This window comes from Streptomyces sp. NPDC002536, assembly GCF_053594995.1.
Genome location: NZ_JBSFWU010000037.1, coordinates 1 through 56,042 on the forward strand (window position 1 = coordinate 1; position 56,042 = coordinate 56,042).

52 protein-coding genes, 2 pseudogenes and 1 riboswitch (1 of these 55 running past the window's edge) are annotated in these 56,042 nt (G+C 71.9%); of the genes and pseudogenes, 11 read left to right on the plus strand and 43 right to left on the minus strand.

What is annotated here, in order from left to right:
- The 9 genes from ACWD4B_RS16030 to ACWD4B_RS16070 form a co-directional block, all read right to left on the minus strand.
- Positions 1-290: flavodoxin-dependent (E)-4-hydroxy-3-methylbut-2-enyl-diphosphate synthase (locus ACWD4B_RS16030; RefSeq protein WP_451421305.1), on the minus strand; the 290-nt coding region annotated here is incomplete at its 3' end.
- Between the two features lie 148 nt (positions 291-438).
- Positions 439-1,740 carry a M50 family metallopeptidase gene (locus tag ACWD4B_RS16035; RefSeq protein ID WP_451421306.1) on the minus strand — a complete coding sequence of 434 codons (1,302 nt, stop codon included), beginning with the start codon at positions 1,738-1,740 and terminating at the stop codon, positions 439-441.
- Entirely contained in the window at positions 1,737-3,017 is a 1,281-nt protein-coding gene (gene dxr, locus ACWD4B_RS16040) for a 1-deoxy-D-xylulose-5-phosphate reductoisomerase (protein ID WP_451421307.1), read from the minus strand. Before dxr ends, ACWD4B_RS16035 begins: the two co-directional genes overlap by 4 nt.
- 81 nt (positions 3,018-3,098) lie before the next feature.
- Positions 3,099-5,033, minus strand: coding sequence for an acyl-CoA dehydrogenase family protein (locus ACWD4B_RS16045; protein WP_451421308.1), 1,935 nt, complete (start codon positions 5,031-5,033; stop codon positions 3,099-3,101).
- A gap of 126 nt (positions 5,034-5,159) precedes the next feature.
- Complete coding sequence (locus ACWD4B_RS16050) at positions 5,160-5,852, minus strand: response regulator (RefSeq protein WP_451421309.1); 693 nt, start codon at positions 5,850-5,852, stop codon at positions 5,160-5,162.
- 28 nt (positions 5,853-5,880) lie between these two features.
- Positions 5,881-7,071, minus strand: a complete 1,191-nt coding sequence (locus ACWD4B_RS16055) for a sensor histidine kinase (RefSeq protein WP_451421310.1) — start codon at positions 7,069-7,071, stop codon at positions 5,881-5,883.
- Between the two features lie 205 nt (positions 7,072-7,276).
- Positions 7,277-8,728 (minus strand): aldehyde dehydrogenase family protein, encoded by a 1,452-nt coding sequence (locus ACWD4B_RS16060; protein WP_451421311.1) that lies wholly within the window; start codon positions 8,726-8,728, stop codon positions 7,277-7,279.
- A gap of 287 nt (positions 8,729-9,015) precedes the next feature.
- Positions 9,016-10,602 (minus strand): PucR family transcriptional regulator, encoded by a 1,587-nt coding sequence (locus ACWD4B_RS16065; protein WP_451421312.1) that lies wholly within the window; start codon positions 10,600-10,602, stop codon positions 9,016-9,018.
- A gap of 110 nt (positions 10,603-10,712) precedes the next feature.
- Positions 10,713-12,845 carry an ATP-binding protein gene (locus ACWD4B_RS16070; RefSeq protein ID WP_451421313.1) on the minus strand — a complete coding sequence of 711 codons (2,133 nt, stop codon included), beginning with the start codon at positions 12,843-12,845 and terminating at the stop codon, positions 10,713-10,715.
- 217 nt (positions 12,846-13,062) lie between these two features.
- Here ACWD4B_RS16070 and gabT point away from each other — a divergent pair, with 217 nt between their 5' ends.
- Together gabT and ACWD4B_RS16080 are read left to right on the plus strand one after the other, a co-directional pair.
- Complete coding sequence (gene gabT / locus ACWD4B_RS16075; RefSeq protein ID WP_451421314.1) at positions 13,063-14,412, plus strand: 4-aminobutyrate--2-oxoglutarate transaminase; 1,350 nt, start codon at positions 13,063-13,065, stop codon at positions 14,410-14,412.
- Positions 14,413-14,747: 335 nt separating this feature from the next.
- Complete coding sequence (locus ACWD4B_RS16080; RefSeq protein WP_451421315.1) at positions 14,748-15,350, plus strand: phosphatase PAP2 family protein; 603 nt, start codon at positions 14,748-14,750, stop codon at positions 15,348-15,350.
- Here ACWD4B_RS16080 and ACWD4B_RS16085 read toward each other — a convergent pair.
- Genes ACWD4B_RS16085 through ACWD4B_RS16100 form a run of 4 tightly spaced genes read right to left on the minus strand, consistent with a single transcriptional unit; the run spans position 15,310 to position 19,635 of the window.
- On the minus strand, positions 15,310-16,722 hold the full coding sequence (locus ACWD4B_RS16085; protein ID WP_451421316.1) for an NAD(P)/FAD-dependent oxidoreductase: 1,413 nt from the start codon (positions 16,720-16,722) through the stop codon (positions 15,310-15,312). The genes ACWD4B_RS16080 and ACWD4B_RS16085 overlap by 41 nt on opposite strands.
- A 5-nt stretch (positions 16,723-16,727) precedes the next feature.
- Positions 16,728-17,534 (minus strand): ABC transporter permease, encoded by an 807-nt coding sequence (locus ACWD4B_RS16090; RefSeq protein ID WP_451421317.1) that lies wholly within the window; start codon positions 17,532-17,534, stop codon positions 16,728-16,730.
- On the minus strand, positions 17,534-18,472 hold the full coding sequence (locus tag ACWD4B_RS16095; RefSeq protein WP_451421318.1) for an ABC transporter permease: 939 nt from the start codon (positions 18,470-18,472) through the stop codon (positions 17,534-17,536). The genes ACWD4B_RS16090 and ACWD4B_RS16095 overlap by 1 nt, the downstream gene beginning before the upstream one ends.
- Entirely contained in the window at positions 18,469-19,635 is a 1,167-nt protein-coding gene (locus tag ACWD4B_RS16100) for an ABC transporter ATP-binding protein (protein ID WP_451421319.1), read from the minus strand. The genes ACWD4B_RS16095 and ACWD4B_RS16100 overlap by 4 nt, the downstream gene beginning before the upstream one ends.
- A 341-nt stretch (positions 19,636-19,976) precedes the next feature.
- Between ACWD4B_RS16100 and ACWD4B_RS16105 the strand changes: the two genes are divergently transcribed.
- Positions 19,977-20,591 carry an NADAR family protein gene (locus ACWD4B_RS16105; RefSeq protein ID WP_451421320.1) on the plus strand — a complete coding sequence of 205 codons (615 nt, stop codon included), beginning with the start codon at positions 19,977-19,979 and terminating at the stop codon, positions 20,589-20,591.
- On the opposite strand, the gene ACWD4B_RS16110 is transcribed toward ACWD4B_RS16105, so the two are convergent.
- On the minus strand, positions 20,537-21,379 hold the full coding sequence (locus tag ACWD4B_RS16110) for a DUF4190 domain-containing protein (RefSeq protein ID WP_451421321.1): 843 nt from the start codon (positions 21,377-21,379) through the stop codon (positions 20,537-20,539). The two genes, ACWD4B_RS16105 and ACWD4B_RS16110, sit on opposite strands and share 55 nt — an antisense overlap.
- Positions 21,380-21,493: 114 nt before the next feature.
- On the opposite strand from ACWD4B_RS16110, the gene ACWD4B_RS16115 reads away from it, so the two are divergent.
- The gene (locus tag ACWD4B_RS16115) at positions 21,494-22,516 is read left to right on the plus strand and encodes an adenosine deaminase (protein ID WP_451421322.1); all 1,023 of its coding nucleotides are present in this window, start codon (positions 21,494-21,496) and stop codon (positions 22,514-22,516) included.
- Positions 22,517-22,552: 36 nt separating this feature from the next.
- Positions 22,553-23,272 carry a glycerophosphodiester phosphodiesterase gene (locus ACWD4B_RS16120; RefSeq protein WP_451421323.1) on the plus strand — a complete coding sequence of 240 codons (720 nt, stop codon included), beginning with the start codon at positions 22,553-22,555 and terminating at the stop codon, positions 23,270-23,272.
- On the opposite strand, the gene ACWD4B_RS16125 is transcribed toward ACWD4B_RS16120, so the two are convergent.
- The gene (locus ACWD4B_RS16125; RefSeq protein WP_451421341.1) at positions 23,238-24,401 is read right to left on the minus strand and encodes a polyamine ABC transporter substrate-binding protein; all 1,164 of its coding nucleotides are present in this window, start codon (positions 24,399-24,401) and stop codon (positions 23,238-23,240) included. The two genes, ACWD4B_RS16120 and ACWD4B_RS16125, sit on opposite strands and share 35 nt — an antisense overlap.
- A gap of 238 nt (positions 24,402-24,639) precedes the next feature.
- The gene (locus tag ACWD4B_RS16130; RefSeq protein ID WP_451421324.1) at positions 24,640-26,091 is read right to left on the minus strand and encodes a gamma-aminobutyraldehyde dehydrogenase; all 1,452 of its coding nucleotides are present in this window, start codon (positions 26,089-26,091) and stop codon (positions 24,640-24,642) included.
- A gap of 175 nt (positions 26,092-26,266) precedes the next feature.
- Here ACWD4B_RS16130 and ACWD4B_RS16135 point away from each other — a divergent pair, with 175 nt between their 5' ends.
- The 5 genes from ACWD4B_RS16135 (at position 26,267) to ACWD4B_RS16155 (ending at position 31,311) form a co-directional block, all read left to right on the plus strand.
- Positions 26,267-26,761, plus strand: coding sequence for an Lrp/AsnC family transcriptional regulator (locus tag ACWD4B_RS16135; RefSeq protein WP_390776752.1), 495 nt, complete (start codon positions 26,267-26,269; stop codon positions 26,759-26,761).
- Positions 26,746-28,125, plus strand: coding sequence for an aspartate aminotransferase family protein (locus ACWD4B_RS16140; protein ID WP_451421342.1), 1,380 nt, complete (start codon positions 26,746-26,748; stop codon positions 28,123-28,125). Before ACWD4B_RS16135 ends, ACWD4B_RS16140 begins: the two co-directional genes overlap by 16 nt.
- A gap of 217 nt (positions 28,126-28,342) precedes the next feature.
- Entirely contained in the window at positions 28,343-29,080 is a 738-nt protein-coding gene (locus ACWD4B_RS16145; protein WP_336415634.1) for an ATP-binding cassette domain-containing protein, read from the plus strand.
- Complete coding sequence (locus tag ACWD4B_RS16150) at positions 29,062-30,270, plus strand: hypothetical protein (RefSeq protein ID WP_451421325.1); 1,209 nt, start codon at positions 29,062-29,064, stop codon at positions 30,268-30,270. The genes ACWD4B_RS16145 and ACWD4B_RS16150 overlap by 19 nt, the downstream gene beginning before the upstream one ends.
- A gap of 129 nt (positions 30,271-30,399) precedes the next feature.
- Complete coding sequence (locus tag ACWD4B_RS16155; RefSeq protein ID WP_451421326.1) at positions 30,400-31,311, plus strand: hypothetical protein; 912 nt, start codon at positions 30,400-30,402, stop codon at positions 31,309-31,311.
- A 79-nt stretch (positions 31,312-31,390) separates the two neighbouring features.
- Here ACWD4B_RS16155 and ACWD4B_RS16160 read toward each other — a convergent pair whose 3' ends face one another.
- The 9 genes from ACWD4B_RS16160 to rpsB all read right to left on the minus strand — a co-directional run bounded on the left by ACWD4B_RS16160 (position 31,391) and on the right by rpsB (position 41,186).
- Positions 31,391-32,413 carry an ABC transporter ATP-binding protein gene (locus ACWD4B_RS16160; RefSeq protein ID WP_451421327.1) on the minus strand — a complete coding sequence of 341 codons (1,023 nt, stop codon included), beginning with the start codon at positions 32,411-32,413 and terminating at the stop codon, positions 31,391-31,393.
- On the minus strand, positions 32,413-34,026 hold the full coding sequence (locus ACWD4B_RS16165) for an ABC transporter permease (RefSeq protein WP_451421343.1): 1,614 nt from the start codon (positions 34,024-34,026) through the stop codon (positions 32,413-32,415). The genes ACWD4B_RS16160 and ACWD4B_RS16165 overlap by 1 nt, the downstream gene beginning before the upstream one ends.
- 98 nt (positions 34,027-34,124) lie before the next feature.
- Complete coding sequence (locus tag ACWD4B_RS16170) at positions 34,125-35,234, minus strand: thiamine ABC transporter substrate-binding protein (protein ID WP_451421328.1); 1,110 nt, start codon at positions 35,232-35,234, stop codon at positions 34,125-34,127.
- A riboswitch (TPP riboswitch) is annotated at positions 35,230-35,335 on the minus strand. It overlaps the preceding gene by 5 nt.
- A gap of 40 nt (positions 35,336-35,375) precedes the next feature.
- Complete coding sequence (rlmN, locus tag ACWD4B_RS16175; RefSeq protein WP_336415629.1) at positions 35,376-36,482, minus strand: 23S rRNA (adenine(2503)-C(2))-methyltransferase RlmN; 1,107 nt, start codon at positions 36,480-36,482, stop codon at positions 35,376-35,378.
- A 79-nt stretch (positions 36,483-36,561) separates the two neighbouring features.
- Entirely contained in the window at positions 36,562-37,641 is a 1,080-nt protein-coding gene (locus ACWD4B_RS16180) for a phosphatidate cytidylyltransferase (protein WP_336415628.1), read from the minus strand.
- Positions 37,641-38,198: a ribosome recycling factor gene (gene frr / locus ACWD4B_RS16185; protein ID WP_336415627.1), complete on the minus strand. Its 558-nt coding sequence runs from the start codon at positions 38,196-38,198 to the stop codon at positions 37,641-37,643. Before frr ends, ACWD4B_RS16180 begins: the two co-directional genes overlap by 1 nt.
- A 179-nt stretch (positions 38,199-38,377) precedes the next feature.
- A complete protein-coding gene (gene pyrH / locus ACWD4B_RS16190; RefSeq protein WP_336415626.1) occupies positions 38,378-39,151 on the minus strand; it encodes a UMP kinase in 774 nt (257 codons plus the stop codon).
- 164 nt (positions 39,152-39,315) lie between these two features.
- Complete coding sequence (gene tsf / locus ACWD4B_RS16195; RefSeq protein WP_451421329.1) at positions 39,316-40,152, minus strand: translation elongation factor Ts; 837 nt, start codon at positions 40,150-40,152, stop codon at positions 39,316-39,318.
- A gap of 173 nt (positions 40,153-40,325) precedes the next feature.
- Entirely contained in the window at positions 40,326-41,186 is an 861-nt protein-coding gene (rpsB, locus tag ACWD4B_RS16200) for a 30S ribosomal protein S2 (protein WP_451421330.1), read from the minus strand.
- Between the two features lie 295 nt (positions 41,187-41,481).
- On the opposite strand from rpsB, the pseudogene ACWD4B_RS16205 reads away from it, so the two are divergent.
- A pseudogene (locus ACWD4B_RS16205) lies at positions 41,482-41,880 on the plus strand (M23 family peptidase); the annotation flags it as partial.
- A 246-nt stretch (positions 41,881-42,126) separates the two neighbouring features.
- Here the strand turns inward: ACWD4B_RS16205 and ACWD4B_RS16210 are convergent.
- From ACWD4B_RS16210 to proS, 18 genes and pseudogenes are all read right to left on the minus strand, one after another.
- The gene (locus tag ACWD4B_RS16210; protein ID WP_390776816.1) at positions 42,127-42,666 is read right to left on the minus strand and encodes a TetR/AcrR family transcriptional regulator; all 540 of its coding nucleotides are present in this window, start codon (positions 42,664-42,666) and stop codon (positions 42,127-42,129) included.
- A 118-nt stretch (positions 42,667-42,784) separates the two neighbouring features.
- A complete protein-coding gene (gene whiG / locus ACWD4B_RS16215; protein ID WP_451421331.1) occupies positions 42,785-43,621 on the minus strand; it encodes an RNA polymerase sigma factor WhiG in 837 nt (278 codons plus the stop codon).
- Positions 43,622-43,855: 234 nt separating this feature from the next.
- Entirely contained in the window at positions 43,856-45,037 is a 1,182-nt protein-coding gene (dprA, locus tag ACWD4B_RS16220) for a DNA-processing protein DprA (RefSeq protein WP_451421332.1), read from the minus strand.
- Entirely contained in the window at positions 45,034-46,644 is a 1,611-nt protein-coding gene (locus ACWD4B_RS16225) for a YifB family Mg chelatase-like AAA ATPase (protein ID WP_451421333.1), read from the minus strand. Before ACWD4B_RS16225 ends, dprA begins: the two co-directional genes overlap by 4 nt.
- Positions 46,644-47,003 carry a YraN family protein gene (locus tag ACWD4B_RS16230; protein ID WP_336415621.1) on the minus strand — a complete coding sequence of 120 codons (360 nt, stop codon included), beginning with the start codon at positions 47,001-47,003 and terminating at the stop codon, positions 46,644-46,646. The genes ACWD4B_RS16225 and ACWD4B_RS16230 overlap by 1 nt, the downstream gene beginning before the upstream one ends.
- Before the next feature lie 87 nt (positions 47,004-47,090).
- On the minus strand, positions 47,091-47,399 hold the full coding sequence (locus ACWD4B_RS16235) for a DUF2469 domain-containing protein (protein WP_007821609.1): 309 nt from the start codon (positions 47,397-47,399) through the stop codon (positions 47,091-47,093).
- A 39-nt stretch (positions 47,400-47,438) separates the two neighbouring features.
- Positions 47,439-47,933 (minus strand): NUDIX hydrolase, encoded by a 495-nt coding sequence (locus tag ACWD4B_RS16240; protein WP_451421334.1) that lies wholly within the window; start codon positions 47,931-47,933, stop codon positions 47,439-47,441.
- Positions 47,926-48,687, minus strand: a complete 762-nt coding sequence (lepB, locus tag ACWD4B_RS16245; protein ID WP_451421335.1) for a signal peptidase I — start codon at positions 48,685-48,687, stop codon at positions 47,926-47,928. Before lepB (ACWD4B_RS16245) ends, ACWD4B_RS16240 begins: the two co-directional genes overlap by 8 nt.
- 83 nt (positions 48,688-48,770) lie before the next feature.
- A complete protein-coding gene (gene lepB / locus ACWD4B_RS16250; RefSeq protein ID WP_451421344.1) occupies positions 48,771-49,748 on the minus strand; it encodes a signal peptidase I in 978 nt (325 codons plus the stop codon).
- Positions 49,672-50,713 (minus strand): annotated as a pseudogene (gene lepB / locus ACWD4B_RS16255) (signal peptidase I). Before lepB (ACWD4B_RS16255) ends, lepB (ACWD4B_RS16250) begins: the two are co-directional and overlap by 77 nt.
- Positions 50,706-51,536, minus strand: coding sequence for a signal peptidase I (gene lepB, locus ACWD4B_RS16260; RefSeq protein WP_451421336.1), 831 nt, complete (start codon positions 51,534-51,536; stop codon positions 50,706-50,708). Before lepB (ACWD4B_RS16260) ends, lepB (ACWD4B_RS16255) begins: the two are co-directional and overlap by 8 nt.
- Positions 51,537-51,581: 45 nt before the next feature.
- The gene (gene rplS / locus ACWD4B_RS16265; RefSeq protein WP_336415617.1) at positions 51,582-51,932 is read right to left on the minus strand and encodes a 50S ribosomal protein L19; all 351 of its coding nucleotides are present in this window, start codon (positions 51,930-51,932) and stop codon (positions 51,582-51,584) included.
- Positions 51,933-52,063: 131 nt separating this feature from the next.
- Entirely contained in the window at positions 52,064-52,873 is an 810-nt protein-coding gene (trmD, locus tag ACWD4B_RS16270; protein ID WP_451421337.1) for a tRNA (guanosine(37)-N1)-methyltransferase TrmD, read from the minus strand.
- Positions 52,873-53,454 carry a ribosome maturation factor RimM gene (rimM, locus tag ACWD4B_RS16275; RefSeq protein ID WP_451421338.1) on the minus strand — a complete coding sequence of 194 codons (582 nt, stop codon included), beginning with the start codon at positions 53,452-53,454 and terminating at the stop codon, positions 52,873-52,875. Before rimM ends, trmD begins: the two co-directional genes overlap by 1 nt.
- Positions 53,455-53,562: 108 nt before the next feature.
- Positions 53,563-53,802, minus strand: coding sequence for an RNA-binding protein (locus tag ACWD4B_RS16280; RefSeq protein ID WP_004924853.1), 240 nt, complete (start codon positions 53,800-53,802; stop codon positions 53,563-53,565).
- Between the two features lie 2 nt (positions 53,803-53,804).
- Complete coding sequence (gene rpsP / locus ACWD4B_RS16285) at positions 53,805-54,239, minus strand: 30S ribosomal protein S16 (protein ID WP_336415614.1); 435 nt, start codon at positions 54,237-54,239, stop codon at positions 53,805-53,807.
- A 206-nt stretch (positions 54,240-54,445) separates the two neighbouring features.
- Entirely contained in the window at positions 54,446-55,036 is a 591-nt protein-coding gene (locus ACWD4B_RS16290; RefSeq protein WP_336415613.1) for a hypothetical protein, read from the minus strand.
- 197 nt (positions 55,037-55,233) lie between these two features.
- Positions 55,234-56,042: the 3' portion of a proline--tRNA ligase gene (proS, locus tag ACWD4B_RS16295; protein WP_451421339.1), read on the minus strand. The gene runs 607 nt beyond the window's last position; the window shows 809 of its 1,416 coding nt (coding positions 608-1,416); the start codon falls outside the window, past its right edge — the gene reads right to left on this strand; its stop codon occupies positions 55,234-55,236.

Consider the following 56,042-nt stretch of genomic DNA (forward strand, 5'->3'; position numbering starts at 1 on the left):
TGGATGTCCGCGATCACCGGGATCTGCGACTTCGCCGCGATCACCTTCAGCGCATCCGCATCGTCCTGCGTCGGACACGCCACCCGCACGATCTGACAGCCCGACGCCGTCAGCTCCGCGATCTGCTGCAGCGTCGCACCGATGTCCGAGGTCCGCGTCGTCGTCATCGACTGGACCGACACCGGAGCGTCACCACCGACAGCCACGGACCCGACCTGGATCTTCCGGCTGACACGGCGGACGGCCAGCTTGGTCGGTACGGACGGCATTCCCAGCGAAATCGCAGTCATCTGGTGAGCAACCCCAAGGTCTGATTCAAGGTCCCGAGATCGGCGTGCTCCGGCCTCGGCCTTCGAGATTACGGCACGCGATCCACCCGGGGCACATCCGCTGCCCGGACAGTTGCCCTCCGGGTGGACCGTCGCGCAGGGCCCGGCGTCAGGTGAGCCGGACCGGATTCACCACGTCCGCGATCAGCACGAGCAGCGTGAAGCAGACGAAGATCCCGGCGACCACGTACGCGACCGGCATTAGCCGGGCGACGTCGAACGGGCCCGGGTCGGGGCGGCGGAAGACCTTGGCCAGCCCGCGGCGCAGGGACTCCCACAGGGCTCCCGCGATGTGCCCGCCGTCCAGCGGCAGCAGCGGCAGCATGTTGAACAGGAACAGCGAGAGGTTGAAGCCGGCGACCAGGAACAGCATGGTCGCGATCTGCTGCGACGGCGGGATGTCCAGGTTGAAGACCTCGCCGCCGACGCGCGCGGCACCGACCACGCCCATCGGGGAGTCGGGCTTGCGCTCGGCCCCGTCGAAGGCCGCGTTCCACAGGTCGGGGATCTTGCCGGGCAGGGCCACCAGGGACTCCACGCCGGACTGGACCATGTCGCCCATCCGGTCGACCGACTGGCCGAAGGACTGCTGGACGACGCCGCTGGCGGGCGTGAAACCGAGGAAGCCCGCCGTGACGTACTGGCCCTGGACCGGCGCGCCCTTGCCGTCGTACTTCTGGACCTGGTTGGAGATCAGGTCCGCACTGAGCGTCCTGCGCTGCCCGTCCCGCTCGACGGTGATCGTGGCGGGGCCGGTGGTCCTGCGGATGTCCTTCTGGAGCGTGGCCCAGTCGTCGATCTTGTGGCCGTCGAAGGCCACGATCCTGTCGCGCGGCTGCAGGCCCGCGGCCTTGGCCGGGGAGTCCTTGGCCCCGGCCGGGCACTTGTCGGTCTTGGCGCCGGCCGCCACGACGCAGTCGGAGACGGTGGAGACCGTGGTGGTCTGGGTGTTGACGCCGAACGACATCATCACGCCGAGGAAGATCGCCACGGCCAGGACCAGGTTCATGAACGGCCCGGCGAACATCACGATCACGCGCTTCCAGGGCTTGCGCGTGTAGAACAGCCGCGACTCGTCGCCGGGCTGCAGCTCCTCGAAGGCCGCCGAGCGGGCGTCCTCGATCATGCCGCGCCACGGGGAGGTGGAGCGGGCGCTGATCCGGCCGTCCTCCCCGGGCGGGAACATGCCGATCATGCGGATGTAGCCGCCGAGCGGCACGGCCTTGATGCCGTACTCGGTCTCGCCCTTCTTCCGCGAGAAGATCGTCGGCCCGAAGCCCACCATGTACTGCGGCACCCGGATGCCGAACATCTTCGCGGTGGAGAGGTGGCCCAGCTCGTGCCAGGCGATGGAGAAGAGCAGGCCCACGACGAAGACGACTATGCCGAGGACCGTCATCAGTGCCGTCATGCAGGAGCCTCCGAGCTCGCCGTCGCCGTACGCGCCGCGGGGGCCGTACGTGCTGCCAGTTCCCGGGCCCGGGCGCGGGCCCAGGCCTCCGCCTGCAGGACGTCCGAGACCGTCAGGCGGGTTCCCGCGGCCGGAGTGCCGTGTTCCGCCACCACTTCCGCGACGGTGTCCACGATCCCATTGAACGGCAGGTGTCCGCTGAGGAACGCATCCACGCACTCCTCGTTGGCCGCGTTGAAGACGGCGGGCGCGGTGCCCCCGAGCGCGCCGACGTGCCGGGCCAGGCCCACGGAGGGGAAGGCCTCGGTGTCAAGCGGGAAGAACTCCCACGTGGAGGCCTTCGACCAGTCGAAGGCGGGGGCCGCGTCGGGCACCCGCTCGGGCCAGCCGAGGCCGATGGCGATGGGTCCGCGCATGTCCGGCGGGGTCGCCTGGGCCAGGGTGGAACCGTCCGTGAATTCCACCATCGAGTGGACATAGGACTGCGGGTGGACGACAACCTCGATGCGCTCGAAGGGGATGTCGTAGAGCAGGTGGGCCTCGATGACCTCCAGGCCCTTGTTGACCAGGGTGGCCGAGTTGATCGTGATCACCGGGCCCATGGCCCAGGTGGGGTGGGCCAGGGCGTCCTGCGGGGTGACCCCGGCCAGCTCCGCCTTCGTCCGGCCGCGGAAGGGGCCGCCGGAGGCCGTGACGACGAGCTTGCGCACCTCGGCGCGGGTGCCGCCGAGCAGGCCCTGGAAGAGCGCGGCGTGCTCGGAGTCCACCGGGATGATCTGCCCCGGCTTGGCGACGGCCTTGACCAGCGGGCCGCCGACGATCAGCGACTCCTTGTTGGCCAGCGCCAGGGTGCGGCCCGCCTCCAGGGCGGCGAGGGTGGGGGCAAGGCCGATGGAGCCGGTGATGCCGTTGAGGACGGTGTGGCACTCGCTGCGGGCCAGCTCGGTGGCCGCGTCGGGCCCGGCCAGGATCTCCGGCAGCGGCTCGCCGCCGTACCGGGCGGCCAGCGCCTCGCGCAGGGCGCCGGCCTTGTCGGCCTGCGCGACCGCGACCGTGCGCACGCGCAACCGGTGCGCCTGCTCGGCGAGCAGCTCCACCCGGCCGCCGGCCGCGGACAGAGCGGTGACCGTGAAGCGCTCGGGGTTGCGCAGGACCAGGTCGATGGCCTGGGTGCCGATCGAGCCGGTCGAGCCGAGGATCACGATCTCGCGCGGGCCGCCGGCGGCGTCGGCGGGGGCGGAATAGCGCAGGTGCGGGTCAGCGAGGGAGTCCGTCATCCCTCCATTGTTGCCGTATCACCGGGAGCGCCCGACAGCGCATCCCGGTGATACGACGATCAGCGGTGCGGAGGGTGGGGTTCAGCGGATGGGCCGGTGCAGGTTCTCCGCCTTGGAAGGGCCGGGGGTGGCGTCGGCGATCCAGGGGCCCTCGCCGCTGGGGTCGACGATGCCGCTCTCGAGCCACTCGTACGAGCCCCCCAGCACCCCGGAGACGACCTTCCGGTCCAGCTCGTCCGTGTTGGCCCAGAGGCGGTGGAAGAGCTCCTCCACCCGGACCCGGGCCTGCCGGCAGAAGGCGTCGGCCAGCTGGTACGCCTCGGGCCCGTGCTCCCCGCGGGAGCGCAGGTGCTCGGCGCGCACGCAGGCCGCGCTCATGGCGAACAGCTCGGCGCCGATGTCGACGATGCGGCCGAGGAAGCCCTGCTTGGTCTCCATCCGGCCCTGCCAGCGCGACATCCCGTAGAACGTGGAGCGGGCGAGCTTGCGCGCGGAGCGCTCGACGTAGCGCAGGTGGCCGGAGAGGTCGCGGTGGCCCGCCGGGTGGAACTCGGCGTAGGTGCGCGGCAGCTGGCCCGGCCCCGCGACCAGCTTGGGCAGCCAGCGGGCGTAGAAGCCGCCGGCCTTGGCGCCCGCCTTCGCCTTGTCGCCGAGGGACTTGTCGGGGTCGATGAGGTCGCCGGCGACCGACAGGTGGGTGTCGACGGCCTCGCGGGCGATGAGCAGGTGCATGATCTCGGTCGAGCCCTCGAAGATGCGGTTGATGCGCGAGTCGCGCAGCATCTGCTCGGCGGGGACGGCGCGCTCGCCCCGGGCGGCCAGGGAGTCGGCGGTCTCGTAGCCGCGGCCGCCGCGGATCTGGACCAGTTCGTCCGTCATCAGCCAGGCCATCTCGCTGGCGTAGAGCTTGGCGAGGGCGGCCTCGATGCGGATGTCGTTGCGGTCCTCGTCGGCCATCTGGCTCGACAGTTCGAGGACGGCCTCCAGGGCGAAGGTGGTCGCCGCGATGAAGGAGATCTTGGCGCCGACGGCCTCGTGCTCGGCGATGGACTTGCCCCACTGCTCGCGGGCCAGGGACCACTCGCGGGCGATCTTCAGCGCCCACTTGCCGCCGGAGACGCACATCGCGGGGATGGACAGGCGGCCGGTGTTGAGCGTGGTCAGGGCGATCTTCAGGCCGGCGCCCTCGGGGCCGATGCGGTGCGCGGCGGGGACCCTGACCTGGTGGAAGCGGGTGACGCCGTTCTCGATGCCGCGCAGGCCCATGAAGGCGTTGCGGTTCTCGACGGTGACGCCCTCGGCCGCGGTCTCGACGACGAAGGCGGTGATGCCGCCCTTGTGGCCCTCGCTCTTCGGGACCCTGGCCATCACGACGAGCAGGTCGGCGACGACGCCGTTGGTGGTCCACAGCTTGACGCCGTCGAGGACGTAGTCGTCGCCGTCGGGCACGGCGGCGGTGGCCAGCCGGGCCGGGTCGGAGCCGACGTCCGGCTCGGTGAGCAGGAAGGCCGAGATGTCGGTGCGGGCGCAGCGGGGCAGGAAGGTGTCCTTCTGCTCCTGGGTGCCGAAGAGCTTGAGCGGCTGGGGCACGCCGATGGACTGGTGCGCGGAGAGCAGGGCGCCGACGACGGGGCTGGCCGAGCCCACGAGGGAGAGGGCCTTGTTGTAGTAGACCTGGGTGAGGCCGAGGCCGCCGTACTTGGTGTCGATCTTCATGCCGAAGGCGCCGAGCTCCTTCAGCCCGGCGACCGTCTCGTCGGGGATCTGCGCGTCGCGCTCGATGCGGGCGCCGTCGACGCGGTTCTCGCAGAAGTCGCGCAGCTTGGCCAGGAACTCCTCGCCGCGGCGCACGTCGTCGGGCAGGGGCGTGGGATGCGGGTGGATGAGGTCGAGCCGGAACCGGCCGAGGAAGAGCTCCTTGGCGAAGCTGGGCTTCTTCCAGTCCTGCTCCCGGGCCGCCTCGGCGACCTGGCGCGCCTCTCGCTCGGATACCGGTCGTACGGATGGTGCGGTCATCTGGCACCTCACCGCTGAGTCGGTTGTCCCGGTCGACTACCGACCGGTGCTACTCGTCCGTATGTACCTACCCGATCCTTACGCCCTCTACCAGACCCCGCGCAAGGTTCCGGCCCGCGGCCCGGTTCAGCCGGGCGAGCCAGGGACGACGAGTCCGCTCTCGTAGGCGGCGACGACGGCCTGGGCACGGCTGCACAGGCCCAGCTTGGTCATGGCCCGGTTGAGGTGGGTCTTGACGGTGGCCTCGCTGATGACGAGCTCGTCGGCGATGTCGCCGTTGGACAGGCCGCGTCCGGTGAGCCGCAGGACCTCCCGCTCCCGGCCGGTGAGGACCTCCAGGGCGGCGGGCTGCTCCGGTCCGGCCCCGGGCGGCTGTCTGCGGGTGAAGGACTCGATCAGGCGGCGGGTGACGGTCGGGGCGAAGAGGGTGTCGCCGCCCGCGACGGCCGTGACGGCGGCGAGCAGGCGCTGCGGGCCGGCGTCCTTGAGGAGGAATCCGGCGGCTCCGGCCCGCAGGGCGGCGTAGACGTACTCGTCGAGGTCGAAGGTGGTCAGGACGAGCACCCGGGGTGCGGGGTCGGGGGCGTCCTCCAGGATGCGTTCGGTGGCGGCGATGCCGCTCATGCCGGGCATGCGGATGTCCATCAGGACGACGTCGGGCCGGTGTGCGGCGGCGAGGGCGACGGCCTCCTCTCCGTCGGCGGCCTCGCCGACGACCTCCATGCCGGGGGCGGCGCGCAGCAGGGCGGCGACGCCTGCGCGGATGAGGACCTGGTCGTCCACGACGAGGACGCGTATGTCCTCCTGCTTGCCGGTCATGTCCCACTCCCGTGCGGCCGGGGGGAGTTCAGAGCGGGAGCGTGAGCAGCACCTCGAACCCGCCCTCGGCGCGCGGCCCGGCGGCCAGGGTCCCCCCGTAGATCCTGGCGCGCTCGCGCATGCCGATCAACCCGTGTCCCGTGGAGGGGCCTTGGATGGCCGGAACCGTTCCTGTCCCGTCGTCGGTGACGCGGACGGTCAGCCGGTGCGCGCCGTAGTCGAGGCGGACGTCCGCGCGGGCGGGGCGGGCGTGCTTGATGACGTTGGTGAGGGCCTCCTGGACGACGCGGTAGGCGCACAGGTCGGGGCCGGGCGCCAGGGGCCGCCGCTCCCCCGTGACCTGGAGCGTCACCGCCACGCCGGCGGCCCGCACCCGCTCGGCGGTCTCCTCCAGGCGGTCGAGCCCCGGGGCCGGCTGGTACGCGCCCTCGCCCGCGGTCTCCCCGACGCCCTCGGGGCCGACGCGCAGGAGGGACAGCAGTCGGCGGAGCTCTTCGAGGGCCTCGCCGCTGGTGGCCGAAATCGTGCCCAGGGCGGTGCGGGCGGTGTCGGCGTCGGTGGCGAAGACGTAGTGGGCGAGCCCGGCCTGAACGGATATCACGGACATGTGGTGGGCGACGACGTCGTGGAGCTCGCGGGCGATGCGGACGCGTTCCTCGGCGACGGCGCGGCGGGCGTTCTCGGCCTGTTCCCGGCGGAGTTGTGCGGTGACGGCCGACAACTGGGCGTTGCGTTCGGCGAGTCGGCGGGCGCTGTTGCCGAACCACCAGAAGACGCAGGGGACCAGGGTGCTCTGGGCGGTGACGGTCCGCATGTCGCCGTGGTCGGGGTTGGAGAGGCCGGCGAGCATCCAGACCGTCCAGAGGACCGGGGCGCACACGGCAGTGACCCTCGGCGGGCGGGATGCAGCAACCGTGTAGAAGGCGAGCATGGCGCCCGCGGACTCGACCACCGGCCAGTAGCCCAGGGCGATGTACAGCAGCCACAGGGCGTGCAGCGCGGCGAAGACGGCCACCGGAGCGCGCCTGCGGGCCACGAGCGACGCGTACAGCGCGACGGTGAGGGCGTAGCCGGCGGGGTCCAGCGGACGCCAGCCCTCGGGGGGCGGCTCATGCCCCAACAGCAGTGCGACGACGGCGAATCCGGCCGCCAGCGGCACGTCGAGGGCCGCCCGCGGCCAGCCGGCAACGCGCTCTCCCAGCGCCCGGACCGTCCACATCACCGCAGCGTAACGGCCTCGCGGACGGCCGGACATCGGTCATACGGAGGCAGTGCCGCCTACTGCACCGGTTGCAGGCGGAGGGGCGGCTACCGCATGGGGTTGACGGGAGTTTCCCCGCGCCCCAAAGGGGCGCGGGGCAGCTACATTTTGCGGCTCCGCCGCGTGGGCGCGATCAGCCCGGGACGGCCCGCAGCCGAATCACTCAGAGGTCGAGCCCCGTGAGCACGAGCACCCGCTCGTACGTGTAGTCGTCCATCGCGTACCGCACACCCTCGCGCCCGACACCCGACTGCTTGGCGCCGCCGTACGGCATCTGGTCGGCCCGGTACGACGGCACGTCGCCGATGATGACGCCGCCGGTCTCCAGCGCGCGGTGGGCGCGGAAGGCGGTCTGCAGGTCGTGCGTGAAGACGCCCGCCTGGAGGCCGTACGGGGAGTCGTTGACGGCGGCGAAGGCGGCCGCCTCGCCGTCGACGCGGGTGAGCGTGAGGACCGGTCCGAAGACCTCCTCGCACGCGATGGTGACCCCGGCGGGGACGTCCGCGAGCACGGTCGGGGCGTAGGTGGCGCCGTCGCGCTTGCCGCCGGTGAGCAGCTTCGCGCCCGCCTCGACGGCCTCGTCCACCCAGGACTCGACGCGCTTGGCCGCGTCCTCGCTGACGAGCGGGCCGACGTCGGTGGCGTCGTCCGACGGGTCACCGGTGACCTGGGCCTCGACGGCGGCGACGACCTTGGGCACCAGGCGCTCGTAGAGGGAGGCGTCGGCGATGACGCGCTGCACCGAGATGCAGGACTGGCCGCCCTGGTAGTTGGAGAAGGTGGCGATGCGCTGGGCGGCCCAGTCCAGGTCCTGCTCGGAGGACCAGTCGGCCAGGACGACGGCCGCGCCGTTGCCGCCGAGCTCCAGGGTGACGTGCTTGCGCGGGGCGGAGTCGAGGATCGACCAGCCGACCGGGCCGGAGCCGGTGAAGGAGATGACCGGCAGGCGCTCGTCCTGGACCAGTGCGGGCATCCGGTCGTTGGGCACCGGGAGCACGCTCCAGGAGCCGGCGGGCAGGTCCGTCTCGGCCAGGATCTCGCCCAGGACGAGGGAGGAGAGCGGGGTCGCCGGGGCCGGCTTGAGGATGATCGGGGCACCGACGGCGATGGCCGGGGCGACCTTGTGCGCGCTCAGGTTGAGCGGGAAGTTGAACGGCGCGATGCCGAGGACGGCGCCGCGGGGGAAGCGGCGGGTCAGGGCGAGACGGCCGGTGCCGCCCGCGTCGGTGTCCAGGCGCTGGGCGTCGCCCGCGTTGAAGCGGCGGGCCTCCTCGGCGGCCCAGCGGAAGACGGAGACGGCGCGGCCGACCTCGCCACGGGCCCACTTGACGGGCTTGCCGTTCTCGGCGGAGATCAGCAGGGCGATCTCCTCGGCGCGCTCGGTCAGCCGCCGGGCGACGTGGTCGAGGGCCGCGGTGCGTACGTGCGCGGGCGTCGCCGCGAACTCGTCCCGCACGGCGTGCGCGGCGGCGACGGCCTCCTCGGCCTGCGCCTCGGTGGGCACGCTCACGGTGCCGACGAGACGGCCGTCCCAGGAGTTCGTGACCTCGAAGGACTCCTCGCCGGTGGCCTCGCGGCCGGCCAGCCAGAATCCGCGCGGGGCAGCGTCAGTCACAGTCCCGGCCCCTTCCCAAGTGGTGGTGTGCGATGTGGTTCCCCCACGGTAGGGGCCGCGCGGCCGGGGCCGGTTTGTCCGCGATGGAGCGGTGGGGCGGCACGGGGTGCCGCCATGGAGGGGTTGGGGGTGCCCCGGGGTGCGGGGCGGGCGGGTTGCGGCGGATTCAAGATGGTGGCCGCGACCTTCTTGAATCCGCCGCAACGGTGCTCAGCCCACCGCGAGGTGACCGGGGGTGCCCAACCAGCCGCAGCCCGCGCGCAGCGCACCCCGCACGGGCAGTGCGATCAGGCATCCCCCGCACCGGATGGCGACCCCGTCGCCTTGAGGGCCAGCCACAACTCCATCCGCACGTCCGGGTCGTCCAGAGAGCGGCCGAGGATCTCCTCGACCCTCCGCATGCGGTAGCGCAGCGTATGCCGGTGCACCCCCAGGTCCGCCGCCGCCGCGTCCCACTGGCCGTGGCGGGAGAGCCACGCGTGCAGCGAGCGGACCAGGTCGCCGCGCCCGGTCTCGTCGTGCTGCCGCAGGGCCCGCAGCATGCCGTCCGCGAAGGCGCGTACCGCGTCGTCGGCCAGCAGCGGCAGGACGGAGCCCGCGGCGACGTCCTCGTGCTCCACCAGGGCGCGGCCCCGCCGCCGGGCCACGGACAGGGCCTGCTCGGCCTGCCGGTGCGCGGCCGCGGCCCCTGCCGGTCCCGCCGGTGCGGAGAGCCCGACCGCGACGCCGAGGGCCCCGGCGCACGCGGCCACCGCCGCACCGCCGTCGGGCGCGAGGACCACGAGCCGCCCGTCCTCGGGGACGGCCAGGACCGTCTCGGCCCCCCGGCTCGCCGCGGTGTCCACCGCGTCCGCCAGCGTCCCGAGCGGATCGGCCGGCACCACGGCCTCCGAGCCCTCCGCAGGAGCCGCGGCCTCGGCCACGAGCACCCGGAAGGGCGCGTCCAGCAGCGTTCCGTACAACTCCCCCGCGACGGCCCGTGCATGGTCCGGCTCCCCCGCGAGCAGCATGCGCAGCACCGCCGCGCCGAGCCGCTGCTCGGCGTCCTGGAGCGCGCGGGAGCGCTCGGTGGTGAGGGTGAGGAGTGCGATCGCGGACTGCACCGCGTAGCGCCCGGCCGTGCCCAGGGGCGCGCCCGTGCCGACGGCCAGCACGCCCCGGGCGCGCCGCCCGGAGCCGAGGGACTGCAGCTCGACGCGGTCGCCGCCCTCCTCGTCGGTCCCGTCGGGGTTCACGGAGCCGACGACCGTCGTGGCGGGCGCGGGCCGCTCCTTCAGGCGGCCGACGTCCGCGCCGAGCCGGGCCGCCCGGCGTGCCGCCCAGTCGGGCGCGGCGGCCACGACGGCGCCCGACGCGTCGTACAGCGCGGCCCACCCGTCGAGGTGCGCGGCGAGCCGTGCCAGCAGTGCGGCGGGCCCTTCGGGGCTCAGTGCGGCCCGGGTCAGTTCGCGCTGGGCCTCGAAGCCCGCGGTCACCGCGCGGTACTGGTCGGCGGCGATGGCCGCGGAGACGGCCTTGGTGATGGCGATGAAGGGGGTGCGGCGCGGCACCTCCAGCAGCGGCAGCCCCTCGGCCTCCGCCGCCTCGACGAGCGCTCCGGGCACCTGTTCGTAGTTGACGCCGACCGCGAAGCCCAGGCCCACGACCCCGGCCCGGGCCAGTCGGCGGACGTAGCCGCGGGCCGCCTCCGGATCCTCGGCGTCGATCTGCAGGGCGGTGGTCAGCAGCAGTTCGCCGCCGTCCATCCACGGCACGGGGTCGGGCAGCTCGCTCACGTGCGCCCAGCGGACGGGCGTGTCCAGCCGGTCCCGCCCGGCGAGGACGCCGAGCTTGAGCGCGGAGTGGTGGACGAGCGAGGCGAGCGTGGGGGGCATGGCACCTTCGGTGGAGCAACAGTGCCGTCCCGTATGAACGGCTGTCACCGATTCTGCCTCAGTGGAGCAATGGGCGACATGTCACCAAGGAACCAAAAGGAACCGAGGAGTCACCCCTCCAGGTCCACCAGTACCGGGGGCGTGCTCTCGCCGCGCACGGACGTCACGGACAGCACCGCGTGCCCGGCGGGCACCCCGTGCGCCAGCTCGGACGCGGACCAGCGCTCCCGCTCCACCTTGCGGACGGTCACCGACTGTGCGGTGACGGCCCGGCCGGTGACGATGCGCCGCACGACGTGTGTGGCCCGGGTGAACGGCTCGTGGGCGATGACCTGCCGGTCGGTGACGTCGCGGGCCTCGACCCACTCCTTGCCCCACACCTCGGCGAAGCGCGCGCCGTCCCAGGTGGTCACGCCGGAGAAGGCCATCCGGCAGCCGACCGCGCCGAGCAGGGCGCTGCGCAGCGTCTCGGGCACGTCGTCGAGCGTGCGCAGGTTGAGTACGGCGCCCGCGTGGGCGGAGCGCAGCCGCTGCAGACCGCGGACGGACTCGGGGGTGACGGTGCGGGTGGCGTCGTCGAGGACGAGGCAGGCGAACAGCGAGCGGTCGGCGCGCCCGGCGGCGCACTCGGTGAACTGGGCGAGGACGAGCCGGGCGAGCATCCGGGAGGCCTCGGCGTGCCCGCGCTCGGGCAGGTCGATCCGTACGCGCAGCGGGTGTTCGAGGGCGCGCAGCGAGAAGGTGCGGGCGGGGTCGGAGGTGCCGAAGAAGCCGGCGAAGGCGGGCCGGTCGAGGAGGGCGAGCCGGTCGGCGAGCAGCGAGCCGGCGTCGCCGGGGCGCTGTGCCTGCCGTTCGCGCGCGTCGAGTTCGCGGGCGAGCGCGTCGTGCCCGCCCGCCTTGAGCGCGGTCCGCAGGGCGTCGAGGGCCGCGGCGGTGCCGTCGAGCAGTTCGCGCAGCTCGGGAACGGCCGGGAAGCGGCCGTGGACGGCCCGGAACGGGCCCAGGAGCTGGGCCAGGGCGGTGGCGGCGCGCCGGCCGTCCTCGCCGGGCGTACCGGGGGCGAGGTCGCCGACCAGGCCCTCGGCGAGTACACCGGCCGCCTCGTCGGGGTCGTCGGTGCCGCCGTACAGGTCGAGGTCGTAGGCGGAGTCGGGGCGCCCGATCTTCACGACGACGTCGAAGGCCTCGTCCGGGGCGAGCGGTGCGCCCGCCGCGCCGACGGCGACGACCGCGGCCCGGCCGGCGAGAGCCTGCAGGCACAGGGACTCCAGGACGGGCCGCACCAGGCGGCCGGTCTTGCCGCAGCCGGGCGGTCCGACGGCGAGCAGGGACGTGCCGAGCAGCGCGGGGTCCAGGGCGCAGCCCGCGCCGCGGTGCTCGTAGGGGTTGCGGGCGTCCACGGCGGCGGTGCCCAGCCGTACCTGACGGGTGATCAGATCGTGCGGGGCGGCGCGTACGGGCAGGTCGCGCGCCCCCGACGGGTGGGCACAGGCCGCGGCGCCGTGCCGCAGCACGGTGTCGGTGAAGGAGGCGAGGCGGCCGGGCCGGCCGTGGACGGACTGCCAGGCGCGCTCGATGCGGGCGTGGTCGACGTCGCTCATCAGCCCGGCCTGTGCGTCCGCCGCGAGCCGGTCGGCGGCGTCGTGCGCCCCGGCGGCGCGCAGCAGCGGCCACTCGGCCGGGTCCTCCTGCGGGGCGGGGGCGACCGGCGGCGGGCTGCCGGAGTCGTCCCACAGCCGGCGCAGGGCGGGCACGGCCCAGCGGCGCCAGACCTGGGGCCAGCGGCCGAGGCGGCCGAAGACGACGACGAGGACGAGCGCGCAGAGGCCGTAGTAGATGTACACGGTCCAGACGGCGGTCATGCCCTCGCGCCAGGAGTCGGGCGTCAGCGCGTACAGCGGCCACATCCAGTAGTGGCCGAGGTAGCCGTTCCACAGCAGGGACCACAGCAGCCAGCCGCAGAGCAGGGAGATCAGCGCCCCGCTGAACAGCTGCCGGCCGGGAATGCGGTCGGGCTCCTCCGGCGGTTTGGGCCGGTGCCCGTAGCGCCAGATGCCGGGCGCGGCGGCCGGGCGCGGGGTGCGCAGCCAGGTGAGGAACGGCGGCGGCACGACGGCCTCCGTCTCCGGCCGGGGCGAGGCTGCGGGGCGCGGTGGCGCCGACGGCATGGCAGGGGGCGCGGCGGGGCGCGGCACGCTGTCGCGCCGGGTGCCGGGTGTGTCGTGCGTGCCCTCGGTGTCCATCACTGCCCCTCGCCCCCCGCGGGCCCTCTCGCGCCCACGTGTGTCCGCCGTGTCCGACCGGCTCAACCTACCGGCGTTTTCCCCGCCGTGCCGGTTCGCCATATCCGGTACGGACAACGCGACGCGCGCACTTCTCCCGAACGGAACATGCCCGGCTGCGGCACCCGCCCCTAGCCTGCGGAGGAAAGCCTGTCCTTCCACCCCTCGGGAGCCCCTCATGACCGACAAGACCGGAGGCGCGGCCCTCCGCCAGGAGCGCCGCCTCGTCACCGCGATCCCCGGCCCGAAGTCGCTGGAGCTCCAGGCCCGCCGCACCGCCGTCGTGGCCGGTGGCGTGGGCTCGACGCTGCCGGTGTTCACCGTCCGCGCGGGCGGCGGCGTCCTCGAGGACGTGGACGGCAACTCCCTGATCGACTTCGGCTCCGGCATCGCCGTGACCTCGGTCGGCGCCAGCGCGGAGGCCGTGGTGCGCCGCGCGTCCGCGCAGCTCGCCGACTTCACCCACACCTGTTTCATGGTGACCCCGTACGAGGGCTACGTGGAGGTCTGCGAGCAGCTCGCCGAGCTGACCCCGGGCGACCACGCCAAGAAGTCGGCACTGTTCAACTCCGGTGCGGAGGCCGTCGAGAACGCGGTCAAGATCGCCCGTGCGTACACCAAGCGCCAGGCGGTCGTCGTCTTCGACCACGGCTACCACGGCCGGACGAACCTGACGATGGCGCTCACCGCCAAGAACATGCCGTACAAGCACGGCTTCGGCCCGTTCGCGCCCGAGATCTACCGCGCCCCGCTGGCCTACGGCTACCGCTGGCCGACCGGCCCGGAGAACTGCGGCCCCGAGGCGGCCGCCGCGGCCATCGACATGATCAGCAAGCAGGTCGGCGCGGACAACGTCGCCGCGATCATCATCGAGCCGGTGCTCGGCGAGGGCGGCTTCATCGAGCCGGCCAAGGGCTTCCTCCCGGCGATCGCACAGTTCGCCAAGGACAACGGCATCGTCTTCGTCGCGGACGAGATCCAGTCCGGCTTCTGCCGCACCGGCCAGTGGTTCGCCTGCGAGGACGAGGGCATCGTCCCCGACCTGATCACCACCGCCAAGGGCATCGCGGGCGGCCTGCCGCTGGCGGCCGTCACCGGCCGCGCGGAGATCATGGACGCGGCGCACCCGGGCGGCCTCGGCGGCACCTACGGCGGCAACCCTGTGGCGTGCGCGGCGGCGCTCGGCTCGATCGAGACCATGCGCGAGCTGGACCTCAACGCCAAGGCGAAGCGCATCGAGGAGGTCATGAAGGGCCGCCTGGCGGCCATGCAGGAGAAGCACGACATCGTCGGCGACATCCGTGGCCGCGGCGCCATGATCGCCATCGAGCTGGTGAAGTCCGGCACCAAGGAGCCCAACGCCGAGGCGGCCGGTGCGCTGGCGAAGGCCTGCCACGCCGAGGGCCTGATCGTGCTCACCTGCGGCACCTACGGCAACGTGCTGCGCTTCCTGCCGCCGCTGGTCATCGGCGAGGACCTGCTGAACGAGGGCCTGGACATCATCGAGGCCGCGTTCGCGCGTCTGTGAGCCCCATGTGCGCCCCTTGTGAGTGAGTGAAGAACCTGTGCGAGGCGGGTGGTGGACGGGTGATCCGGCTTCTCCGCCCCCTCTTACCTGCCGTACGGTTTCTTCAGATGAACGCAACACCCGGCCCGCAGGAGACTGCGGGCGACGCCGAGCCGGTGCCTCCCCAGCGCCGGTCAGGCCGTGCCCTCGCGCACACCACCGGGGCCGCAGGCCCCGGGCATCCTCACCGATCGAACGGCCGCTCGTTCCATACCCCCCGGGGCGCGCGGTCCGACGGCCGGAACGGCGACTCCGGAACCATCCCCCCTGTTCCGGGGTCGCCGTCTTCTCGTCTCTTGCTTCTCCCTCTCCTCTGCGTGCTGCTGTTCGCGCTGACGGCCTGGCAGGTCGCCGCGCACGGCCCGCTGCGCACGCTCGACGAGCACCTGGGCCGGGCCGTCGCCGGCTCCGCCTTCCCGCGGCCGCTCGCCGGCTTCCTCGCCGACCTGGGCAACGCGACGGTGGCGGTGCCGGTCCTCGTCATGGCCATGTTGGTGTGGTTCCTGCGCTTCCGGCACTCCGCGGCCCGGCCGTGGCTGCCGCCGCTCGCCGCCGCGCTGGCGATGGCGGCGGTGCCGGCGCTGGTCGTCCCGCTCAAGACCTGGATCGCGCGCCCCGGCCCGCCGCCCATGGCCGGGGTCCACGAGGGCTTCTTCCCGTCGGGCCACGCGGCCACGGCGGCGGTGGCGTACGGGGCCGCCGTGCTGCTGCTGTTCCGGGGCTCCCGGTGGGCCGCCACCGGGTACGTGCTGCTGAACGCCGCCGTCGGCGTCGGCCTGGTCCGCTGCGGCTACCACTGGCCGCTGGACGTGGCGGGGGCGTGGTGCCTGTCGGGGGTGGTGCTGTGGGGGCTGTGCCTCAGCTGTCGAACCCCAGCCCGACCTTGTCCATCGCCTTGAGCCACAGGTTCCTCCGACCGCCGTTGCGGTCGGCCCGCGTCATCGCCCACTGGGTGATGCCGATCCCCATCGACCGCACCGGCTCCGGCGGGAACGGCAGCGGCTTGCTGCGCACCATCTCCAGCTCGGTCCGCTCGGTGCGTTCGCCGGCCAGCAGGTCGAGCATCACCTCGGCGCCGAAGCGCGTCGCGCCGACGCCCAGTCCGGTGTAGCCGAGCGCATAGGCGACCCGGCCGCCGTGCGCGGCGCCGAAGAACGCCGAGAAGCGCGAGCACGTGTCGATCGCACCGCCCCATGTGTGCGTGAAACGCACGCCCTCCAGCTGCGGGAAGCAGTGGAAGAAATTCTCGGCCAGGCGCTGGTAGGTGGCCGGGTGGTGGTCGTACTCGGCCCGTACACCGCCGCCGTAGTGGTAGACGATGTCGTAACCGCCCCACAGGATGCGGTGGTCCGCGGTGATGCGGAAGTAGTGGAAGTGGTTGGCGCTGTCGCTCAGGCCCTGGCGGCGCTTCCAGCCGACGGAGGCGAGCTGCTCCGCCGTGAGCGGCTCGGTCATCAGGGCGTAGTCGTAGACCGGTGCGATGTACGGGCGCAGGCGCTTGACCAGGCCGGGGAAGGCGTTGGTGGCAAGGGCCGCGTGCCGGGCGAAGACGCGGCCGTAGGGCGTGCCCACGGCCACCCCGGCGCCGCGCGAGGAGAGCCGGGTGCCGGGCGTGTGCTCGTAGATCCGCACTCCCGCGCGCAGGCACGCGCGCTTGAGGCCCCAGGCGAGCCGGGCGGGGTGCAGCATGGCCACGCCGGTGCGGTTCCAGAGGCCGCCGAGGAAGGTCGGGGAGTCCACTTCGGCGCGCAGGGCGTCGCGGTCGAGGAATTCGTGGCCGGTCACGCCGAGCGAGGCGGCCTCCTCGGCGGCCTCCTGGAGCTCCAGGACCTGGTGCGGGGCGGTGGCGATGTCGATCTCGCCGGTGCGTTCGAAGTCGCAGTCGATGCCGTGCCGGACGAGGTCGGCTTCGAGGGCGTCGAGGTTGTGACGGCCGAGCTGTTCAAGTTTGACGAGCTCGTCGGGCCAGCGGGCTGCGCCGTTGGCCCAGCCGTGGGTGAGGGAGGCGGAGCAGAAGCCGCCGTTGCGGCCGGAGGCGGCCCAGGCGGTCTCCTGGGCTTCTATGAGGACGACGTCCCGGCCGGGAGCGCGCTCCTTGGCGAGGAGCGCGGTCCACAGACCGGAGTATCCGCCGCCGACGACGAGCAGGTCGCAGTGCTCGTCGCCGACGAGTGCGGGGAGTGCCTCCGGCCGGGAGGAGTCGTCGAGCCAGTAGGGCCGCAGTGCGGCGTCAGAAAGTGATTTTGCAGGGTTCATGGCACTGGAGGCCATGGTTCTCAGCTCCTTTTTCGGCGTCTCCCGACCAGTTGTCCGGCGAGGACGCACAGCACGGCGACGGCGAACATCGCCGTTCCGATGACATTGATTTGAACGGGTGTGCCCCGTTGTGCGGCTCCCCAGACGTACATGGGGAAGGTCACACTCGAGCCGGCGTTGAAGTTGGTGATGATGAAGTCGTCGAAGGACAGGGCGAAGGAGAGCAGCGCGCCCGCGGCGATGCCGGGGGCGGCGATGGGCAGGGTGACCCGCAGGAAGGTCTGCAGCGGGGAGGCGTACAGGTCCTGCGCGGCCTGCTCCAGGCGCGGGTCCATGCTCATCACGCGGGCCTTGACCGCCGTCACCACGAAGCTCAGGCAGAACGTGATGTGGGCGATGAGGATGGTCCAGAAGCCGAAGGTGATGCCCATGTTGAGGAAGAGGGTGGCCAGCGAGGCGGCCATGACGACCTCGGGCATGGCCATCGGCAGGAAGATCAGGGTGCTGACGGCCGAGCGGGCGCGGAACCGGTAGCGGGCCAGCGCGAAGGCGATGGCCGTGCCCAGGGCGGTCGCGCCGAGCGTGGACCAGACGGCGATGCGCAGGCTGAGCGAGAGCGAGCCGCACAGGTCGGCGACGCCGCAGGGGTGCGTCCAGGCGTCCGTGGAGAACCGCTGCCACTGGTAGTTGAAGCGGCCGTTGGGCTTGTTGAAGGAGAAGACCGTCACGACGACGTTGGGCAGCAGCAGATAGGCGAGCGTGCCCAGGCCCGCGATCACCACGAAGTGGCGGCGCAGCCAGCGTGCGGGGGTGGCCGGAGGAGCCATCAGACCAGTTCCTCCGTCCCGGACTTGCGGATGTAGAGCATGACCAGGGCGAGGATCGCGGCCATGAGGATGAAGGACAGGGCGGCGGCGGTCGGGTAGTCCAGGACGCGCAGGAACTGGGACTGGATGACGTTGCCGATCATCTTCTGGTCGGTGGAGCCGAGCAGTTCGGCGTTGATGTAGTCGCCCGCGGCGGGGATGAAGGTCAGCAGCGTACCGGCGACGACGCCCGGCATGGACAGCGGGAAGGTCACCTTGCGGAAGGTGGTCAGCGGCCGGGCGTAGAGGTCGCCGGCGGCCTCGTGGAGACGGCTGTCGATGCGTTCCAGCGAGGTGTAGAGCGGCAGGATCATGAACGGCAGGAAGTTGTAGGTCAGTCCGCACACGACGGCGAGCGGGGTGGCGAGCACCCGGTGGCCCTCGGTGATGCCGAGCGCGTTGGTCAGGCCGAGGACGTGCAGCGAGTCGAGCGTGGAGACGACGATGCCGCCGTCGGAGAGGATCGTCTTCCAGGCGAGCGTGCGGATCAGGAAGCTGGTGAAGAACGGTGCGATGACCAGGATCATCAGCAGGTTGCGCCAACGGCCGGCGCGGAAGGCGATGAGGTAGGCCAGCGGGTAGCCGAGCACCAGGCACAGCACGGTGGCCGCGGTCGCGTAGCCGACCGAGCGCAGGAACTGCGGGTAGTACTCGCTCAGCGCGTCGGCATAAGTGCCGAAGTGCCAGGTGAGCTTGAAGCCCTCTTCGAGCGATCCGGTCTGCAGGGAGGTGGAGGCCTGGTAGACGAGCGGGGCGGCGAAGAAGACGAGCAGCCAGAGGATGCCGGGAACCAGCAGCCAGTAGGGGACGAGCTTCTTGCGGCGGGCGGCCTCGGACGGGCCGGGTACGGGTCCGCCCGCGGAGGCGGGGGGTTCGCCGGTGGTGGTCGTGAGGGTCATCCTGCGCCCTCCGCTTCCACGTCCGTGCCGGCCTCGATGTTCTGGGCGGCGTCCAGGCCGAAGCTGTGGCCGGGGTTCCAGTGCAGGACGACCTCGGCGCCGGGGACCAGGCGGGAGTCGCGCTCGATGTTCTGCTCGTAGACCGACAGGCCGGAGGCGGCGGGGCTGTCGACGAGGTACTGGGTGGAGACGCCGGTGAAGCTCGACTCCGTGATCCGGCCGGTGATCCGGTTGCGGCCGTCCGGGATGCTGCCCGCGTCGTCGGCGTGGGTCAGAGTGATCTTTTCCGGCCGTATGCCGACCAGGAGCTTCTCGCCCGTGCGGGCGGTGGCTGTACATCGTGTCGCCGGAAGGGCGAGTTTGGTATGGGAGGCCCGCAGAAGGATGTCGTCGCCGGACGTATCGAGGACGTCGGCGGTGATGAGGTTGGACGTGCCGAGGAAGTTGGCGACGAAGGTGGTGCGCGGGGTCTCGTAGAGGTCGGCGGGGGCGCCGAGTTGTTCGATCCGGCCGGCGTTCATGACCGCCACCGTGTCGGCCATGGTCATGGCCTCCTCCTGGTCGTGGGTGACGTGGATGAACGTGATGCCGACCTCGTGCTGGATGCGCTTGAGCTCCAGCTGCATCTGACGGCGCAGCTTGAGGTCCAGGGCGCCGAGGGGCTCGTCGAGCAGCAGTACCTGCGGGTGGTTGATCAGGGCGCGGGCGACGGCGACGCGCTGCTGCTGTCCGCCGGACAGCTGCTGCGGCTTGCGGCGGGCCAGATCGCCGAGCTGGACGAGCTCGAGCATGTCGTCCACCTGCTTCTTCACCGACTTGATGCCGCGGCGGCGCAGGCCGAAGGCGACGTTCTCGTAGATGTCCAGGTGCGGGAAGAGCGCGTAGCTCTGGAAGACGGTGTTGACGGGCCGCTTGTAGGCAGGCAGACCGGTGACGTCCTTGCCGGCCAGCTCCACGGTGCCGGTGCTGGGTTCCTCCAGGCCGGCGATCATGCGGAGGGTGGTGGTCTTGCCGCAGCCGGAGGCACCGAGGAGCGCGAAGAACGAGCCCGCGGGGACGGAGAGGTCCAGGGGGTGCACGGCTGTGAAGGAGCCGTAGGTCTTGCTGATGCCGGTGAGGCGGACATCGGTGCCGCTGGTGCCGGCCGGTGCGGTGGTCGTCATGGGGCTGGGTCCAGGGGGGTTCGCGGGGACGGAGAACACGTAACAGTGACATACGCCGGGGCCCACTTTTGTACGGGCGTGCCGCCACCGGAGACATGCATGCCTAATGCCGGATAAATCGCCCCTGCGCCAAGGGCTCGGCACGCCCCGAGGACGGTGCGGCGCCGGCCCGTGCAGGCGGCTGCGGTGGTGTCGTCCGCGCGCCCTCCTCCGCATCGACCGACCGGAATTGATTGCCGATCCTGACAGAGCGATGCGGCGGCAACAAGGGATTCCGTAGCAGTTTCTTAACTCGGCGACGGAATCGGTGTGTTGTCAGAGGGCGCTGCAAGAATGACGGCATGAACGACACGGGGGAGAAACCAGTGCACGCCGTCCGTTCGGCGGCGGAGCTGACGGCAGCCGTCGGGCGCGGCGAGCGCGTGAAGTACGTGCACTTCTGGGGGCACCGCCCGCGCCGCGACGGGAGCGTGGGGCCGGGGTGCTTCAGCCAGTGGTGGCCGTCGCCCTTCACGGTGGACGGCACGGTCTACGCCACGGCCGAGCACTGGATGATGGCGGGCAAGGCGCGGCTGTTCGGCGATGCAGAGGCGGAGGCCGCGGCGCTGGCTGCGGCTCATCCCAAACAGGCCAAGGACGCGGGCCGTTCGGTGCGCGGCTTCGACGAGGAGCAGTGGCGCCGGCACCGCTTCGAGCTGGTCGTGCAGGGCAGCGTCCACAAGTTCGCGCAGCACCCGGAACTGCGCGCCTATCTGCTGGGCACGGGCGACCGGGTACTGGTGGAGGCCAGCCCGCCGGACCGGGTCTGGGGCATCGGGCTGGCCGCCGACGACGAGCGGGCGCAGGATCCCGCGCAGTGGCGCGGGCTGAATCTGCTGGGCTTCGCCTTGATGGAGGCGCGTCAGCGCCTGGCGGGGAGCACCAGCGGCCCGGGCGCTGCCGGTCGGTGCATATAGGCGCCGTAGGTGGCGTCGGGGTCGTCGTCGGGGGCGCGACTGCTGTGGTGGCTCGCGGCCGTGATGTAGAGGGCGAGCATCAGCGCGGTGGCGAGGAGTGCCACGCCGCCGAGCACCAGCCCGGCCAGCGCCTGCCCGCCGTTGGTGGCCAGGCCGGTCTTCGCCTTGTTGCGGCCTATCGCGCCGAGCACGATGGCCAGCACCCCGAGGATGACGCCGAACAGGACGGTCGGCGCGAAGACGGTGCCGACGATGCCGAGCACCAGGGCTGCGGTACCGAGGGCGTTGTCGGGCATCGCCCGCTGCGCGGGCTGCCAGCCGGGGGCGCCCCATGCGGTGCCGTAGGCCGGCTGTGCATATCCGTACGGCCCGGGGGCGTACGCCCCCTGGGGCTGCTGCGGGTGCGGGCCGGGTATACCGCCCTGCCAGTAGGGCGGTTGGGGGTGCTGCGGGTGTTGCGGGTGTTGCGGGTACTGGGGGTACGGCCCGCCCTGGTACGCGCTCGGCGTGCCCGGCCCGGTCGGGGCCTGCGGTATCGGCGGCACGGCCTGCGCACCGGCCGGCTGATCCGCGGCAGGTGCGGCGGGTGCGGCGGCGGCCGCTGCGTCCTGCACCGGAGCAGCGTCGGAATCGGAAGCGGCCGCCGGGGCCTCTCCCCCGGCCGGTGCCTGCGGCGGCACCGCCGCGGTGTCCGGTTTGTCCAGCGAGACCCGTTCCCCGGGCGGAGCCCACGGATTCTGTTCCCGCTGCTCCTGCTGCGCGTCGCTGTTGCCGTCCTTGCCGGACATGGTCCTCCCCACTCGGTACCCCGTCATGCTAAGGCCTGAGCAAAGGCCCCACGCCCGCCCCGCATACGATGACGGGCAGTCGCACCAGCCGTGCCAACAGCCCTGGAGGCCCGCATGTCCGCACTCGACCCGTTCATCGCAGGACTGCCGAAAGCGGAGCTGCATGTGCACCACGTGGGCTCGGCGTCACCGCGCATCGTCGCCGAACTGGCCGCCCGGCACCCCGACTCCCCGGTGCCGACCGACCCCGAGGCGCTGGCCGACTTCTTCACCTTCCGCGACTTCGCGCACTTCATCGAGGTCTACCTGTCCGTGGTCGACCTGATCCGCGACGCCGAGGACGTGCGCCTGCTGACGTACGAGGTCGCCCGCGACATGGCCCGGCAGAACATCCGCTACGCCGAACTGACCGTCACCCCCTACAGCTCCACCCGCCGCGGCATCCCCGACGCGGCCTTCGTGGAGGCGATCGAGGACGCCCGCAAGGCGGCGGAGTCCGAGCTGGGCGTGGTGCTGCGCTGGTGCTTCGACATCCCCGGCGAGGCCGGGCTGGAGGCCGCCGAGGAGACGGCCCGGATCGCGTGCGACCTGCAGCCGGACGGCCTGGTCTCGTTCGGGCTCGGCGGCCCCGAAATCGGCGTCCCGCGGCCGCAGTTCAAGCCGTACTTCGACCGCGCCATCGCGGCCGGGCTGCACAGCGTCCCGCACGCCGGCGAGACGACGGGCCCGCAGACGATCTGGGACGCCCTCACCGAACTGCGCGCCGAGCGCATCGGCCACGGCACCAGCGCCACGCGGGATCCGAAGCTGCTGGCCCACCTCGCGGAGCACCGCATCCCGCTGGAGGTCTGCCCGACCTCCAACCTCGCCACCCGGGCCGTGGCGGACCTGGAGCAGCACCCGGTCCGGGAGATGGTCTCCGCCGGCGTCCTGGTGACGATCAACAGCGACGACCCGCCCATGTTCGGCACCGACCTCAACACCGAGTACGGCGTGGCGGCCCGCCTCCTGGACCTCGACGCCCCGGGCGTCGCCGCCCTCGCCAAGAACGCGGTCGAGGCCTCGTTCATGGACGCGGCGGGCAAGGCGGCGCTCGCCGCGGAGATCGACGCCTACGCGGCGGCCTGGCGCGGCTGACGGTCCGCCCTCGAACTCCGCCGCGCCTCCGCCACAATGAGCCCCATGGCCACAGCGTTCACTGCCGTCGCCCACCGCGGCGACCCGTACGTCCACCGCGAGAACACCCTGCCCTCGATCCGCTCCGCGGTGCTGGCGGGGGCCGGGGCCGTGGAGATCGACGTCCGGCTGACCCGCGACGGAGTGCCCGTCCTGCTGCACGACGCGACGCTGCAGCGGCTGTGGGGCGTCGACCGGCCGCTCGGCGCGCTCACCGCCGACGAGGTGCGCGGACGGACCGGCGGCGGGGTGCCGACGCTGCGGGAGACGCTCGCGGAGGCGCCCGAAGGAGCCGACGGGGCACGGCTGTTCATCGACCTGCCCGACCCGTCGGCCGCCGCCGCTGCCGTCGCCGAGGTGCACGCGTCCGGTGCGGCCGGCCGCGTGTACTACTGCGGCGCCGCCCCCTCGATGCTCGCGGTGCGCCGCGCGGACGACGATGCGGAGATCGCCCTGACCTGGACCACGCTGGCCCCGCCCCGGCCGGCCCTCCTCGCGGAGGTGCAACCGCGGTGGCTCAACTACCGCTTCGGGCTGGTGAGTCCGGAACTGGTGGCCCGCAACCATGCGGACGGCCTGCTGGTCTCGGCGTGGACGGCGGACACGCGGCGCACGATGCGGCGGCTGCTGGCCGCAGGGGTGGACTCGATCACGACGAACCGGATCGGGACCCTGCGGGGTCTCACAGCCCCACGATCTCGTTCCACACCTTCGTGAACCCCGGCCGTTCCCTGGCCGTCATGTCCCGTGCCGTCGCGAGCCGCTTGCGCATGTCCTCGGTCGGGAACACCAGCGGGTTCTCCGCGAGCGCCGCCTCGTCCTTGTTCTTGGACGAGGCCAGGACCTCGCGCGCCGCGGGCACCGGGCAGACGTAGTTGACGGCGGCCGCCAGCCGGGCGGCCACCTCCGGCTCGTAGTAGTAGTCGATGATCCGCTCGGCGTTGCTCTTGTGCGCCGCCAGGTTCGGGATCATCATGCTCTCCGCCCACAGCTCGGCACCCTCCTCCGGCACCACGAACTGGATGTCGGGGTTGTCGGCCTGGAGCTGGATGATGTCGCCGGAGTAGGCCTGGCAGGCGAGCACGTCGCCGGACGACAGGTCCTTGATGTAGTCGTTGCCGGTGAAGCGGCGGATGTGCTTCGTGCGGACGAGCTCGCGCAGCTGGTCGGCCATGCGGTGGAAGTCGTCGGCGGTCCAGCGGGTGACGTCGGCGCCGTTGCCCTGCATCAGCAGGGAGAAGGCCTCGTCCATCCCGGCCAGCAGGGTGACCCGGCCGCGCAGGTCGTCCTTCCACAGGTCCGAGGTGTGCCGGATCTCCCGGCCGAGCTTCTTGCGGTTGTAGGCGATGCCGGTGATGCCCGACTGCCAGGGGACGGTGTGCCGCCGCCCGGGGTCGAAGGACGGCTTGCGCAGCAGCGGGTCGAGGTTGCGGGCCACGTGGGGCTGGCGGTCCCGGTCCATCTCCTGGACCCAGCCCAGCCGGACGTAGCGGGCGCACATCCAGTCGCTGACGACGATGATGTCCCGGCCGGTCTGCTGGTGGTTCATCAGCGCCGGGCTGATCTTGCCGAAGAACTCGTCGTTGTCGTTGATCTCTTCGGTGTACTTCACCGAGATGCCGGTGCGCTTCTCGAAGTCGTCCAGCGTCGGCCGGCGCTGCGGGTCCTTGTCGTCGGTGTCGATGTAGAGCGGCCAGTTGGCGAAGACCAGCCGCCTGTCCGTGGCGGAACGATCCGCCGCGGCCCGGTCGCGCGGGGCGACGTAGGCGGCGGGCACGCCGCAACCGGCGAGTGCGGCGGCCCCGGCGCCGGCGCCCAGCGCCCGCAGCAGGGTCCGGCGGGACAGGGGCTTCACGGGCTTCTCTCGCATTCCGGCAGGATGGCTGGTGGGGCGGCGGGGGCCGATGATATCCCGCCCGGCAGGGGTGCCCCGAAGGGGCGCGGGGAACTGCGCGACCGGCCCAGGACGGCCTGCAGCCGACGCACCACCCCGGAGGTCCGGGGCGAAGCCCCGAGAACCTCGGCTGCGGGCACGTCGTGGCTGGTCGCGCAGTTCCCCGCGCCCCTGACGGGGCGATGCCCCCCTAGCCCAGCGAGGTCATCACGTGCTTGATGCGGGTGTAGTCCTCGAAGCCGTAGGAGGAGAGGTCCTTGCCGTAGCCGGACTTCTTGAAGCCGCCGTGCGGCATCTCCGCGACGAGCGGGATGTGCGTGTTGATCCAGACGCAGCCGAAGTCGAGGGCCTTGGACATCCGCATGGCCCGCGCGTGGTCCTTGGTCCACACCGATGAGGCCAGCGCGTACTCGACGCCGTTGGCGTACTCGACGGCCTGCTTCTCGTCGGCGAAGGACTGGACGGTGATCACCGGGCCGAAGACCTCGTGCTGGATGATCTCGTCGTCCTGCTTGAGCCCGGAGACCACGGTGGGCGCGAAGAAGTAGCCCTTCTCCCCCACCCGGTGACCGCCGGCCTCGACCTTGGCGTGGGCGGGCAGGCGCTCGATGAAGCCGGAGACCTGCTTCAGCTGGTTGGCATTGTTGAGGGGGCCGTAGAGCACGTCCTCGTCGTCCGGCAGGCCGGTCTTGGTGTCGGCGGCGGCCTTGGCCAGAGCCGTCACGAACTCGTCGTGCACCGACTCGTGGACCAGCACGCGCGTCGCGGCCGTACAGTCCTGGCCGGCGTTGAAGTACCCCGCGACGGAGATCTCCTCGACGGCCTTGGCGATGTCGGCGTCCTCGAAGACGACGACCGGCGCCTTGCCGCCCAGCTCCAGGTGGACGCGCTTGAGGTCGCGGGAGGCGGACTCGGCGACCTGCATGCCGGCCCGCACGGAGCCGGTGATGGAGGCCATCGCGGGCACCGGGTGCTCGACCATCAGCCGGCCCGTCTCGCGGTCGCCGCAGATGACGTTGAACACGCCCTTGGGGTGGCCCAGTTCCTCCAGGACCCCGCCGATGATCTCGGCGAGCAGCACGGTGGAGGCGGGGGTGGTGTCGGAGGGCTTGAGGACGACGGTGTTGCCCGCGGCGAGCGCCGGGGCGAACTTCCACACGGCCATCATCATCGGGTAGTTCCACGGCGCCACCTGGGCGCAGACGCCCACCGGCTCGCGCCGGACGATGGACGTCATCCCCTCCATGTACTCGCCGGCCGAGCGGCCTTCGAGCATCCGGGCGGCGCCCGCGAAGAAGCGGATCTGGTCGACCATGGGCGGCACCTCCTCGCTGCGGGTGAGCGCGAGGGGCTTGCCGGTGTTCTCGGACTCGGTCGCGATCAGCTCGTCGGCCCGCGCCTCGACCGCGTCGGCGATCTTCAGGAGGACCTTCTGCCGCTCGCCGGGGACCAGGTCGCGCCAGACGGGGAACGCGGCCTGCGCGGCGGCCATGGCGGCGTCGACGTCGGCGGCGCCGGACAGCGGGGCGGTCGCGTAGGCCTCGCCCGTGGCCGGATCGACCACGTCGGTGGTCCGCCCGTCGGCGGCGTCCCTGAACTCCCCGTCGATGTAGTTGCGCAGTCGACGCAGCTCGGTGGTCACGATGCGCCACCCCTTCTGTCCATGTCCGATTGCTGAGATGCCCACCCTAGTCAGTCGGGCCACGCTTTCGACATACCCACACGACACGAACAACTGAATCAGTTGCTTATAGGATCCTGAACAACGAATTTCATCGATCCGGGCTTGCCACACAGACGAGTCCTCATGCACAGTGGTGCCCGTGGCCACTCGTAACGCAGACCTCAAGAGCGTGACCGGCACGCAGCCGATCGACGCCGTCTCCCTGGCGATCATCGAGCAGCTCCAGGAGGACGGCCGCCGCCCCTACGCGGCGATCGGCAAAGCGGTCGGACTGTCCGAAGCGGCGGTCCGGCAGCGCGTGCAGAAGCTGCTCGACCAGGGTGCGATGCAGATCGTCGCCGTCACCGACCCGCTCACCGTGGGATTCCGGCGGCAGGCGATGGTCGGCATCAACGTCGAGGGAGACCTCGACCCGGTCGCCGATGCCCTGACGGCGATGGACGAAGTGGAGTACGTCGTGGTGACGGCGGGCTCCTTCGACCTCCTCATCGAGATCGTGGCCGAGGACGACGACCATCTCCTCGAAACGATCAACAAGCGGATCCGCACCCTGCCCGGCGTGCGCTCCACGGAGAGCTTCGTCTACCTCAAGCTCCGCAAGCAGACCTATACCTGGGGAACCCGATAGCCGTGAGCAAGGACCACTCCCGAACCGCGTACGACCACCTGTGGATGCACTTCACCCGCATGTCGTCGTACGAGAAGAACCCGGTGCCCGTCATCGTGCGCGGCGAGGGCACCTACGTCTACGACGAGCACGGCAAGCGCTACCTCGACGGTCTCGCCGGCCTGTTCGTGGTGCAGGCCGGCCACGGCCGCGCCGAACTGGCCGAGGCGGCCGCCAAGCAGGCGCAGGAGCTGGCCTTCTTCCCCGTGTGGAGCTACGCGCACCCCAAGGCCGTCGAACTGGCCGAGCGCCTGGCCCACTACGCCCCCGGCGACCTCAACAAGGTCTTCTTCACCACCGGCGGCGGCGAGGCCGTCGAGACCGCGTGGAAGCTGGCGAAGCAGTACCACAAGCTCACCGGCAACCCCACGAAGTACAAGGTCATATCCCGCAACGTCGCCTACCACGGCACGCCGCAGGGCGCCCTGGCCATCACCGGCCTCCCGGCCCTCAAGGCCCCCTTCGAGCCCCTGGTCCCCGGCGCCCACAAGGTGCCCAACACCAATATCTACCGGGCGCCCCTCTTCGGGGACGACCCCGAGGCCTTCGGCCGCTGGGCCGCCGACCAGATCGAGCAGCAGATCCTCTTCGAGGGCCCCGACACCGTCGCCGCTGTCTTCCTGGAGCCCGTGCAGAACGCGGGCGGCTGCTTCCCGCCGCCGCCCGGCTACTTCCAGCGGGTGCGCGAGATCTGCGACACCTACGACGTGCTGCTCGTCTCCGACGAGGTCATCTGCGCCTTCGGCCGCCTCGGCACGATGTTCGCGTGCGACAAGTTCGGCTACGTGCCGGACATCATCACCTGCGCCAAGGGCATGACCTCCGGCTACTCCCCCATCGGTGCCGCCGTCGTCTCCGACCGCATCGCCGAGCCGTTCTTCAAGGGCAGCAACACCTTCCTGCACGGCTACACCTTCGGCGGCCACCCGGTCTCCGCGGCGGTCGCGCTCGCCAACCTCGACATCTTCGAGCGCGAGGGCCTCAACCAGCACGTCCTCGACAACGAGGCCGCGTTCCACGGCACCCTGTCCAAGCTGCACGACCTGCCGATCGTCGGCGACGTGCGCGGCAACGGCTTCTTCTACGGCATCGAGCTGGTGAAGGACAAGGCCACCAAGGAGTCGTTCACGCCGGAGGAGTGCGAGCGGCTGCTGTACGGCTTCGTCTCCAAGAAGCTCTTCGAGAACGGGCTGTACTGCCGTGCCGACGACCGCGGCGACCCGGTCGTCCAGCTCGCGCCGCCGCTGATCTCGGACCGGTCGACGTTCGACGAGATCGAGCAGATCGTCCGTGGCGTCCTGACGGAGGCGTGGAGCAGGATCTGACCGGCGTCCGGCGCATGGCCGCCGCAGCACACGGGTAGTCCTCGGGGCGGTTGAGACCGATGGGATGAGTCCGATGGGAGGAAAGTCGGGCTCTCCCGCGCCGAGCCTGGACCGAGGCTAGGATCCCGGTTCCGTACGGTGCCAGTGACCCAATGGCCTCCGGTTCGTTCACCCGCACAGGGGAACGGACCCTTCAGCGACCCGAGGTGTGCTTCACATGGTGGCCCCGCCGGACAACGACGTGCTCTGGGCACGTGGCCTGCACTACTCCTACAGCGGTTCCCCCGCCCTCACGGGCGTCTCGATCGGTGTCCGCGAAGGCGAGGTCCTGGCCGTCACGGGGCCCCGCGGCGCCGGGAAGACCACGCTTCTGAAGTGCCTGTCGGGCCAGCTGCTGCCCGACCCCGGCGAGGTGTGGTTCAACAGCGCGCCGGTGCACACGCTCTCCCGCGCCGCCCGTGAGCGGCTGCGCCGCGAGCGCTTCGGCTGGATCGACTCCACCCCGCACCTGGTCCCGGAGCTGTCGGGCTGGGAGAACGCCGCGCTCCCGCTGCTGGTGCGGGGCACGGCCCACCGGGCGGCCAAACAGACGGCCCTGGAGTGGCTGGAGCGGCTCGACGTCGGGGACTGTGCGCGCAGAAAGCCCGGTGCGCTGACGCAGGCGCAGCGCCAGCGGATCGCCATCGCCCGCGCGCTGGCCGCCGAGCCGACCGTGGTCTTCGCCGACGAGCCGACCGCCCCCCTGCACAGCGCCGACCGCGCCCAGGTGCTGCGCACCCTGACCACGGCCGCCCGCTCGCACCACATCACGGTCGTCCTGGCCACGCTGGACGACGAGAGCGGCGCCCTGGCCGACCGCTCGGTCACGCTGGTCGACGGCCGCCGCGGCGGCGGCATCCCGGTGCCGGACGCGACCGAGGGGGAGGGCAGAGCGGCGTGCTCAGTCTCCGCCTAGCGCGCGGGGCGCACCCGCTCGTCCTGCTGCGCCGGCTGCTGGTCGCGCTGGCCGCGTCGGGGGTCGGTTTCCTGCTGCTGTGCACGCTGGGGTTCGCGGTGGCGCACCCCGGGCAGCCGGAGGAGTCGCTGGTGCGGCTGCTGTGGTGCGTGGTCCCGCTGGCCGCCGCGGTGCAGTTCGCGGTCGCCGTGGCCCGTTCGGACCCGGCGACCCGTCCGCGCGACGGGCTGGACGCGGCCGGGTTCGGCCCGGTGCAGCTGTCGCTGCTCGCGGCGGCCTCGACCGCCGTGGCCTGCCTGGCCGGCAGCGGCGCCGCCCTCCTGGTCTACCTGGAGCTCCGCGGCGACCTGGGCGGCACCCCGCTCAGCGGTGCGGCGGCGCACCTGCTGGATGCGGACGCCGGGCTCCCGTGGGGCGCGGCCCTCACCCTGCTGGGGCTGCTGCCCGCGCTCGCAGCGGGCGCGTGCGCCGTGCTGCTGCGCCCGCGCAAGGAGCGTACGGGCCGGGCTGCCGAGCCCGTCGAGCCGGGCGCCGCGGAGGCCGCGCGTCACGAACCCCGGCCGTCCTACGCGGGGTTGCCCTGGGGCGTCGCGGTCATCGCGACGGGCCTCGCCCTGGAGGCGTACGTGGGCCACGCCCCGGCGCCCGAGCCGGGCGCCCTGCTGGCGCTGCCGGGCCGGGAGGGCGCCGCCTCCCCCGGCCTGCTCGGCGGCTGGCTGCTGGCCTGCGCCGGCCTGGTGCTGGCCGGGCCGGGCCTGACCCACTGGTGCGGAGCCCTGCTGGCCACCGGGCGGCCGGGGGCCGTGCGGCTGCTGGCCGGGCGGATACTGCAGGACGCGGCGACCCGGATCGGCAGGCCCCTCGGGGTGCTGTGCGCGGTCGCCTCCGGCGCCCTGGCCGCGGTCGAGCTGTACGGCGCGGCCTGGGAGCACTCGGGTCCCCGCCCGTTCGGTCCGCTCACCGGCCTGGGGGCCGCCGTGGTGATGGCCTGCGTCACGGCCACCGCGATCACCGCGGCCCTGGAGGCCCGGCAGACCCGCGGCGAGACCACAACGGCCCTGCTGCGCCTGGGGATCCCGCTGACCCTGCTGCGCGGTGCGGCCGCCGTGCGGACCTGCGCGATGCTGGCCGTACTGACGCCGCTCACGTGGGCCGTCGCGGAGCTGGCAGCGCTCCCGCTCACCAGGTGACGCCGGGCGGAAAGCCCTGCTGGTCACGACTTTTGACCAGTTCTTGACTCCAAGCAACTCCGGCCCCGAAAACCACGTCTGCTACAGGCACGACGGTTTACTGACGTTTTCGGGTGAACGGAGCAAGTGGTGATCATCGGCCTTGTGACGGCTGTCGCGGCCTCGGTCTGTTACGGCACAGGCTCGGTCCTGCAAGCCGTGGGCTCGCGGAAATCGGCCCGCAGGGAGGCCGCCGCGGCCTCCGGCACCGGGACCACCCAGCACGGCGGACCGAGCCTCTCCTCGACCGCGAAGGCCGCGGTGACGTGGGAGTTCATGGTCGGCACGGTGCTGGACTTCGTGGGCTTCGGGCTCGGCGCGCTGGCCGCGCGGATGCTGCCGCTGTTCCTCTCCCAGACGGTCATCAGCGCCAACCTCATCGTCACCGCCCTGCTGAGCATCAAGCTCCTGGGCATCCGGCTCACCAGGCCGGAGTGGATATCCATCGGCGTCGTCTGCTCGGCCCTGGTGCTGCTGGCCACGGCAGCGGGTCACGAGGGCAGCGGCGACGCCGCGATGTCCACGCACTGGTGGCTGCTGGTCATCTCGGTCGTACTGATGGGCGGCGGCACCGTCGCGGTGCGCCTGATGGGCTCACGCGCCGCGATCCTCGCCGGTCTGCTGTCCGGCCTCGGCTTCGGCGCGATCGGCGTGGGTGTCCGCATCCTGAACGGCATCGACCCCTTCGACCTGCCGACCCTGATCGCCGACCCGGCCCTCTACGCGATCCTCATCTCGGGCACCGTCGGCATGTACCTGCACACGGTCGCCCTGCAGATCGGCTCGGTGAACGGCGCCACCGCGGCACTGGTCGTGGGCGAGACGGTACTGCCCGGCATCATCGGCGTCATGTGGCTCGGGGACGCGTCCCGCGACGGCTTCGCATGGATGGCCGTCCTGGGCTTCCTGCTGGCGGTGGCAGGCGCGGTGGCAGTGGCCTGGTTCGGCGAACCGGACGCCCACTCGGCTGCGCCGGAGCCGGAGTTGACCCCTGTGGGCTGAGCCCACGCGCGGGTTGTGCCCACCGGGCAGAACCGTGACCGGGGTCCGGGGCGAAGCCTCGGTTACGGGAAGGGGCGGGTCAGGGGAGAACAACCACCTCGTCCGCGGCGAACGAGACCCCCACCCGCACCCCGGCCTCCGGCGCCTCGCCGAGCCGGCACGCCGCCTCCAACTCCGGCCCCGCAGCCGCCCGCAGCCGCACCGCCACATGGTCCCCGCGGAACGTCCGCGAAACCACCTCGCACGACAGCCCCTCCGCCACCGGCGAGAACCGAACCCCCGCCGGCCGCACCAGCACCCGGCACACACCGCCCGGAGTCCCCGCCGGGACCGGCACCCGGCCCCACACCGTCTCGGCCCGCTCGCCGCTCACCGTCGCCTCGACGATGTTGTCGAAACCGAGGAAGCGCGCCACGAACTCCGACGCCGGGCGCTGCCACACCTCCAGCGGGGTCCCCGACTGCGCGATGCGGCCGTCGCGCATCACCACCACCCGGTCGGCCAGGGCAAACGCCTCGCCCTGGTCGTGCGTGACGGCCAGCACGGTCGTCCCCAACCGGCCGAACAGCTCGCGCAGTTCCGCCACCAGCCGCTCGCGCAGGCCCCGGTCGAGCTGGCCGAGCGGCTCGTCCAGCATCAGCAGCCGCGGTTCCGGGGCGAGGGCCCGCGCCAGGGCGACGCGCTGCTGCTCGCCGCCGGACAGTGCCGCGATCGCACGCCGCTGCGCACCCGGCAGCCCCACGAGGTCGAGCAGCCCGGCGACCCTGCGCTCCGTCTCCGCCCGCCCGGCCTTGCGCATGCGCAGTCCGAAGCCGACGTTGCCCGCGACGTCCCGCTGCGGGAAGAGCTGGTGGTCCTGGAACATCAGGCCCACGCCGCGCCTGTGCACGGGCACGCCGCCCTGGTCCTCGCCCGCGAGGAACACCCGTCCGGCGTCGGGGCGTTGCAGCCCGGCGACGACCCGCAGCAGCGTGGACTTGCCGCTGCCGCTCGGCCCGAGCACGCAGACGGTCTCGTGCTCGGCGACGTCGAGGTCGACGGCGTCCAGCACCGCACGCTCGCCGAAGCGGACGGTCACGCCGTCGAGTCGCAGCATGGACATCAGAACTCTCCCGTGCGGTCGGTGCGAAGGCGTTCCAGCACCAGCAGCGCCGCGGCGCACACCAGCATCAGGATCGTGCTGAGGGCCATCGCCTGCCCGTAGTTGAACTCACCGGGGCGGCCGAGCAGCCGGGCCACGGCCACCGGAAGGGTCGGGCTGTCGGGGCGGGCGATGAAGACGGTCGCCCCGAACTCGCCCAGTGAGACGGCGAAGGCGAAGCCCGCCGCGACCGCCAGCGCCCGCCCCACGAGGGGCAGATCGACCTCGCGCCACGCCCGCAGCGGTGAGGCGCCCAGCACGGCGGCGGCCTCGCGCAGCCGGTGGTCGACCGCGCGCAGGACCGGCAGCATGGTCCGCACGACGAAGGGCACGCCCACCAGTGCCTGGGCCAGCGGCACCAGGATCCAGGAGGTCCGCAGGTCCAGCGGGGGTTCGTCGAGGCTGATGAGGAAACCGAATCCGACGGTGACGGCCGAGGTGCCCAGCGGCAGCATCAGCAGGGCGTCGAAGCCGCGGACGAGCCTGCCCTCCCGCCGGGTGAGCGCCGCGGCGGCGAGCCCGCCCACGACGACGGCGATGGCGGTGGCGGCCAGTCCGTAGGCCATGGAGTTGCCGATGGCCTCCAGCGGGGCGACGACGAAGGTGCCACCGTTGTCGCCCGCCGAGGCGAGGGCGCGGTAGAAGGCGATCCCGTAGCCGTCGGGCCCGTCGAAGGAGCGCAGGACGAGGACGGCGAGCGGTACGAGCACCAGGAGGACGACCGTGGCGAGGACGGCGGCCAGCAGGGCCCACTGGCCCGCCCCCTGCGGGCGGCGCGCGGTCCGTGCCGCGCTCACCAGCCTCAGGGTGGCCTCGCGCCGGCGCACGGTCCGGGCGTGCACCGCGAGCAGCAGGGCCACGGCCAGGAACTGCAGCAGGGTGAGCACCGCGGCCGTGGGCAGGTCCAGCAGCTGTGCGGTCTGCTGGTAGATCTCCACTTCGAGCGTGGCGTAGCGCGGTCCGCCGAGGATCTGGACGACGCCGAAGGAGGTGAAGGTGAACAGGAAGACCATCAGCGCCGCCGCCGCGACGGCGGGTGCGAGTGCGGGCAGCGTCACGCGCCGCCAGGCGGCCAGGCGGCCTGCGCCGAGTACGCGGGCGGCCTCCTCCTGGCGGGGGTCGAGCTGGGCCCACAGGCCGCCGACGGTCCGTACGACCACGGCGTAGTTGAAGAAGACGTGTGCGATCAGGATCGCCCAGACCGTGGTGTCCAGGCGGATGCCCCACCACTCATCCAGCAGTCCGCCGTGGCCCAGCAGCGCCAGGAAGGCCGAGCCGACGACGACGGTCGGCAGCACGAACGGAACGGTGACCACGGCCCGCAGCACCTGCTTGCCGGGGAAGTCGAAGCGGGCGAAGACGTACGCGCCGGGGAGCGCGAGCGCGAGGGTGAGGGCCGTGGAGGCGGCGGCCTGCCACGTGGTGAACCACAGGACGTGGACGGTCTCCGAGTCGGTGAGCACCTCGCCGATCCGGCCGAACTGCCACTGCCCGTCGCTCTTCAGTCCCCGGGAGACGATCGAGGCGACGGGGAAGGCGAAGAAGACCCCGAAGAAAGCGAGCGGCAGGGCCATCAGACCGAGCCGCACAACCGTCTGCCGGAAGGTCGCACGGGACGCCTTGTCGGCGTCCCGTGCGGTCACTTCGGGACGGTCCGTTGCTTCAGGACGATCTACTTCAGGACGAGCGAGGACCATGCCTTGACCCACTGGTCACGGTTCTTGGCGATCTTCTGCGGGTCGACGGTGGCCGAACTGTCGATCTGTGCACCGTACTTGGTGAACACCTCGGGCAGCTTGGCGTCCTGGTTCGCCGGCTTGACGAACATCTGGAGCGGCATGTCCTCCTGGAACGTCTTGCTCAGCAGGAAGTCGATCAGGGCCTTGCCGCCTTCGGTGTTCTTGGCGCCCTTGAGCAGTCCGGCGAACTCGGTCTGCCGGAAGCACGTGCCGGTCGCGACGCCGCTCGGGGCGTCCTTGGGGTCCGGCTGCGGCTTCATGTCGAGCACCTCGGCCGGCGGGCTGGAGGCGTAGGAGACGACGAGCGGCTTGTCGCCCTTGGCCTTCTTGCCGGCGGCGGAGCCGGAGAAGCGGCTGTTGTAGGCCTGCTCCCAGCCGTCGACGACCTCGACGTTGTTGTCCTTCAGCTTCTTCCAGTAGTCCTGCCAGCCGTCGTCACCGAACTTGGCGATGGTGGTGAGCTGGAAGGCGAGGCCCGGGGAGGAGGTTGCGGAGTTCTCCGTGACGAGGAGGTTCTTGTACTCCGGCTTGACCAGGTCGTCGAGGGTCTGCGGCGGGGCCAGCTTGTGGTCGGCGAAGTAGGCGCGGTCGTAGTTGACGCAGATGTCGCCGGTGTCGATGGGCGTGACGCGGTGCTGCCCGGCGTCGAGCTGGAGGTCGGCGGGGACCCGGTCCAGGCCCTTGGCCTGGTACGAGGTGAACAGCCCGTTGTCGAGCGCGCGCGAGAGCAGCGTGTTGTCCACGCCGAAGAAGACATCGCCCTGCGGGTGGCTCTTGGAGAGGATGGCCTGGTTGACGGCCTGGCCGGCGTCACCGCTCTTGATCACCTTGACGGTGTAGCCGGTCTGCTGCGTGAACTCCTTGAGCACGGAGTCCGAGGCCGCGAAGGAGTCGTGCGAGACGAGCGTGACGGTCTTGTCGCCCTTGCCGCCCGACGACTCGGAGCTCTTCGAGCTGCCGGAGCCGCCGCACGCGGCGAGTGCGGGCAGGCCGAGCACGCCGACGAGGGCGGCCCCGAGGGCACGCCGGAGAGTGGTGTTCATGGTCGAGCTGACTCCCTACGCCGGTACTAACCGGATCAGGTCCGAGGGTCTGCGGGCCGTGCCGCACTCTCAGCGCTGTGTGCGCTCCCCTGTCGGATGTTCATTTGTACGAATGATGCAGACGGACAGTATCAGCCGGGCTCAGCGCTCGGTGGCGGCGAGCTGGCCGCAGGCCCCGTCGATCTCCTGGCCGCGGGTGTCCCGGACGGTCACGGGCACGCCGTGCGCGGCGATCGCCGCGACGAAGGCCCGCTCGTCCTCGGGGCGGGAGGCCGTCCACTTCGACCCCGGGGTGGGGTTGAGGGGGATCAGGTTGACGTGCACCCGCTTGCCCTTGAGCAGCCGGCCCAGGAGGTCGCCGCGCCAGGCCTGGTCGTTGATGTCCCGGATCAGGGCGTACTCGATGGAGATCCGGCGGCCGGACCGCTCCGCGTACTCCCAGGCGGCGTCCAGGACCTCGCGGACCTTCCAGCGGGTGTTGACCGGCACGAGGGTGTCGCGCAGCTCGTCGTCGGGCGCGTGCAGCGAGACCGCGAGGCGGCACTTGAAGCCCTCGTCCGCGAACCGGTGCATCGCGGGGACCAGGCCGACCGTGGAGACCGTGATGCCACGCTGGGAGAGCCCGAGGCCGTCCGGCTCGGGGTCGGTGAGCCGGCGGATGGCGCCGACCACGCGGTTGTAGTTGGCGAGCGGCTCGCCCATGCCCATGAAGACGATGTTGGACAGCCGCGCCGGGCCTCCGGGCACCTCGCCGTCGCGCAGCGCGCGCATGCCGTCCACGATCTGGTGCACGATCTCGGCGGTCGACAGGTTGCGCTCGAGACCGGCCTGGCCGGTGGCGCAGAACGGGCAGTTCATGCCGCAGCCCGCCTGGGAGCTGATGCACATGGTGACGCGGTCGGGGTAGCGCATCAGCACCGACTCGACGAGCTTGCCGTCGTGGAGCCGCCAGAGGGTCTTGCGGGTGGTGTCGTTGTCGCACGAGATGTGCCGCACCACGCTCATCAGCTGCGGCAGCAGCTCGCTCGCGAGCTTCTCGCGCGCGGCGGCGGGGATGTCGGTCCATGCCTCCGGGTCGTGCGCGTACCGGGCGAAGTAGTGCTGTGACAGCTGCTTCGCACGGAACGGCTTCTCGCCGATCGCGGCGACGGCCTCGCGGCGTTCGGCGGGGCTGAGGTCGGCAAGGTGCCGCGGGGGCTTCTTGGCTCCGCGGGGGGCGACGAAAGTGAGTTCTCCGGGCTTAGGCATGGTTCTTCCAGTGTCGCAGACGTACGGAACGGGGCCCGCCGTCCGGTGGACAGCAGGCCCCGTTTGGTAAAAGTGCAGCTCAGGAGCCGACGAAGACCACCATCAGCAGCCAGACCACCGGCGCGGTCGGCAGCAGGGAGTCCAGCCGGTCCATGATCCCGCCGTGCCCCGGCAGCAGGGCGCCCATGTCCTTGATGCCCAGGTCCCGCTTGATCATGGACTCACCCAGGTCGCCCAGGGTGGCGCTGACCGCGACCGCGAGGCCCAGCAGCAGGCCCTGCCACCAGACGCCGTCGTCGATCAGGAACTGCATGCACAGCGCGCCCGCCACCATCGCGAACGCCACCGCACCGGCCAGGCCCTCGCGGGTCTTGCCGGGGCTGATGCGCGGTGCCAGCTTGTGCTTGCCGAACCGCCAGCCCACCGCGTAGGCACCGGTGTCGCTGACCACCGTCAGGATCAGGAAGGTCAGCACCCGCCAGGCGCCGTCCCCCGCGGCCAGCATCAGCGCCACGAAGGTCGCCAGGAACGGCACGTAGAAGGCCGCGAAGAGGCCGGCGGTGACGTCCTTGAGGTAGTCGTCCGGCGGCTCCGTCATCCGCCAGACGAGCACCGCGAGCGCCGTGAAGGCCATGGCCACCCACGCGCCCTCGGCCCCGTTGACGTAGCCCGCGACCGTCATCGCCGCGCCGCCGATCGCCAGCGGCACCAGGGGGGCCTTGATGCCCTTCCGCTCCGCGAGCCGGGAGGTCAGCTCCCACAGTCCGACCACCACGGCGAGCACGATCACGCCGAGGAAGACGGGCTTGTAGACGAACAGGGAGGCGAGGATGACCGCGCCGAGGCCGATCCCGACCCCTATCGCGGCCCGCAGGTCCCGGCCCGCGCTCTTCTTCCCCGCCTGCGCCGCCTGGGGGGCGGCGGGCTCCTGAGGCCGGATGTCGGGCTCCTGTTCATCGCGGAACAGGGGGCCGCCGACATGAGCGGCACCCTGCTCACGGTCGTCCTGGTCTCCGCCTGCGTCGGGCACGATGGGCATGGGGCGAGTCTGCGCCGCCGCGCCCGCCTCGTGCAGAGGACCCGCCGGGCCGGAGGGACCCCCGTCGGGGGACCACCGGTGTCCCATGTGCGGCGGAGCTCCCCAGGATGCGTCGTTCATCAGACCTCGAGGAGCTCGGATTCCTTGTGCTTGAGCAGCTCGTCCACCTGCGCGACGTACTTCGCGGTGGTGTCGTCGAGCTCCTTCTCGGCGCGGCGCACGTCGTCCTCGCCGGACTCCTTGTCCTTGACGAGCTTGTCCAGGGCGTCCTTGGCCTTGCGGCGCACGGAGCGGATCGAGACCTTCGCGTCCTCGCCCTTGCCCCGGGCCACCTTGATGTAGTCGCGGCGGCGCTCCTCGGTGAGCTCGGGGAACGTCACACGGATGATGTTGCCGTCGTTGCTCGGGTTGACGCCCAGGTCCGAGTCGCGGATCGCCTGCTCGATGTTGCGCAGCGCGGTCTTGTCGAACGGCGTGACGACGGCCATGCGCGGCTCGGGCACCGAGAACGACGCCAGCTGGTTGATCGGCGTCAGTGCACCGTAGTAGTCGGCCACGATCTTGTTGAACATCGCGGGGTGCGCACGCCCGGTGCGGATCGCCGCGAAGTCCTCCTTGGCGACCACAACGGCCTTCTCCATCTTCTCCTCGGCCTCGAGGAGGATCTCTTCGATCACCACTTGCTCCTGGTGTTATCAGTAAGCAGAGCCTCGCCCCTGCGCGCGTCTTCTCCTGCACGGTGTCCGACCGGCAGGCAGTTGTCCATCCCCGTGCCGAGGGTCTTCCCGCGGCACGGAGTTGCCGCCCCGGACCCGCCGAGGCCGTCGGCGGGCGGTACGGGCGGCCGTGCGGGCTCTCAGTCCCGCGAGCCCTGGTCGCTCACGAGCGTGCCGATCTTCTCACCCTTGACCGCACGGGCGATGTTGCCCTCGGCGAGCAGCTCGAAGACGAGGATCGGCAGCTTGTTGTCCATGCACAGGCTGATGGCCGTGGCGTCGGCGACCTTGAGGCCGCGGGCGAGCACCTCGCCGTACTCCAGCGCGTCGAACTTGACCGCGTCGGGGTTCTTCTTGGGGTCGGAGTCGTAGATTCCGTCGACGCCGTTCTTGCCCATGAGGATCGCCTCGGCGTGGATCTCCAGGGCGCGCTGGGCGGCGGTGGTGTCCGTGGAGAAGTAGGGCATGCCCATGCCCGCGCCGAAGATCACGACGCGGCCCTTCTCCAGGTGGCGCACGGCGCGCAGCGGGATGAACGGCTCGGCGACCTGGCCCATGGTGATGCCGGTCTGCACCCGCGTCTCGACGCCTTCCTTGACCAGGAAGTCCTGGAGGGCGAGGGAGTTCATCACGGTGCCGAGCATGCCCATGTAGTCCGAGCGGGCCCGGTCCATGCCGCGCTGCTGGAGCTCGGCGCCACGGAAGAAGTTGCCGCCGCCGATGACGACGGCGATCTCGTAGCCCTCGCGGACCACGGCCGCGATCTCACGGGCGATGGCGTGCACGACATCGGGGTCGACGCCGAGCCCGCCGCCGCCGGAGAAGGCCTCACCTGACAGTTTCAGCAGGAACCGGCGTGTGCCCTTGATGGCGCTGTTGTCGGCGGCCTGCGTGGCGTCCGCACCCTGATTCATTGGAAATCTCCTCGTGCACATACGAAGAAGGCCATTGCCGGACGGGTTCTCTTCGAATCCCTCTGCGGCAATGGCCTCCTCGTCACATCAGCGGCCGACTGGTGGACGGTCGGCTGCATACGACCCTAGCGGGTCGCAGGTCGTTCGCTGTCCTGCCGGGCGGCTCAGGCGCCGACGCGGATGCGCGCGAAGCGCTTCAGCGTGACACCGGCCTCGTCCAGGATCTTCTGGACGGTCTTCTTGTTGTCCTTGGCGAAGGGCTGGTCCAGCAGGACCTGCTCCTTGAAGAAGCCGGTGACGCGACCCTCGACGATCTTCGGCAGGGCGGCCTCGGGCTTGCCCTCCTCGCGAGCGGTGGCCTCGGCGACGCGGCGCTCGTTGTCCACGACATCGGCCGGGATGGCGTCGCGGGAGAGGAACTTCGGCGCGAAGGCGGCGATGTGCTGCGCGACGTCCTTGGCGACCTCGGCGTTCTCCTTGTCCAGCTCGACCAGCACGCCGACCTGCGGCGGCAGGTCCGCGGCGGTGCGGTGCATGTACGCGGAGACGTAGCCGTCGCCGAAGACGGCGAAGCGGTCCACGACGATCTTCTCGCCGAGGGTGGCGTTGGCCTCGTCCACGAACGCCTGGACGGTCTTGCCGGCCTCGATCTCGGAGGCCATCAGGGCCTCGACGTCGGCCGGAGCGGTCTTGGCGACGTGGGCGGCCAGGGCCTCGGCGACGGCCACGAACTTCTCGCCCTTGGCGACGAAGTCGGTCTCGCACTTGAGCTCGACGATGACACCGGAGGTGTTGTCGGCGGCGATGCTCGAGACGACCGCACCGTTCTCGGTGGTGCGGCTCTCGCGCTTGGCCACGCCCTTCAGGCCCTTGACGCGGACGATCTCGACGGCCTTCTCGAGGACACCCTCGGCCTCGTCGAGCGCCTTCTTGCAGTCCATCATGCCGGCGCCGGTGAGCTCGCGGAGCTTCTTGACGTCAGCGGCGGTGAAGTTCGCCATCCTTAGAATCCTTCTCGTGCACTACGCCTGGTCCCGGGCCCTGGGCTCCGGGCTTGGGCTGGTCCGTCTTGAGGTCACCACAACGACCGGGCCCCGTCCAACGGACGGGATCCGGCCGTGGATCCACCGGGACACCGCGGGGGCACAGGGCCCCCACGGTGCGGTGCGGAGGGTCAGGCCTGCTCGGCGTCCGCGGCCGGCTTCTCGGCCTCGGCGGCGGCGGGCTCGGCAGCAGCCTCGGCGGCGGGCTCGTCGGCCTTCTTCTCGCCCTCGAGCAGGTCGCGCTCCCACTCGGCCAGCGGCTCGGCGGCGGCCTTCTCGCCCTTGCCCTCGGTGGCGACACCGGAGCGGGCGATGAGGCCCTCGGCGACGGCGTCGGCGATCACGCGGGTGAGCAGGGTGACGGAGCGGATGGCGTCGTCGTTGCCCGGGATCTTGTAGTCGACCTCGTCCGGGTCGCAGTTGGTGTCGAGGATGGCGACGACCGGGATGCGGAGCTTGCGCGCCTCACCGACGGCGATGTGCTCCTTCTTGGTGTCGACGACCCAGACGGCGCTCGGGACCTTCTGCATCTCGCGGATGCCGCCGAGGGTCTTCTCCAGCTTGGCCTTCTCGCGGGAGAGGACCAGGAGCTCCTTCTTGGTGAGGCCGGAGGCGGCCACGTCCTCGAAGTCGATGAGCTCGAGCTCCTTCAGGCGCTGCAGGCGCTTGTAGACGGTCGAGAAGTTGGTGAGCATGCCGCCCAGCCAGCGCTGGTTCACGTAGGGCATGCCGACGCGGGTCGCCTGCTCGGCGATGGCCTCCTGGGCCTGCTTCTTCGTACCGACGAACATGATGGAGCCGCCGTGCGCGACGGTCTCCTTGACGAACTCGTAGGCGCGGTCGATGTACGACAGCGACTGGAGCAGGTCGATGATGTAGATGCCGTTGCGCTCCGTGAAGATGAAACGCTTCATCTTCGGGTTCCAACGACGGGTCTGGTGACCGAAGTGGACGCCGCTCTCCAGCAGCTCCCGCATCGTGACGACGGCCATGGCCGCGCTCCTTGAGATACTCGGTTTCCACGGCGGCCGGCCGGCCGCCGCTCCTGACGCCCCGACGCGCCAGCCGTGACACTCCGTGCAGGCACAGGAGATCGTCGGACCGAGGGACACGTCCACCGGGAGACCGGTGGCGGGGCGTGCGAAGTCGACCCGGTGACCCGGATCGCCATGAGAAGTGTACGGGACCGGAGAAGGCCCGGGTGACGGCGTTGTGCACAACCCGCGAGTAGTCCACAGAACCCGGTCATGATCCCCGCAATCCGCCGCGCTCCGTCACCGTGGGCACATGCGATGGCACCACGTGCGACGGCACGTTCCCGGTCTCCTCCGTCTCCTCTGCCTCTTCTTCTGTCTGGCGGTGGCGCTCTGTATCTGCGCCCCGCCCGCCGACGCGACGCTGCGGCGGGCGGCTCCGGCCGGCCGCAGCGCGGACCGGGCCTGGCCCGTGGCGGGAGCGCGGGGCGGCCGGCCGCTGGTGGTGCGGGGCTGGGAGCCGCCCCCGGTGCGCTGGGCGGCCGGGCACCGCGGGGTGGATCTCGGCGCCCGCGCAGGAGCCCCGGTGCGGGCTGCCGCGCCGGGCAGGGTGTCCTTCACGGGCACGGTCGCGGGCCGCGGAGTGCTGTCGGTGGAGTTGGACGGGACCGGCAGCCCGCCCCTGCGGACGACGTACGAACCGGTGCGGGCGACGGTGCACGAGGGCGACCACGTGGCGGCGGGCCAGGTGGTGGGGGTGCTGGACGCCGCCCCCTCCCGCCCCCACTGCCTGAACGGCGTGGGAGGTACCCCCAGCCCGGCCGGCTGCCTGCACTGGGGCCTGCTGCGCGGGGACGTCTATCTCGACCCGCTGAGCCTGCTGCCGCCGTGGATGCTGCGGCGCCCGCCGTCGCGGCTGCTGCCGCTGACGGGAAGCCTGGAGAGTGCGGCCGCGGCCTCAGCCGCGGACGCCCCGCAGGGCCATGGAGACGGCGGCTTCGGTGATGTGCCCGGGGTCCTCGGCCGCACCGAGCTCGATGCGGCGCACCGCGGCGTCGACGACGCCCTGGAGCAGCATCGCGGCCAGCCGGGGCTGCTCGTGGCCCAGCACCTGGAGGGCCTCCACGACCATGGCGATCAGCCCGCCGTGCGCGGCGCGGATCTTCTCGCGGGCACCGGCGTCCAGCTCGCCCGCGGAGATGGCGACCACGGCCCGGTGCCGGCGGTCGCCGACGAGCGCCAGCTGCCGGCGCACATAGGCCTCGATCTTGTCCTCGGGGGTGGCGGCGCGCTCCATCGCGGCTTCGACCTCGGCGGCCCAGACGGGGAAGTCGACCGCGCACAGCTCCTCGACCACGGCCGCGCGCGAGCGGAAGTACTCGTAGACGGAGGACCGCGCGAGCCCGGTGCGCTCGGCGAGGGCGGGGAAGGTCAGCGCCTCCGTACCACCTTCGGACAGCAGGGAGCGGGCGGCGTCGAGCAGGGCGCCGCGCTGCATGGTCCGGTGCTCGGCCACTGAGGCCGCTCGAATCCTGGGCACGGCTCCACTCTACGGACCGGCCCTGCGGGGGACGACGTTGGAGGGAGGAAAAGGAAGGAGGAATTGGAGGGACGATTCAGCGTCCCACGTCCGCCAGCTTGGCCCTCAGCTGGAGCACGGACTTGGTGTGGATCTGGCTGACCCTGCTCTCCGTGACGCCGAGCACGTGGCCGATCTCGGCGAGGGTGAGGCCCTCGTAGTAATAGAGGGTCACCACCGTCTTCTCCCGGTCGGGAAGGGTGTTGATGGCACGGGCCAGCAGGCGGCGCAGCTCGTGGTCCTCCGCGACCTCGACGGGGTCGTCGGCGGTGGTGTCCTCCAGCGTGTCCATCAGGCTCAGCCGGTCGCCGGCCTCGCCGCCCGCGTGTAGCAGCTCCTCCAGGGCCACCACGTTGGCCAGCGACAACTGACTGAAGACGGAGTGCAGTTCGTCGATCGGAATGCCCATCTCCGCCGCCACCTCGACCTCGGTGGGCGTGCGGTGCAGGGCGGCCTCCAGGGTGGCGTACGCACGCTCGACGGCCCGCGCCTTCTGCCGGACCGAACGCGGGATCCAGTCCAGCGCGCGCAGTTCGTCGATCATGGCACCGCGGATCCGGGTGATGGCGTACGTCTCGAACTTGATCGACCGCGCGGGGTCGAACTTCTCGATGGCGTCGATGAGTCCGAAGACTCCGGACGAGACGAAGTCCGCCTGCTCGACGTTGGGCGGCAGGCCCACGCTGACGCGCCCCGCCACGTACTTCACCAGCGGCGAGTAGTGGAGGATCAGTTGCTCCCGCAGCCGGTCGTCGCCCGAGGTCTTGTACGCCTGCCACAGCTCGTCGAGCGTGGCGGGCGCGGGCGGGCGCACGGCGCCGCGGGCCGCGGGAGGTGCCGCCGCGCGGTCGGAACCCGAGGTGTGCCGGTGCATGCGTCGTCTTGAGCCGTTCTGCTGTGACGTGGATCGGGTGGTGCGGATGGCTGGAATCCCGTGAGCGTAGCGTGACTGGAGGACTGCGGTGCGCGAGGAGACCCCTTCGGTGTGCGCAGATACGTTCCGCGGACCGCACGTCACGGCGACGGCCGCGGGGCGCCCGCGACGGCAAGGGCCCGTCATAGGGCCGCAGCGGTCGTCCTCTTCACCCTTTCACCCGATCACCCCAGGTCAAGCACCGCCTCGCCGCACACCGGCATGCCGTCCGGGGGGCTTGGGGGTGCCGGATGTTGACGCGGCGGCAGCCAACTGCCAGAGATCACCCTGCCGTTCCACGAATCCCAGGGCCTGGAGCTCGTAGAGTCGGCCCAGGGTTTGCTCCCGTCCCATCCCTGCCTCGCGGGCGATCGCGCGGGCCTGCGCGCCCCCGCGCGCAGGCACCGCCTCCAGTGCTCTGGCCGCCTCGGGGTCGAGCAGGTCCCGGGCCACCACCGGCCCCCGGCGCAGCGGTGCCAGCTCCCCCATGCCGCCAACAAGCTCGGCGACGTCGTCGGCGTCGGACACCAGGCACGCGCCCTCGCGCAGCAGTTCGTGCACCCCGGCCGAGAGCCCCGACGTGACGGGCCCGGGCACGCCCATGGTGTGCCGGCCCAGCTCCTGCGCCCGCCGCGCCGTGACGAGCGATCCGCTGCGGTACTCGGCCTCGACGACCACGGTGCCGCGCGTCAGGGCCGCGATGACCCGGTTCCGCAGTACGAACCTGCTGCGCGTCGGGTGCCCGCCCGGGGGCAACTCGGCCAGCAGCAGCCCCTGTTCCGCGATGCGGTCCAGCAACTCGGTGTGCCCGCGCGGATAGGGCACGTCCACCCCCGAGGCCAGCACCGCCACCGTCGCCCCGTCGGCGGCGAGCGCTCCCCTGTGGGCGGCGCCGTCGACCCCGTAGGCCGCCCCGGACACGACGACCCAGCCGCGCTCCGCGAGCCCTGCGCCCAGGGTGGCCGCCACATGGGAGCCGTAGCCGGTGCAGGCCCGGGCGCCGACCACCGCCACGGAGCGCAGCGCCCACGTCCGCACGCCCGGACTCCCGCGCACCCACAGGCCGATGGGCCGGGCGTCGCCCAGGTCGTCCAGCTGTCCGGGCCATTCGAGGTCGCCGGGGCAGAGGAAGCGGCCGCCGAGCCGGGCGACGGTGGCGAGGTCGGCCACGGGGTCGAGCATCTCGGCACGGGCCCGGCAACCGGCCAGCCGCTCCTCCCGGGCGCCCTTCGGCGGTGGCCCGTTGCCCGTCAGCCCTCGCACCAGCCCCACGGGCCCCATCTGCCGCAGCCACCGGCCGACGGTCTCGTCGCCGGGCTCGGTCAGCCGCGTCAGCGCCGCCCGCGCCAGCCGCTCGTCCCGGCCGGGACCCGTCACGGCCGTCCTCCCGCCAGGACCGCGCCCCGCTGGATGCCCGTGCGCAGCTCCAGGGCCTGGGCGACGTCTTCGGCGTCGGGGCGGTCGTGACCGGCGAGGTCGGCCACGGTCCAGGCCACCCGGAGCACCCGGTCCAGCCCACGGGCCGTCAGCAGGCCTCGCTCCATGTCCCGCTCGGCCTCGGCCAGCGCGCCCGGACCGGCACGCCAGCGCGTGCGCAGCTCGTGCCCGGGCACCTCGCTGTTGGTGCGCCACGGCGTGCCCGCGTACCGGTCGGCAGCCCGCTCGCGCGCGGCGAGCACCCGGGAGGCGACCACGGCGGTCGGCTCGGCGGTGCCCGGGCCGGTCAGCTCGGAGCGGGCCACCGGCTCGACCGTCACCCTCAAGTCCACACGGTCCATCAACGGCCCGGAGAGCCGGGCGAGATAACGCCTGATCACCCGCGGCGGACAGTCGCAGCCGTCCCCCGTCATGCCGTGCCGGCCGCACGGGCAGGGATTGGCGGCCAGCGCGAGCAGGAAGCGGGCCGGGAGGCGCATCACCCCGCCCGAGCGGGCGATGACCACGTGACCGGATTCGAGGGGCTGCCGCAGTGCATCGAGCACCCGCCCGGGGAACTCCGGGGCCTCGTCCAGAAACAGCACGCCCCGGTGCGCCAGCGACACCGCCCCTGGCCGCGGCATCCCCGAACCCCCGCCGACCAGGGACGGCATGGAGGCGGAGTGGTGGGGCGCGCAGAACGGCGCGCGGTCGATGAGGGGTTGCCCCGGCGGAAGCACCCCGGCCACCGAGTGCACCGCCGTCACCTCCAGTGACTCCTGACGGGTGAGGGGAGGCAGCAGCCCGGGCAGCCGCTCGGCCAACATCGTTTTGCCTGCTCCGGGCGGCCCGTGAAAGAGAAGGTGGTGGCGCCCGGCGGCGGCCACCTCCAGGGCCCGGCGGGCGCGGTGCTGCCCGGCGACCTCCGCCAGGTCGGGCCGGTCGAGGGCGTCCGACACGGGCACGCCCAGGGCGGCTCCCGGCAGGAGAAGCCCGGCCATCACGGGATCCGGGTGGCCCTCGCCCGGCAGGCTCTCGTCCTCCTCGGGCACCGGCTCGTCGGCCAGGACGGCGATGACCTGGCGCAGGCTGCGCACCCCGAGGACCGAGATCCCGGGCACCAGCGCCGCCTCGGCGGCCGTGGCCTCGGGGACGACGACGTGCCGGTAGCCCGCGTCGGCCGCGGCCAGCACCGCTGGGAGGACGCCCCGGACCGGGCGGACCCGGCCGTCGAGGCCCAGCTCGCCGATCAGCATCAGATCGGCGATGGCGCGCGGATCCACGCGCTCGGCCGCGCCCAGGACGGCGCAGGCCACGGCGAGGTCGAAGCCGCTGCCGCCCTTGGGGACGGAGGCCGGGCTGAGACCCACGGTGAGCTTCTTCTGCGGCCATTCGGCACCGGAGTTGACCACGGCCGCCCTGACCCGGTCCTTCGACTCGACCAGGCTCTTGTCGGGCAGGCCGACCAGGGTGAAGGCCGCGACGCCGGGCTCCAGGCCGGCCTGGACCTCGACCACGACGCCCTCGACCCCGACCAGGGCGACCGAGCAGGTACGGGCGAAACCCATCAGGCCGCCCCCCTGACGTGCTCCACCACGGGTGCACCGCGGTCGGGGACGGTCACGCCCACCACGTCGATCCGCACACCGCCCGGCGGCGGCCCGCCGTGCCGCTCCAGCCAGCGCTCGGCCAGCAGTCTCAGCCGGCCGGCCTTGCCCGGCCGCACGGCCGCCAGCGGATGCTCGTACCGCCCGGCCCTGCGGGTCTTCACCTCGCACACGACCAGGGCGTCCGCATCACGGGCCACGATGTCCAGCTCGCCCTCGCGGCACCGCCAGTTCCGCGCCACCACCGTCATCCCGGCCGCGGCCAGCCGGCGCACCGCCAGGTCCTCCCCGTAGCGTCCGAGCGCTCGTCGAGCGTCCATTCGGCACCACCTCCCGCACCGAGAGTGACGCCTGCGCCGGAAACTGTTGGATCTTGGTGGACAACCCGGCGATTGTGGAAAACCCCGTCACCCTCCCGGGAGGTCGAGGTCGGTCTTGTTCAGCTCCTCGATGTTCACGTCCTTGAACGTGAGCACCCGTACCTGCTTCACGAACCGGGCCGGCCGGTACATGTCCCAGACCCACGCGTCGGCCATCGAGACCTCGAAGAAGACCTCTCCCTGCACGGAGTGGACCTGCATCTCGTAGTCGTTCGTGAGGTAGAAACGCCGCTCGGTCTCGATCACGTATTTGAACAGTCCGACGACGTCGCGGTACTCCCGGTAGAGCTTCAGCTCCATCTCGGTCTCGTACTTCTCGAGGTCCTCGGCGCTCATGGCATGTTCCCCTTCAGCCGTGCGTCCCCCCATTGTGCTTCAGGCGCGCTCCGTCTCCAGGCGCACCGGTGAGCTCGGGGGACCCTCGTCGAGCAGCCTCTGCAGCAGCTCGGCGAGCCTGGTCGGATACACCGTCTCACGGGTCGCGAGCAGTTCCTCGCAGGTCCACCACCGCAGACCCGTGAGGCTCCGCCGCTCCAGCTCCGTCCCGCCGCCGGTCCAGTCGGGCTCCTGGTCCGTCCGGGCCAGGAAATAGCACTCGTCCTGGTCCCAGCGTCGCCCGTCGAACGGGAAGGAGCAGATGCGCCGCCAGAGCACCGGGCCCAGGTCGATCTCGGTGATCCCGGTCTCCTCGGCCAGTTCCCGGCGCGCCGCCTCCGCCCAGTCCTCGGCGCCCTCCAGCCCGCCGCCCGGGGTGAACCACCAGGTGTCGGAGGGGTCGTCCGGTTCGTAGCCGTGCAGCAGCAGGATGCGGTCCTGCCGGTCGAGCAGCACCACCCGGGCCGCCCTGCGGAGCGCGTCGTGCTCAGCCATGGGACGCCACCGCCCTCTCGTGCTTCTCCCGCCGCGCCGCCCGGCCCTCCGCCCGGCGCGCGACGGGACCGTACGCCGCACCTCCCAGGATGAGCACGGCGCCGGCGATCACGGCGGTCACCACCTGCGGCAGCGGTCCGGGCTGCGAGGTGCCGCCCGGGAGCGCGGCGAAGGACGCCGGGCGGCCGAGCATGCCCCAGCCTGACGCCGGCCAGGCCGTGGCGTCGACGCGCGCCCGGACGGCGTCGCGCGGCACCGTGCCGTGGCCGGGGTCGGTGAGGTGGTACCGGGAGTCGAGGGAGTCGGTGCGGTGGTCGCCCAGCAGGAAGAGCTGGCCCTCCGGGACGGTGGCCGAGAAGCCGGTGGGCGAAGCCGGCCCCTCGGTACCGAGGTAGGGCTCGTCAATGGACCGGCCGTCGACCGTCAGCCGCCCCTGCTTGTCGCAGCACGCGACGGTGTCCCCGCCCACCCCGACGACCCGCTTGACCATCGGCACGTCGCCCCAGACCTTGTCCCGGAAGACGACCACGTCCCCGCGGCGCACGTCGCCGCCGTGGATGCGCTGGGCGAGCACCCGGTCGTCCCGGCCGATGGTCGGGGCCATGGAGTCGGTGGGCACCGTGTACGGCCGGTACAGGAACGCGCCCCAGGCGAAACCGCCCAGGAAGAGCACACAGCCGAGGGCCACGGCCAGCCCGGACAGTACCCTGCCCGCGCGGCCGTGGCCCTCGCCCGTACGTCCCGCTGTGCTCATCGCGACCCCCGTGTGCCTCGGATCCGCATCCCTCCGCCCGCGGCGGCATGGAATCGCACCCTACCCGGGGGTACCGGCGCCGGTCAGCCCTTCTGCGCGGCCTTCCCGACGATCCGGCGGCGGCGCCACAGCACCAGCGGCACCGCGCCCGCCAGCCCGAGGGCGGGCGGCGCCGTAGCGGCGGCCGCGCTCAGCCCCGGCTGGCTGAAGGTGTCCGGCACCGGCAGCGTGGACCAGCGGTTCAGCGGCCAGGCGACGACGATGGCGCGCCCGACGACCTCGTCCTCCGAGACCGTGCCCTGGTACTTGTCCAGCTCCTGGTGGTAGCGGGAGTCGAGGGAGTCCTGGCGGTGGTCGCCCATGACCCAGATCCGGCCCTTGGGGACCTTGATCGGGCCGAACGGCTTGTCCCCGCAGGGCGTGTTGCCCGGGAAGATGTACGGCTCGCTGAGCGGCTTGCCGTTGACGACCACCGGGTCGTTGTTGCCCTTGCACTCGACGGTGTCGCCGCCGGTCGCGATGACCCGCTTGATGAGGTCCTTCTCCTCGGCCGAGGGCATCAGGCCGATGAAGCTGAGCACCTTCTGCAGGCCGCCCGCGATCGGGCCGTTGTCCTGCTGGGGGGTCTCGCCGAGCCAGCCGCCGGGATCGTGGAAGACGACGACCTCGCCGCGCTCGGGTTTCGATCCGAACCACGGCGTGAGCTTGTCGACCAGCACCCGGTCGCCGCGCTGCAGGGTGTTCTGCATCGACTCCGAGGGGATCGAGAACGCCTGCACCAGGAAGGTCTTGATGATGAGCGCGAGGACGAGAGCGATGCCGACCAGGATCGGCAGCTCCTTCCAGAAGGATCGTTGTTTCTTGGGCACCATGCTGTTCGCACCCCGGCCGGCCGCCCGCCCGGGCTCCTCCCCGGACGTCACCTCGTCGTGCTCCGGCCCGGCCGGTCCGACCGCTGCCTGGGACATGGCCTCATCGGACGCGTCACCCCTCGATGACCCGTCCGGCCCGCCGGGCCGCTTCTCGGGCTCTCCGTGACCGGACCGGGCGCCGACCGCCAAATCCCCCACAATCCACTCCTCACTCCACGCTGCCGCCTGTCGTACATACGACGCAGGCCCACCACTCCCATAACGAGCGGGAGTTCCGCAGGGGTCGGGAGCCGGATCAATCCTTCCTGATCCGTGGGGGACACCCTATGCTCCGGGGCCTCCGCGCGCGCTCCCGCCCGCGGCGCGTCCCCGACCGACGAAAATCCGCCGGGTTCGGCCAGCCGGCTCCAGTGACCGAACGGCCAGGCGATCACGATCGCCCGCCCGACCACCAGGTTCTCCGGTACGGTCCCCTGCCCGGCCTCGTCCAGATGGAAGCGGGAATCGGCCGAATTGGACCGGTGGTCCCCCATGACGAACAGCCGCCCCCGAGGGACCTTCACCTCGAAGCGGATCTGGGACGGCGGGTTGCCCGGGTGGATGTACGGCTCGTCCAACGGCGTTCCGTTGACCGTGATTTTGCCGTCCTTGTCGCAGCACTTGACCGTATCGCCGCCGGTGCCGATCACCCGCTTGATCAGGTCCTGCTCGTCGGCGGACGGCAGCAGGCCGATGAACGTCAGCCCCTGCTTGATCTGGCGGATGCCCACCGGATCCTGTCCCGTGTGCGTCTGCTCGCCCTCCAGCCAGCCGCCCGGGTCCTTGAAGACCACCACGTCGCCGCGGTGCGGCGTGGACCCGAACCAGGGCGTCAGCTTGTCGACGAGCACCCGGTCGCCGATCCGGATGGTCTGCTCCATGGAACCGGACGGGATGACGAACGCCTGCACCAGGAAGGTCTTGAGCACCAGCGCGATCAGCAGCGCCACCGCTATGAGGACCGGCACCTCCCGGATCGTGGCCCGGCGCCTGCGCCGTACGACCCGCCGCGCGGCCTTCCGCCGTGCGGCCCGCCCTTCCGGTACGGGCTCCTCGGCCGCACGCCCCGCCGCCCTGCCGCGTCCCCTCGCGGCGGTACGACTGTGGCTACCCATGCGGCATACCGCCGTGGGCGGTCCCCGGCCCCGGAACCGGCACGCCGTCGAAGGCGCCGGTCCTCGGCAGCGAGCGGATCCGGCCGAACGGCCAGCCGATCCAGTCGGCACGTCCTATGACCCGGTCCACGGGGACCGTGCCCCCGCCGGGCTCCCCCAAATGATCACGAGAGTCACGGGAGTCGTCTCGGTGATCCCCCATGACCCAGAGCTTTCCCTCCGGCACCACGATGTCGAACGGTACCCGGGACGGGGCGTCGCCGGGGTGGAGATAGCCCTCCTCCAGCACCGGATGGCCGTTGACCTGCAACAGCCCGCGCTTGTCGCAGCAGGTGACGCGGTCGCCGCCGATGCCCACGACCCGCTTGACGTAGTCCGTCCCCGCCGGCGTCATCAGGCCCACGGACGACCCCGCCTTGCGGATCACCGCCGTCACGGGGTTCTCGGCGGGCGGGTCCTGGACGAAGGATTCGGTGCCGTCGAAGACGATCACGTCGCCGCGGCGGGGCGTGTCACCGAAGCGGTAGGCGAGCTTGTTGACGAGCACCCGGTCGCCGATCCGGAGCGTGTTCTCCATCGAGCCGCTCGGGATCAGGAAGGGCTGCACCAGATAGCTGCTGACCAGGAGCACGAACACCATGCAGCAGGCCAGCAGCAGCACGGCCCGGCGCAGCGGACCGCCGCCCGTCGCCCACTCCCGCAGGGCGCGCAGCGGAGAGGAGCCCCGGACATGCGCGGAGCGCGACCCCTGCTCCTCCCCCTCGACGGGGTCTGGAGAGTGGTCGCGCTCCGGAAGCTGTGCGAACTGTGCGTCGGTGTCCATCGGGCCGAAATCCTATCCGGCCCGGTCGGAACGCCGGCGAGCAGTTCAGTTGTCGCGCTTCTCCTTGATCTTCGCGGCCTTGCCGCGCAGCTCACGGAGGTAGTACAGCTTGGCGCGACGGACGTCACCGCGGGTCACGAGCTCGATCTTCTCGAAGATCGGGCTGTGCACCGGGAAGGTGCGCTCGACGCCGACGGAGAAGGAGACCTTGCGGACCGTGAAGGTCTCGCTGACGCCCGCGCCCTGGCGGCGGATGACGACACCCTTGAACTGCTGGATGCGGGAGCGGTTGCCCTCGATGACGCGAACGTGGACGTTCACGGTGTCACCGGGACGGAAGGCGGGGACGTCGGTGCGCAGCGACGCGGCGTTGACGTTGTCGAGCAGGGAGGACATACGAGTCTGCTTCCTCGCCAATGCCACAGGTCATCGGCGGAACGGTTCTGGAAAGTCGAAAATCGTGCCGGAGCGGCGGGCGGCGTCGTTCCCCCTGTGGCAGGGGCGCACGCCGGACGCAAGGCAACGGCTCATTCTTCCACGGCCTGGCCCAGTCGCCCAAATCGGCCGTCTTCGCCCGGGGCCCAGCCCAGGATCGAGAGCATTTCGCGGTCCTTCTTGTCGAACGCCGCCGGGTCGGCCCGCTCGATCAGGTCGGGCCGGTTGGCGGTCGTCCGGCGCAGCGCCTCGTCGCGGCGCCAGCGGGCGATCTTCCCGTGGTGGCCGCTGACCAGGACGTCCGGGATGCCGCGGTCGCGCCACTCCGGGGGCTTGGTGTAGACCGGGCCCTCCAGCAGGTCGGCCATGGCGCCGGGCGCGAAGGAGTCGTCGCGGTGCGACTCGGCGTTGCCCAGCACGCCGGGCAGCAGCCGGGCGACGGCCTCGACCATCACCAGGACCGGGGCCTCGCCGCCGGCCAGCACGTAGTCGCCGATGGAGACCTCGCGCACGTCGACGCGGTCGCCGTACTCCTCGATGACGCGGCGGTCGATGCCCTCGTAGCGGGCCGGGGTGAAGACCAGCCACGGCTTCCCGGAGAGCTCGACGGCCAGCTCCTGGGTGAACGGCCTGCCGCTCGGGGTGGGCACCACGATCACGGGTGCCCCGTCCCCCGAGGCGATGATCTCGTCGAGCGCCTCGCCCCACGGCTCGGGCTTCATCACCATGCCGGGGCCGCCGCCGTAGGGGGTGTCGTCGACGGTGTTGTGCTTGTCGTGCGTCCAGCTGCGCAGGTCGTGGATGCGCACGTCCAGCTGCCCGCGGGCGCGGGCCTTGCCGACGAGCGAGACGTTCAGCGGTTCGAGGTACTCGGGGAAGATCGTGACGACGTCGAGGCGCATCAGGCGTCACCCTCCTCGCGGGGGCTCTCCTCGGCGGAGCCCTCTTCGCGGGAGCTCGCGACCTCGGCATCGGCGCCGTCGAGCAGCCCGCGCGGCGGGTCGACGACCGCGCGCTGGGCGTCCAGGTCGATCTCCGTGACGATCTCGGAGACGAACGGGATCATGACCTCGCCGCCGTCGGGGCGCTCGACGATGAACAGGTCCTGCGAGGGCAGGTGGGAGATCTCCGTGATCCGGCCGACGACCGTGCCGTCGACGGTGACGACCTCAAGGTCCATCAGCTGGTGGTCGTAGAACTCCTCGGGGTCCTCCGGCGTCTCGTCCGGGTCGACCTCGGCGATCAGGAGGGTGTTGCGCAGCGCCTCGGCGGCGGTGCGGTCGCCCACGCCGGCGAAGCGGAGCAGCAGCCGGCCGCTGTGTACCCGGCCGGACTCGATGGTGAGCGGCCCCGTACCGGCCGGGTCGGTGGCCAGCACGGCCCCGGGTCCGAGCCGCAGCTCGGGCTCGTCCGTACGCACCTCAACGGTGACCTCGCCCTTGATCCCGTGGGCGCGGCCGATCCTGCCGACTACGAGCTGCACGATCCTGTCCTCACTCAAAAAGTCCCGTACTCGAAATTTCCGTACGAACGCGACAACGGGCCGGGAAGGAGAACCCTTCCCGGCCCGTGCCGGTGCTCAATCGCTTGCTCAGCGAACGTGGTCCACGTCGACGAGGTCGACGCGGATGCCCCGGCCGCCGATGGCGCCCACGACGGTTCGCAGTGCACGCGCGGTGCGGCCGTTGCGGCCGATCACCTTGCCAAGGTCGTCGGGGTGGACCCGGACCTCCAGCACGCGCCCGCGGCGCAGGTTGCGCGAGGCGACCTGCACGTCGTCGGGGTTGTCGACGATGCCCTTCACGAGGTGCTCAAGGGCCTCCTCGAGCATCCTCAGGCCTCGGTCGACGCGGACTCGGCCTCGGCGGCCTCGTCCTTCTTCTCCGACTTCTTGGCCTTCGGGGTGATGGCCTCACCCTTCGCGTCGTTCGCCTCGAGGGCCTTGGTGAAGGCCTCGAACGCGGCGCGCTTGTCCTTCGGCTCGGCCACGAGCATCGGGGCCGGGGCCGGCAGACCCTTGAACTTCTGCCAGTCGCCGGTGACCTTGAGGATGGCCAGCACGGGCTCGGTCGGCTGGGCGCCGACGCTCAGCCAGTACTGGGCACGCTCGCTGTCGACCTCGATGCGCGAGGGGTTCTGCACCGGGTGGTACAGACCGATCTCCTCGATGGCCCGGCCGTCACGGCGGGTGCGGGAGTCGGCGATGACGATGCGGTAGTGAGGCGAACGGATCTTGCCCAGACGCTTCAGCTTGATCTTGACTGCCACGGAAGTGGTGTCTCCTGGTCTTGACGTGGTTGGGCACAACAAGATGCCACGTGGGGTTGCGGTACTCGGGTGCCCGATGGACGCGTCAGCCGGAGGAGAGAGGGGTCCTGTGCGACTGTCGAGTACAGCCCCCCATTGTGCCATACCGGCCGGGGGCGGCCGACCCGGATCGGCCGGCCGCGCCCCGTGACCGGCCCGGATCCGCCTCAGCCGACGGAAACGGCCTCGGGAATGCGGAACGGCTGACCGCAGCCGCCGCACATGATCGGCGCCTGCGCGAGCACGGAGGGCACGACCCGGACGTTGCGCCCGCAGTCGCAGACCGCCTTCACGCGCACCCCGCCGCCGGACGAGCCGTGCCGGGCCGCCGGACCCCGGAAGGTACGGGTGGTGTCGGCCGCCGTGGCGACCGTGTGCGCCTTGAGGGCCCGCTGGAGTCTGTCGATGGTGGGGCGGTAGCGCTTGCGCGCCTCCGGGTTGAGCGCGACCAGGGAGAAGCCGCTGCTGGGATGCGGCTCCTCGCTGTGGTCGAGCCCGAGCTCCTCCGCGATCGCCAGGAACCGGCGGTTGTGGTAGCGGCCGGCGCGTGACGTGTCCCGGACACCGCGGGCGGCCGCGATGCCGTGCACTGCCTCGTGCAGCAGCCTTTCGAAGGAGAGCTCGGCGCCACAGGCGGACGACGACTCCCCGATCAACGATTCGGGCGCGGCTAGATCCGGCAGCTCGGGGTGGTACCGCTGAATGTCGGCCCACGCCTGCGCCAGCTCTGCGGCGAGTACAGGTGGTGTCGTGCTCACGTCGTGACAACGAGCAGGGACGGCCCGGTGTTCCGATACCGGGCCATCCCAAATATTTTGCACGTACCAGTCAGTTTCCCGCCTCATACACCCTGACGAGGGCGGGTGCGCAGAACTGTGGAGAACCCGCGCACCTGTTCGCAAGGTGGGACGTACTGACGCATCAGTAAGCGCTCACGCGCTCACCGCACGGCGCCTCAGTAGGCGCGCGCGACGATCGCCAGGGCGCCCGCCGCGTCGTCCGAGTCCGGCACCGAGCCGTCCTCGTTCACCAGGCAGCGCACCGTCACGGCCTGCTCGGCCAGCTCGGCCTCGCCGTCCGTGCCCAGCACCGACCACGGGATCCGCGCCCAGCCGCCGGCGATGGCAGCCTCGGCCGCCTCGTCGATCGTCTTCACGTCCGTCGTACGGGACTCGCGGCGCTCGCGCGACTGGCGCAGCAGCAGCTCCTGGTCCTCTTCCAGAACCTTCGGCAGCAGCGCGGCCAGCTCGTCGATGCGCACCGGCTCCTTGCCGCCCGGGATGCGGCGGGCCAGCATCGCGGTGCCGTTCTCCAGGTCGCGCGGGCCGATCTCGATGCGGACCGGCACGCCCTTGAGCTCCCAGTCCACGGCGCGGCGGCCGAAGGGGGTGTCGGTGCGGTCGTCGACCTGCACGCGGACGCCCGCGGCCTTGAGCACGTCGCCGATCTCGCGGACCTTGGCGAGCACGGCCTCATCGCCCTTGATCGCCAGGACGACGGCCTGGACCGGCGCCAGCCGCGGCGGGACGCGCAGGCCGCTGTCGTCGCCGTGCGACATGATCAGACCGCCGACCATGCGGGTCGAGACGCCCCAGGAGGTCTGCCAGACGAGCTCCTGCTGCCCGTCCTTCGACAGGTACGAGGTGTTGAACGCCTTGGCGAAGTTCTGGCCGAGCTCGTGGCTGGTGCCCATCTGCAGCGCCTTGCCGTCGCCCATCATGCCTTCGAGGGTGAGGGTGTTGATCGCGCCCGCGAAGCGCTCCT

Excerpts from the sequence above, each read along its gene's own strand:
- pyrH (WP_336415626.1), bottom strand. The coding sequence starts at position 39,151 with ATGAATCAGGGTGCGGACGCCACGCAGGCCGCCGACAACAGCGCCATC.
- ACWD4B_RS16235 (WP_007821609.1), bottom strand. The coding sequence starts at position 47,399 with ATGAGCGCCGAGGACCTCGAGAAGTACGAGACCGAGATGGAGCTGAAG.
- ACWD4B_RS16110 (WP_451421321.1), bottom strand. The coding sequence starts at position 21,379 with ATGTCCGGCAAGGACGGCAACAGCGACGCGCAGCAGGAGCAGCGGGAA.
- ACWD4B_RS16055 (WP_451421310.1), bottom strand. The coding sequence starts at position 7,071 with ATGTGGACGGTCCGGGCGCTGGGAGAGCGCGTTGCCGGCTGGCCGCGG.
- rlmN (WP_336415629.1), bottom strand. The coding sequence starts at position 36,482 with ATGCCTAAGCCCGGAGAACTCACTTTCGTCGCCCCCCGCGGAGCCAAG.
- gabT (WP_451421314.1), top strand. The coding sequence starts at position 13,063 with ATGACCGACAAGACCGGAGGCGCGGCCCTCCGCCAGGAGCGCCGCCTC.
- rpsB (WP_451421330.1), bottom strand. The coding sequence starts at position 41,186 with ATGGCCGTCGTCACGATGCGGGAGCTGCTGGAGAGCGGCGTCCACTTC.
- ACWD4B_RS16115 (WP_451421322.1), top strand. The coding sequence starts at position 21,494 with ATGTCCGCACTCGACCCGTTCATCGCAGGACTGCCGAAAGCGGAGCTG.
- ACWD4B_RS16065 (WP_451421312.1), bottom strand. The coding sequence starts at position 10,602 with ATGCCCCCCACGCTCGCCTCGCTCGTCCACCACTCCGCGCTCAAGCTC.
- ACWD4B_RS16095 (WP_451421318.1), bottom strand. The coding sequence starts at position 18,472 with ATGACCCTCACGACCACCACCGGCGAACCCCCCGCCTCCGCGGGCGGA.
- ACWD4B_RS16165 (WP_451421343.1), bottom strand. The coding sequence starts at position 34,026 with ATGGCCCTGCCGCTCGCTTTCTTCGGGGTCTTCTTCGCCTTCCCCGTC.
- ACWD4B_RS16105 (WP_451421320.1), top strand. The coding sequence starts at position 19,977 with ATGAACGACACGGGGGAGAAACCAGTGCACGCCGTCCGTTCGGCGGCG.
- lepB (WP_451421335.1), bottom strand. The coding sequence starts at position 48,687 with ATGAGCACAGCGGGACGTACGGGCGAGGGCCACGGCCGCGCGGGCAGG.
- lepB (WP_451421336.1), bottom strand. The coding sequence starts at position 51,536 with ATGGACACCGACGCACAGTTCGCACAGCTTCCGGAGCGCGACCACTCT.
- ACWD4B_RS16070 (WP_451421313.1), bottom strand. The coding sequence starts at position 12,845 with ATGGACACCGAGGGCACGCACGACACACCCGGCACCCGGCGCGACAGC.
- ACWD4B_RS16240 (WP_451421334.1), bottom strand. The coding sequence starts at position 47,933 with ATGGCTGAGCACGACGCGCTCCGCAGGGCGGCCCGGGTGGTGCTGCTC.
- ACWD4B_RS16210 (WP_390776816.1), bottom strand. The coding sequence starts at position 42,666 with ATGCAGCGCGGCGCCCTGCTCGACGCCGCCCGCTCCCTGCTGTCCGAA.
- rplS (WP_336415617.1), bottom strand. The coding sequence starts at position 51,932 with ATGTCCTCCCTGCTCGACAACGTCAACGCCGCGTCGCTGCGCACCGAC.
- ACWD4B_RS16045 (WP_451421308.1), bottom strand. The coding sequence starts at position 5,033 with ATGACCGCACCATCCGTACGACCGGTATCCGAGCGAGAGGCGCGCCAG.
- ACWD4B_RS16100 (WP_451421319.1), bottom strand. The coding sequence starts at position 19,635 with ATGACGACCACCGCACCGGCCGGCACCAGCGGCACCGATGTCCGCCTC.
- whiG (WP_451421331.1), bottom strand. The coding sequence starts at position 43,621 with ATGCACCGGCACACCTCGGGTTCCGACCGCGCGGCGGCACCTCCCGCG.
- ACWD4B_RS16120 (WP_451421323.1), top strand. The coding sequence starts at position 22,553 with ATGAGCCCCATGGCCACAGCGTTCACTGCCGTCGCCCACCGCGGCGAC.
- ACWD4B_RS16225 (WP_451421333.1), bottom strand. The coding sequence starts at position 46,644 with ATGGGTTTCGCCCGTACCTGCTCGGTCGCCCTGGTCGGGGTCGAGGGC.
- ACWD4B_RS16050 (WP_451421309.1), bottom strand. The coding sequence starts at position 5,852 with ATGACCGGCAAGCAGGAGGACATACGCGTCCTCGTCGTGGACGACCAG.
- ACWD4B_RS16170 (WP_451421328.1), bottom strand. The coding sequence starts at position 35,234 with ATGAACACCACTCTCCGGCGTGCCCTCGGGGCCGCCCTCGTCGGCGTG.
- ACWD4B_RS16230 (WP_336415621.1), bottom strand. The coding sequence starts at position 47,003 with ATGGACGCTCGACGAGCGCTCGGACGCTACGGGGAGGACCTGGCGGTG.
- ACWD4B_RS16090 (WP_451421317.1), bottom strand. The coding sequence starts at position 17,534 with ATGGCTCCTCCGGCCACCCCCGCACGCTGGCTGCGCCGCCACTTCGTG.
- ACWD4B_RS16035 (WP_451421306.1), bottom strand. The coding sequence starts at position 1,740 with ATGACGGCACTGATGACGGTCCTCGGCATAGTCGTCTTCGTCGTGGGC.
- dxr (WP_451421307.1), bottom strand. The coding sequence starts at position 3,017 with ATGACGGACTCCCTCGCTGACCCGCACCTGCGCTATTCCGCCCCCGCC.
- ACWD4B_RS16160 (WP_451421327.1), bottom strand. The coding sequence starts at position 32,413 with ATGTCCATGCTGCGACTCGACGGCGTGACCGTCCGCTTCGGCGAGCGT.
- ACWD4B_RS16180 (WP_336415628.1), bottom strand. The coding sequence starts at position 37,641 with ATGAACGACGCATCCTGGGGAGCTCCGCCGCACATGGGACACCGGTGG.
- ACWD4B_RS16145 (WP_336415634.1), top strand. The coding sequence starts at position 28,343 with ATGGTGGCCCCGCCGGACAACGACGTGCTCTGGGCACGTGGCCTGCAC.
- ACWD4B_RS16280 (WP_004924853.1), bottom strand. The coding sequence starts at position 53,802 with ATGCTCGAGGAGGCCCTTGAGCACCTCGTGAAGGGCATCGTCGACAAC.
- ACWD4B_RS16085 (WP_451421316.1), bottom strand. The coding sequence starts at position 16,722 with ATGGCCTCCAGTGCCATGAACCCTGCAAAATCACTTTCTGACGCCGCA.
- trmD (WP_451421337.1), bottom strand. The coding sequence starts at position 52,873 with ATGCGCCTCGACGTCGTCACGATCTTCCCCGAGTACCTCGAACCGCTG.
- tsf (WP_451421329.1), bottom strand. The coding sequence starts at position 40,152 with ATGGCGAACTTCACCGCCGCTGACGTCAAGAAGCTCCGCGAGCTCACC.